This is a genomic window from Streptomyces coacervatus (genome assembly GCF_029223485.1).
GTDB classification, from domain to species: Bacteria; Actinomycetota; Actinomycetes; order Streptomycetales; family Streptomycetaceae; genus Streptomyces; species Streptomyces coacervatus.
This window is the reverse complement of the sequence record NZ_JARHTP010000003.1, coordinates 685,090-742,760: the sequence shown is the minus strand read 5'-3', so window position 1 is coordinate 742,760 and position 57,671 is coordinate 685,090. Positions and strand designations below refer to the sequence as shown.

Annotated in this window: 29 protein-coding genes and 2 pseudogenes (2 of these 31 only partly in view); 19 read left to right on the top strand and 12 right to left on the bottom strand. The window is 68.3% G+C overall.

The window, feature by feature from the left end; all coding sequences use genetic code 11:
- Positions 1 to 55: the beginning of an HNH endonuclease gene (locus P2Q00_RS10775; protein ID WP_275771817.1), read on the bottom strand. 1,757 nt of this gene lie to the left of the window's left edge; 55 of the gene's 1,812 nt are visible here — the first part of the coding sequence; it begins with the start codon at positions 53 to 55; the stop codon falls past the left edge of the window.
- Between the two features lie 443 nt (positions 56 to 498).
- Between P2Q00_RS10775 and pglW the strand changes: the two genes are divergently transcribed.
- Positions 499 to 5,202 (top strand): BREX system serine/threonine kinase PglW, encoded by a 4,704-nt coding sequence (pglW, locus tag P2Q00_RS10770; protein ID WP_275771814.1) that lies wholly within the window; start codon positions 499 to 501, stop codon positions 5,200 to 5,202.
- Positions 5,199 to 8,804: a BREX-2 system adenine-specific DNA-methyltransferase PglX gene (gene pglX, locus P2Q00_RS10765; protein ID WP_275771812.1), complete on the top strand. Its 3,606-nt coding sequence runs from the start codon at positions 5,199 to 5,201 to the stop codon at positions 8,802 to 8,804. Before pglW ends, pglX begins: the two co-directional genes overlap by 4 nt.
- Here pglX and P2Q00_RS10760 read toward each other — a convergent pair.
- Entirely contained in the window at positions 8,731 to 9,315 is a 585-nt protein-coding gene (locus P2Q00_RS10760) for an ATP-binding protein (protein ID WP_275771885.1), read from the bottom strand. The genes pglX and P2Q00_RS10760 overlap by 74 nt on opposite strands.
- A 205-nt stretch (positions 9,316 to 9,520) precedes the next feature.
- On the opposite strand from P2Q00_RS10760, the gene P2Q00_RS10755 reads away from it, so the two are divergent.
- From P2Q00_RS10755 to P2Q00_RS10745, 3 genes are all read left to right on the top strand, one after another.
- A complete protein-coding gene (locus P2Q00_RS10755) occupies positions 9,521 to 10,351 on the top strand; it encodes a helix-turn-helix domain-containing protein (protein ID WP_275771811.1) in 831 nt (276 codons plus the stop codon).
- A complete protein-coding gene (locus P2Q00_RS10750; RefSeq protein WP_275771810.1) occupies positions 10,348 to 10,551 on the top strand; it encodes a DUF397 domain-containing protein in 204 nt (67 codons plus the stop codon). Before P2Q00_RS10755 ends, P2Q00_RS10750 begins: the two co-directional genes overlap by 4 nt.
- 304 nt (positions 10,552 to 10,855) lie before the next feature.
- The gene (locus tag P2Q00_RS10745) at positions 10,856 to 11,716 is read left to right on the top strand and encodes a hypothetical protein (RefSeq protein WP_275771807.1); all 861 of its coding nucleotides are present in this window, start codon (positions 10,856 to 10,858) and stop codon (positions 11,714 to 11,716) included.
- A gap of 54 nt (positions 11,717 to 11,770) precedes the next feature.
- On the opposite strand, the gene P2Q00_RS10740 is transcribed toward P2Q00_RS10745, so the two are convergent.
- Positions 11,771 to 12,409 (bottom strand): DUF6879 family protein, encoded by a 639-nt coding sequence (locus P2Q00_RS10740; protein WP_275771805.1) that lies wholly within the window; start codon positions 12,407 to 12,409, stop codon positions 11,771 to 11,773.
- Positions 12,402 to 12,671: a hypothetical protein gene (locus tag P2Q00_RS10735; protein ID WP_093775035.1), complete on the bottom strand. Its 270-nt coding sequence runs from the start codon at positions 12,669 to 12,671 to the stop codon at positions 12,402 to 12,404. The genes P2Q00_RS10740 and P2Q00_RS10735 overlap by 8 nt, the downstream gene beginning before the upstream one ends.
- A gap of 237 nt (positions 12,672 to 12,908) precedes the next feature.
- On the opposite strand from P2Q00_RS10735, the gene P2Q00_RS10730 reads away from it, so the two are divergent.
- The 4 genes from P2Q00_RS10730 (at position 12,909) to pglZ (ending at position 22,609) form a co-directional block, all read left to right on the top strand.
- On the top strand, positions 12,909 to 13,319 hold the full coding sequence (locus P2Q00_RS10730; protein WP_275771804.1) for a hypothetical protein: 411 nt from the start codon (positions 12,909 to 12,911) through the stop codon (positions 13,317 to 13,319).
- Positions 13,316 to 15,454 (top strand): tetratricopeptide repeat protein, encoded by a 2,139-nt coding sequence (locus tag P2Q00_RS10725; protein WP_275771802.1) that lies wholly within the window; start codon positions 13,316 to 13,318, stop codon positions 15,452 to 15,454. The genes P2Q00_RS10730 and P2Q00_RS10725 overlap by 4 nt, the downstream gene beginning before the upstream one ends.
- A gap of 367 nt (positions 15,455 to 15,821) precedes the next feature.
- On the top strand, positions 15,822 to 19,706 hold the full coding sequence (gene pglY / locus P2Q00_RS10720) for a BREX-2 system ATPase PglY (protein WP_275771800.1): 3,885 nt from the start codon (positions 15,822 to 15,824) through the stop codon (positions 19,704 to 19,706).
- Positions 19,703 to 22,609 carry a BREX-2 system phosphatase PglZ gene (gene pglZ / locus P2Q00_RS10715; protein WP_275771798.1) on the top strand — a complete coding sequence of 969 codons (2,907 nt, stop codon included), beginning with the start codon at positions 19,703 to 19,705 and terminating at the stop codon, positions 22,607 to 22,609. The genes pglY and pglZ overlap by 4 nt, the downstream gene beginning before the upstream one ends.
- Positions 22,610 to 22,718: 109 nt before the next feature.
- Here pglZ and P2Q00_RS10710 read toward each other — a convergent pair whose 3' ends face one another.
- Positions 22,719 to 23,765 (bottom strand): CBS domain-containing protein, encoded by a 1,047-nt coding sequence (locus tag P2Q00_RS10710; RefSeq protein ID WP_275771796.1) that lies wholly within the window; start codon positions 23,763 to 23,765, stop codon positions 22,719 to 22,721.
- Positions 23,762 to 25,579: a DUF262 domain-containing protein gene (locus P2Q00_RS10705; RefSeq protein WP_275771794.1), complete on the bottom strand. Its 1,818-nt coding sequence runs from the start codon at positions 25,577 to 25,579 to the stop codon at positions 23,762 to 23,764. The genes P2Q00_RS10710 and P2Q00_RS10705 overlap by 4 nt, the downstream gene beginning before the upstream one ends.
- Before the next feature lie 182 nt (positions 25,580 to 25,761).
- Here P2Q00_RS10705 and brxD point away from each other — a divergent pair, with 182 nt between their 5' ends.
- The 6 genes from brxD to P2Q00_RS10675 all read left to right on the top strand — a co-directional run bounded on the left by brxD (position 25,762) and on the right by P2Q00_RS10675 (position 35,487).
- Complete coding sequence (brxD, locus tag P2Q00_RS10700; protein ID WP_275771793.1) at positions 25,762 to 27,111, top strand: BREX system ATP-binding protein BrxD; 1,350 nt, start codon at positions 25,762 to 25,764, stop codon at positions 27,109 to 27,111.
- Entirely contained in the window at positions 27,111 to 29,309 is a 2,199-nt protein-coding gene (locus tag P2Q00_RS10695) for a DEAD/DEAH box helicase (RefSeq protein WP_275771792.1), read from the top strand. The genes brxD and P2Q00_RS10695 overlap by 1 nt, the downstream gene beginning before the upstream one ends.
- A gap of 353 nt (positions 29,310 to 29,662) precedes the next feature.
- Positions 29,663 to 29,842, top strand: coding sequence for a hypothetical protein (locus tag P2Q00_RS10690; RefSeq protein ID WP_275771791.1), 180 nt, complete (start codon positions 29,663 to 29,665; stop codon positions 29,840 to 29,842).
- Between the two features lie 300 nt (positions 29,843 to 30,142).
- Positions 30,143 to 32,260, top strand: a complete 2,118-nt coding sequence (locus tag P2Q00_RS10685; protein WP_275771790.1) for a serine/threonine-protein kinase — start codon at positions 30,143 to 30,145, stop codon at positions 32,258 to 32,260.
- Between the two features lie 15 nt (positions 32,261 to 32,275).
- Positions 32,276 to 32,794: a hypothetical protein gene (locus P2Q00_RS10680; protein WP_275771788.1), complete on the top strand. Its 519-nt coding sequence runs from the start codon at positions 32,276 to 32,278 to the stop codon at positions 32,792 to 32,794.
- The gene (locus P2Q00_RS10675; RefSeq protein ID WP_275771786.1) at positions 32,791 to 35,487 is read left to right on the top strand and encodes a M48 family metallopeptidase; all 2,697 of its coding nucleotides are present in this window, start codon (positions 32,791 to 32,793) and stop codon (positions 35,485 to 35,487) included. Before P2Q00_RS10680 ends, P2Q00_RS10675 begins: the two co-directional genes overlap by 4 nt.
- Here P2Q00_RS10675 and P2Q00_RS10670 read toward each other — a convergent pair.
- The 3 genes from P2Q00_RS10670 to P2Q00_RS10660 form a co-directional block, all read right to left on the bottom strand.
- A complete protein-coding gene (locus tag P2Q00_RS10670; RefSeq protein WP_275771783.1) occupies positions 35,474 to 36,781 on the bottom strand; it encodes a tetratricopeptide repeat protein in 1,308 nt (435 codons plus the stop codon). The two genes, P2Q00_RS10675 and P2Q00_RS10670, sit on opposite strands and share 14 nt — an antisense overlap.
- A gap of 84 nt (positions 36,782 to 36,865) precedes the next feature.
- Positions 36,866 to 38,758 (bottom strand): AfsR/SARP family transcriptional regulator, encoded by a 1,893-nt coding sequence (locus tag P2Q00_RS10665; protein WP_275771781.1) that lies wholly within the window; start codon positions 38,756 to 38,758, stop codon positions 36,866 to 36,868.
- Between the two features lie 945 nt (positions 38,759 to 39,703).
- Positions 39,704 to 40,147 carry a hypothetical protein gene (locus tag P2Q00_RS10660; protein ID WP_275771886.1) on the bottom strand — a complete coding sequence of 148 codons (444 nt, stop codon included), beginning with the start codon at positions 40,145 to 40,147 and terminating at the stop codon, positions 39,704 to 39,706.
- A gap of 265 nt (positions 40,148 to 40,412) precedes the next feature.
- On the opposite strand from P2Q00_RS10660, the gene P2Q00_RS10655 reads away from it, so the two are divergent.
- Complete coding sequence (locus tag P2Q00_RS10655) at positions 40,413 to 41,123, top strand: hypothetical protein (RefSeq protein WP_275771779.1); 711 nt, start codon at positions 40,413 to 40,415, stop codon at positions 41,121 to 41,123.
- An 831-nt stretch (positions 41,124 to 41,954) separates the two neighbouring features.
- Here the strand turns inward: P2Q00_RS10655 and P2Q00_RS10650 are convergent.
- The 3 genes and pseudogenes from P2Q00_RS10650 to P2Q00_RS10640 form a co-directional block, all read right to left on the bottom strand.
- Positions 41,955 to 42,086: pseudogene (locus P2Q00_RS10650) on the bottom strand (HD domain-containing protein); the annotation flags it as partial.
- Between the two features lie 146 nt (positions 42,087 to 42,232).
- Positions 42,233 to 43,912: a hypothetical protein gene (locus tag P2Q00_RS10645; protein ID WP_275771777.1), complete on the bottom strand. Its 1,680-nt coding sequence runs from the start codon at positions 43,910 to 43,912 to the stop codon at positions 42,233 to 42,235.
- A gap of 265 nt (positions 43,913 to 44,177) precedes the next feature.
- Positions 44,178 to 48,107 carry a LamG domain-containing protein gene (locus tag P2Q00_RS10640; RefSeq protein WP_275771775.1) on the bottom strand — a complete coding sequence of 1,310 codons (3,930 nt, stop codon included), beginning with the start codon at positions 48,105 to 48,107 and terminating at the stop codon, positions 44,178 to 44,180.
- A 337-nt stretch (positions 48,108 to 48,444) separates the two neighbouring features.
- Here P2Q00_RS10640 and P2Q00_RS10635 point away from each other — a divergent pair, with 337 nt between their 5' ends.
- From P2Q00_RS10635 to P2Q00_RS10625, 3 genes and pseudogenes are all read left to right on the top strand, one after another.
- The gene (locus tag P2Q00_RS10635) at positions 48,445 to 56,970 is read left to right on the top strand and encodes a ricin-type beta-trefoil lectin domain protein (RefSeq protein ID WP_275771773.1); all 8,526 of its coding nucleotides are present in this window, start codon (positions 48,445 to 48,447) and stop codon (positions 56,968 to 56,970) included.
- 58 nt (positions 56,971 to 57,028) lie between these two features.
- A complete protein-coding gene (locus tag P2Q00_RS10630) occupies positions 57,029 to 57,646 on the top strand; it encodes a DUF6000 family protein (RefSeq protein WP_275771772.1) in 618 nt (205 codons plus the stop codon).
- Between the two features lie 19 nt (positions 57,647 to 57,665).
- Positions 57,666 to 57,671: pseudogene (locus P2Q00_RS10625) on the top strand (MerR family transcriptional regulator); its annotated part runs 177 nt beyond the window's last position; the annotation flags it as partial.

Sequence of the window (57,671 nt, the reverse complement as noted above, 5' to 3'; positions counted from 1 at the left end):
GACACTCCGCGACTGCAGCCAGCACGCCTGCGCGCGTGATATCCCCAAGTCCCATGTCGAGGACATTAGTAGGTAGGTATGACAAGTGCCGCCGCATGCCTGCCTGTTGCCTCGTTACCGGCCGCCTGCGCCCTCACCCCTGTTGCGCATGGGGGTGCAAGCGCAAGGATCTGCCGCGACTGGCGCGGTAAAGGGGTGTGGTGGAGGGAGTGTCGGCGCGCGTGCCCTCAGCGACCCGCGGAGTGCCTGAAGCAGCAAGGGCGGCTCGGCTCGCAGTGCCTCTGAATGTCTGGATCGAGTCCATTGCTTGCCCCGCAAACTTCCTTTCCGGGCAAGAGGGGTAAATCGACTCAGAGTATTTCGCTATGTGAGGTGAATGTCCTGTAGTCCCGCTCTTCACGACCTCTTCTCATGCCACTGGCACCCACTAAGATCTGGGTCAGGGGTCTGACCTTGGGCTGAGGCGACCTCGAGGGAAACGAGGAGCGGGGAACAGGCATGCGGGAAGGCCGGTGGGTCACGGTCACCGAGTCCGAGTTCGATCACGAACGCCGCGGCCTGGAGGCGATCCGGGAAAGGCTGCCGGATTCCGACCCCTGGCGTGCCTGGTCGAACTTCACCTTCACCGCGAACACCGGCCATGTCCGCGAGGTCGACCTGTTGGTCGTGGCCCCCGGCGGCGTCTGCATGATCGAGCTGAAGGACTGGCACGGCTCGGTGACGTCAGAGAACGGCACCTGGGTGCAGACGACTCCCGGTGGCCGCCGCCGTACCCACGGCAACCCGCTGCACCTGGTCAACCGCAAGGCCAAGGAACTGGCCGGCTTGCTCGCGCTGCCGGGCAACAAGCGGGTCTGGGTCGCCGAGGCCGTCTGCTTCACGGACAACAGCCTCCGCGTACGGCTGCCCGCCCATGACCAGAACGGCGTGTACACCGTTCACCAGCTGGTCGAGATGCTCAAGCAGCCCCCGCGTGACGAGCGGCGCCGCATCACAGCGATCGGCTCCCGCGAGATCGAGACCGCTCTCAAGCACATCGGCATCCGCAAGAGCGACGCGCAGTACAAGGTCGGCCCGTACGAGCTGGAGCGGAAGTCCTTCGACTCCGGGCCCACCTGGGCGGACTACCTTGCCCGTCACAGCGACCTGCCCGAGGCCGCCCGCGTCCGCATCTACCTCAGCGAGCGCGGCTCCGACGCCTCCCTGCGCCAGTCCGTCGAGAACGCCGCCCGGCGTGAGGCCGCGGTGCTGGGCCGCTTCAAGCACCCGGGCGTGGTCGAGCTCAAGCAGTACTTCCCCTCCGGGCACGCGGCCGGCCCCGCGCTGATCTTCGACTACCACCCGGACACCCTGAAGCTGGACGAGTACCTGGTCCAGTACGGGGAGAAGCTGGACATCCTCGGCCGGATGGCGCTGGTCCGCCAGCTCGCCGAGACCATGCGTTCCGCGCACTCCAGCCGTATCCACCACCGGGCGCTCGCCGCCCGTTCCGTGCTCGTCGTCCCCCGGCCGCGCGGCAGGAAGGGCCGGGCCGTGGGGGAGGAGGCCGCCTGGCTCACCCCGCACCTCCAGATCTCCGACTGGCAGATCGCCACCCAGCGCAGCGGCGACTCCTCCCAGGGCCAGGGCATGACCCGCTTCGCGCCGACCGCCCTGTCCGCGATGCACCTGGCCGACGACGCCGACGCCTACCTCGCTCCCGAACTCACCGCCCTCAAGCCCGACCCGGTCCACCTCGATGTGTACGGGCTCGGTGTCCTCACCTACCTGCTGGTCACCGGCAAGGCCCCGGCCGCCAGCCAGGCCGAGTTGCTGGCACGCCTGGAGGCGGGGGAGGGCCTGCGCCCCAGCTCCCTGGTGGACGGGCTGTCGGAGGACGTGGACGACCTGGTGCAGGCCGCCACCGCCTACCGCCCCGGGCAACGCCTGTCCAGCGTGGACGAGTTCCTGGAGCTGCTGGAGGTCGTGGAGGACTCCCTCACGGCCCCGGCCCCGGCGGCCACCGGTACGGAGGGGCCGGCCGACGAGGACGACGAGACCGCCGCCGACAAGGACCCGCTGGAGGCTGTCGCCGGTGACGTGTTCGCCGGCCGGTGGGAGATCCGCCGCCGCCTCGGCACCGGCTCCACCAGCCGCGCCTTCCTCGTCCGCGACCTTCAGGCGGAAGCCCGCAGGACTCGCCCGCTGGCCGTGCTGAAGGTCGCCCTCTCCGACAGCCGCAGCGAGATCCTCGCCCGCGAGGCCGAGGCCATGGGACGCCTGCGCCCCCACTCCGGCATCATCCGCCTCGTCGAACCCGAGCCGCTGCACATCGGCGGCCGTACCGTCCTGGCACTGGAGTACGTCGGCGACGAGCGCGACGACAACGGACAGGGCACCGAGGGCGGCGCACGCCCGCGCCGCCGTGAGGAGACCGTCTCCCGCCAGCTCCGCGAGAACGGCCGCCTCCAGGTCGACCAGCTGGAGGCGTACGGCGACTACCTCTTCGGAGCCGTCGACTTCCTGGAGGGCGAGGGCGTCTGGCACCGCGACATCAAGCCCGACAACATCGCCATCCGCATCCGCCCCAACCGCACCCGCGAACTCGTCCTCATCGACTTCTCCCTCGCCGGCTACCCGGCGAAGAGCATCAACGCGGGCACCGACGGCTACCTCGACCCCTTCGTCGACGTCATCACCCGCGGCTCGTACGACTCGCACGCCGAGCGGTACGCCGTCGCCGTCACCCTGCACCAGATGGCCTCCGGCGAGCTGCCCAAGTGGGGCGACGGCAGCCTGCTGCCGCGCATGACCGACGCGAAGGAGTGGCCGTACCCGACCATCGCGGCCGAGGCTTTCGACCCGGCCGTACGGGACGGACTCGTCGCCTTCTTCCAGAAGGCCCTACACCGCGACGCGGGCAAGCGGTTCCCCGAGCTGAAGCCGATGCGGGACGCCTGGCGCAAGGTCTTCCTCGACGCCTCCCAGTCCGTCCCGTCCAGCCACCGTTCCCGCCACCCGGCCGCCGCGACCACGGGGGAGGGAACACCCGCCGAGGGCGCTGCCGCGGTGGCGATCGCGGACGCCGAGCCGGAGACCGCCGAGCAGCAGCGCGACCGGCTGGCCGCGGAGGTCACGCGGGACACTCCGCTGACGGTCTCCGGGCTTACGCCCGCCGCCCAGTCGTTCCTGTACGGCTTGGGCATTACGACGGTCGGCGAGCTGCTCGACTACAGCCGCCGCAAGCTGGTCAACGCCCCTGGGCTGGGCGCCAAGACCCGCAACGAGGTCCAGCAGCGGCAGCGCGAGTGGGGCGAGCGGCTGCGCGAGATCCCTGTCTCGCCGCTGACGCCGAAGGGGCGGGCGGAGGCCAAGGAAGAGCTGGAGCAGCTGACGGCTGCCGAGTCGGCCGTCGTCGGCCAGCTCGCGACGGGCGAGTCGGCAGGCATGCTGTCCCCTCGCACGCTGCGCTCCGTCAGCCTCGACACCCTCGCCACCGTCTTCGTGCCCGCCGTCAACAACAACGGCTCCAACCGCAACAAGGCGGAGATGGTACGGCTGTTGCTGCGCCTGCCCGACGAGCACGGGGTCCTGCCGGACATCGGCGTCTGGCCGAAGCAGAAGGATGTTGCGGAGGGGCTTGGGCTGAGCCACGGCCGTATCCCGCAGATGCTCAAGGACGAGCGCAAGCGCTGGAAGGCGGAGCCTGCCGTCCAGGCACTGCGCGAGGAGATCATCGACCTGCTGGTGAGCATGGGCCGGGTCGCCTCGGCGGTGGAGATCGCGGACGCCTTGGCGGTCCGGCGCGGCACCCATCTCGCGGGGCGCGAGCAGCGGCGCGCGATGGCGCTGGCGGCCGTACGGGCCGTGGTCGAGGTCGAACAACTGCTGCCGCAGGAAGCCGAGTTCCAGCACCAGCCGAACCGCAAGGCGACGGACGAGTCCCTGGGCGCCGGCCTGCTCGCCCTCGACGTACGGGAGAACGACGGCCCGGACACCCCGACTGCGCCTGGCCTGCTGGAGTACGCGACCCGTCTCGGCAAGACGGCCGACCGGCTCGCCAGGCTGGACACACTGCCGACGGCGGCGACCGTGCTGGCCGAGCTGGGCGCGCTGACAGTGCCGCCGGGTGCGGTGGACTGGGACGAGCGGCGCATGGTGGAGCTGGCGGCTGCGGCGTCCGTGAACGCCGCAGCCACTCCGCGTCTGGAGATCTACCCGCGGGACCTGTCGCTGGTACGGGCGTTGCGCCTCACCCAGGCCGGGCTCGTCCGCTGGATCCCGGGTATGCCGGAGGGGCAACAACCGGGTCTGACCGGCGAGGCCGTGCACGAGCGGGTCCGGGCTCGCTTCCCGGAGATGGTCGTACCTGACGGGCGTGGCGGCACGCACCACGAACTGCCGACGGGCGGCCCGCTCACCAAGGCGTTGCGCGACGCCGGCTTCGAACTGTCGCTCAACATGCACGAACGCGAGGGCGTGCTGCGCTACTTGCCGACGCGGGTGGACGACGCGTCGAGCTACTTGACGACGGGTGCGTGGCGGCAATCGACGCGTACGGGTGCGGTGACGCGGTACGCCGACGACCCGCAGCTCGCGGGTGCGGTGCGCGCGGAGGAACGGCTGCTGGCGTCGGCCCGCCGGGACGGGTACCGGGTGCTGACCGTACGGCAGCAGCTGGTGCGGGACGCGGTGCGGGAGCTCGGCGCTGGGCGGCTGGGCACGGATTCGGTGTCGGTGACGGAGCTGTTCCTGGAGGCCCTGCACGCGCAGGTCACGCCGGGTACCAAGCCGACTTGGGAGACCTTGCTCAAGGCGGATGCCGCCGAGCCGGGTTCGAGGGGTGCGGTGCGGTTCGCGGAGTACACGCGGACGGCGTGGGGCGCGGTGGAACCCCGGATAGCGGAGCTGCTGGGTAACGGCGGCGGGGCCGGTTCTGTTGGTCCTGTTCTGCTGACGGAGGCCGGGGTGTTCGCGCGCTACGACGCGATGGGCGTCCTGGACCGGCTGGCGTCGGCGGCCCGGAGGGGCGGGCGGGGGCTGTGGCTCCTGGTCCCGCAGGCCGACCCCTCGCGTGAGCCCCGGCTCGGGCAGGTGGCTGTGCCGTACCAGGCCGGCCTGGGGGAGTGGATTCAGCTTCCGGACACGTGGGTGGGCAACGCCCATCGTGGCTCCGGCGAGGTTGTGGCTAGTGCCAGTGGTGTCGAGGGAGACGTCAAGTGATCGACCGCAAGGCTCTGTTGGACGACCTGAAGCAGCAGGTCAAGGCGGTCGAGACCGACCTTGGGCGCCAGGTGAAGGCGCTGGGGGATGTCGGTGCGCGACTGAGAGCCGAGTACGACCAAGCGCGCAAGCTGGGGCGTACGGCGGCGACGTGGACCTCGTGGTTGGACGAGCGGGTCACGCAGGTCGCGGTGGCATGGGTGCTGGGGAGTGTCTTTGTACGGTTCTGCGAGGACAACCGGCTGATCCCGGAGCCGTACCTGACGGGGCCGGACGGTGACCGGCGGGAGCTGGCGGAGTCTCGGTACGACGCGTATGTGGAGTCGGACGAGGATCCGACGTACCGGGGGTGGCTGGAGAAGGCGTTCGAGGAACTGGGGCGGGGGCAGGCGGGTCGGCTGCTTTTCGACAAGCGGCACAACCCGCTGTACCAGATTCCGCTTTCGCATGACGGTGCGCGGGAGTTGGTCGAGTACTGGCGGGGGAGGGATGAGGCGGGGGTCCTGGTCCACGACTTCACCGATCCGCTGAACGAGGACGGTACGGAGGGGTGGGACACGCGGTTCCTGGGAGACCTGTACCAGGACCTGAGCGAGGCCGCGCGGAAGACGTACGCGCTGCTCCAGACGCCGGAGTTTGTGGAGGAGTTCATCCTCGACCGGACGATGAATCCTGCGGTGCGGGAGTTTGGGTACGAGGAACTGAAGATGATCGACCCTACATGTGGGTCGGGGCACTTTGTGTTGGGGGCGTTCTGGCGGCTCGTGCGGCTGTGGGCGGAGGGTCAGCCAGGTAAGGACACACACGAGCGTGTGAAAGCCGCTCTGGACTCGGTACACGGTGTCGACGTGAATCCGTTCGCAGTGGCCATTGCACGCTTCCGATTGCTGGTTGCGGCGATGGCGGCGAGCGGCGTACGGACGATGGCTGAGGCAGCGAAGTACGAGTGGCCGATTCATCTGGCGGTCGGTGACTCACTCATCAAGGCTCGGCAGTTGGAACTGACACTGGGGGGCGATGAGGACGGCGTAGACGACCCGCTGGCTTCGTTCACTTACGCCACGGAGGACGTTCACGAGCATCCGGGGATCTTGCAGCAGGGGCGCTATCACGTGGTCGTGGGGAATCCGCCGTATATCACGGTGAAGGACAAGAAGCTGAACGATTTGTATCGAGAGCTGTATGACGCGTGCGGTGGAACCTATGCACTCTCGGTACCGTTCGCTCAGAGATTCTTCGAATTGGCCAAGAGGGGGGATGGTGAGGGATGTGGATATGGTTTGGTCGGACAGATCACGGCCAACTCTTTCACTAAGCGAGAATTTGGAACCCGTCTGATCGAGAACTACTTCCGTGATCAAGTCGAACTCACGGAGGTCATCGACACTTCTGGCGCCTATATTCCAGGCCATGGGACGCCCACCGTGATCCTTGTCGGCAGGCGGCGTGAGGGAAGTGGGCGTTCGCGGACTATCCGCACGATTCGAAGTGTTCAGGGTGAGCCGTCTGCGCCGAAAGACGGAAAAGACGGGTTCGTATGGAGCGCCATTGAAGATCAGATCGACGAGCCGGGAACCGTAAGTCAGTGGGTATCCGTCGATGATTTGGAGCGGCGACGCTACTTTGCGAAGCAGCCATGGATCCTGGCTGATGGCGGCTTGGAGATGGTTGAAAGGCTTGAGCAAGCCCGCGTGCAAACGATGAAGACGGCTGTTGAGCCACCCATCGGTCGCGCCATCCGCGCGAGTGCTGATGAGGCGTACATTAGGCCACTGCGCAGCGGCTATCGGGTAGTTGCTAACCGCGCAGGTCTACGTCCTCTGATGGTCGGCGAAGTGGTGCGTGATTGGGACGCCTCCCCTGAAGAGGCAATCTGGTTTCCCTACGCGCAGGAATTGCAGGTAGGTGATCTTGCGGTGGATCTCTGGCCTTATCGTCGGGTACTGCAAGCGCGGCGGACCTTCCAGGGGGACATGGCGGCTGCCGGTCTCCAGTGGTGGGACTATATGCAGTACACTTCCTCGGCTTATCGGACACCGCTGTCAATTACCTTCCCCTTTGTGGCTACACACAATCACTTCTCATTGGATCGGGGCGGGAAGGTATTCAAGCAAACTGCACCAGTTATCAAGCTGCGGGAAGGAGCAACTGAAGAGGAGCATCTGCGGCTAGTTGGATTGCTCAATAGTTCTACCGCCGGATTTTGGCTTAAAATGGTTAGCTATCCAAAGGGGGGAAGCCCTGAATCTGGCGGTGGTCAGTCGGATCAGCCCTGGTCCTGGAGCTATGAATTTACGGGAACCAAGCTTCTAGAGTTCCCGATCCCTAGCGCTTACCCTGTCGCCTTCGCTACCGCCCTCGACTCCCTTGTCCAGCGACTCTCCGCGACCAGCCTCTCCGCCGTGCCCGAAGGCGCCACCCTCACAGCCGCTACCGTCCGTGAGGCGCGCAAGGAGTGGGAGACCACCCGTGCCCGCATGATGGCCCTTCAGGAGGAACTGGACTGGCAGGTCTACTCCCTCTACAACCTCCACCTCGAAGACCTCCGCGTCTCCAATGACCCCGACGATCCCAACATCCCCGAACTTGCTTTGGGCGAGCGCGCCTTCGAAATCGTCCTGGCCCGCCGCGTAGCCGCAGGCGAGGCCAGCGACGAGTGGTTCAAGCGGCACAACTCCACCCCCATCACGGAGATCCCAACCCACTGGCCCGCCCCCTACCGCGAGGTCGTCCAGAAACGCATCGACGCCATTGAGTCGAACCGCGCCATCGGCATGATCGAGCGCCCCGAATACAAGCGCCGCTGGGTTACAGAAGGTTGGGGCGCGCTCCAGGAGAAGGCCCTGCGCTCCTGGCTGCTCGACCGGATGGAGGACCGCGCCCACTGGTTCGACGAAAACGGTCAGCCCATCATCCTCACCCTGGCCCGACTTACCGACGCGCTCTCGCGCGACGAAGGCTTCGTTTCCGTCGCCAAGCTCTACGCGCCCCGCACGGAACTCGCGAAGGTCGTCGCCGAGCTGATCACCGACGAGCACGTGCCGTTCCTCTCCGCCCTGCGGTACAAGCCGTCGGGCATGAAGAAGCGTGTCGACTGGGAAGAGGTGTGGGACCTACAGCGCAAGGAGGACGCCGCCCCGGACGAACCTGCCAAGCGGAAGATCCGAGACTCCATCCCCGTGCCGCCGAAGTACACCTCGGCCGACTTCCTCCGCGCTTCCTACTGGAAGGCACGCGGCAAGCTCGACGTGCCCAAGGAGCGGTTCGTCTCCTACGGGCAGACCAACGCTGCCACCCCCGAGCTGTACGGGTGGGCCGGCTGGGACCACCGGGAGCAGGCGCAGGCTCTTGCCACGTACTTCACCAACACCGCGCTGTCCACCGAGGAGATCACGCCGTTCCTCGCCGGTTTGCTGGAACTCCAGCCGTGGCTGTCCCAGTGGCACAACGAGTTCGACATGCTCTACAGCGGTTCCCCGGCGGACTTCTTCGCTGGTTACCGTCAACAGAAGCAGGGCGAGCACGGACTCACGGACGACGATCTCCGTAACTGGCAGCCCCCGGCCGCAACGCGAGGCCGTCGCGCCGCTGTAAAGAAGTAGCCGGAAACGACTCGGTGTTGTGCCCGTGCGCCGATACCGAGTCGGTCGGACGAGGGGCCGCCGGGTGCGTGTGCGGACGGCCTCCGGTCGGTACCCGAAGCTCCGCCCATACCGTTTTGCCGGGAGCGGCCGGGCGAGGAGTGACGCCCCAGTCGTGCGCGAGGGCGGCGACGAGGTGGAGGCCGCGGCCGGACTCGGATGCCGAGTCGGGTGCCGGGGGAGTGGACGGGGGCTGTTTCTCGGCGCGGGTGTCAGTCACCTCGATGCGGAAGGTGCCCTCGGCCAGGGAGAGTTGCAAGTGGAAGTCCCGGCCGGGGACGTGGCCATGTCGTACGGCGTTGGCGCTGAGTTCCGCCGTGATGAGGGTGAGTGTCTCGTTGACCGGGGTCGCGTACGGGTGGCCCCAGTCGTTCAGGCGGTGCGATACGAGTCGGCGGGCGAGGCGGGCACCGCGTGGGGTGGAGGTGAAGCGCATGGTGAACTCGCGTTCGGGTGCGGGACGTTGTGGCATATGCCCGTTCGGGGGAGTTGCTGACTTCATGGGGTCAACGGTCACCGACTCTGCGTAGCGTTGACCAGGAGCGATGCGCTGACGAGTGCGGGCTGTACGCGTCGGCAGTGCGCTTGTACGCGGTGTCGGGCGTGACCGGTTCTCGCGCTGCGCGTTGGGCGGGCGGAGTCCGGTGACTGGATGGTCGTACGGGAGGAGCTGCGGCGTGGACGACGAGGTTCAGCAGCCGGAGTACGAGTTCGGGGCGGGCATTCTCCACGTGTTCGGGCGGCAGTTGAAGCTGTTCCGGGAGCGGGCGGGGATGGATCGCGCGAGGCTCGGGTCGCTGACTGGGTACTCGGCCTCGACGATCGCGTCGTTCGAGCAGGCGAGACGTATTCCGCCGCCGAAGTTCATCGACCAGGCGGATGAAGTGCTGGGGGCAGGTGGGGTGTTGAGCGCGAGCAAGGAGGAGGTGGCTCGGGCTCAGTATCCGGCGTTCTTTCGAGATGCGGCCAAGTTGGAGGCCGAGGCGGTTGTACTGCACGTGTACGCCACCCAGGCGGTGCCAGGACTCTTGCAGACCGAGGAGTACGCGCGGGCGGTCTTCGCCATGTGGCGACCGCAGTTGGACGAAGAGGTCATTGAGCAGCGATTGGCCGCTCGGCTGGCACGGCAGGGGATCTTCTCCCGACGCCCTGCACCGCATCTGAGCTTCGTGATCGAGGAGGCTGTGCTTCTGCGTCCGCTCGGCGGAGAGACGGTTCGGCGAGGCCAGTTGGAGCACCTCATGCTGATCGCGGAGAAGCGGAACGTGGAGATCCAGGTGATGCCGCTCTCCCGTCAGGAACATGCGGGATTGGCTGGGCCGTTCACCTTGATGGAGATGAAGGATGGGCGCAGGATCGCCTACGCGGAGGTGCAAGGCGACAGCCGTGTGCACACGGAGCGCCAGAGGGTCCGGGAGCTTGAACGGACGTACGGGACTCTGCGCGCACAGGCCCTCACTCCGGCAGAATCAGTTGCGTTGATCGAGAAGCTGTTGGGAGAGAGATGAGCGGGGATAGGGCCAGGCTCTGCCTGGACGGACTGGCCTGGTTCAAGAGCAGTTACAGCGCTGGCAACGGTGGCGAATGCGTCGAAGTCGCCGTCAGCCCTGCCAGGGTGCACGTCCGCGACTCAAAGGACACAACCCGCGCCGCGCTCGCCGTAGAACCCACGGCGTGGGCCGCCTTCGTGGAGTTCGCGGCACCCTGACAGAGGCGGCACCGACAGCAGGGCCTTCCGGTGGGCATGGGCTTGCCGAGGGCCCTGCGCGTGTCCACCTCGGCAGCACCTTCATCAGTCCTCGCGCCTTCCTGGCCGGTGCCGTGCATGCGCCGGCTGCCACGACAATCAACGTCCGTCCAGAGACGGCCGGTTCGCGACAGGGGTGCCTTCCCGGGCGACGATCGGCAACGTGAAGGATCCAGCCCGCACGCCACCGCCACTCACATAACGACCCCTCAACTGACCTGACAATCCCGGCTCTTGGAGTGCGGAGTTACTGTAAGTTCCTGCTATGAAACCGGGCAAAGTGAACGAGAACCCCGAGTCGCGCTTCTCCGCAGTGCTCGTGAGCGCAGCAAAGCTTCCGGGTGTGCGTATCAACAGGGAGGCCTACCTCCGAAGTGCGCTGGCTCGTCACTGCTCCGAGGACGACATCCGAAGGGCGGTTGAGGAGTCGCCCGCTGTGGCCGGCATTCCCGTCGAGATTCTCGACAAACTCGCCAACGACTCCATCCGCCTCGAAACCGGCAAGGTCAGCGCTCTCTCCGCCGCTGCTGGAATACCCGGTGTCCTCGCCCTTCCCGCTACTGTGCCCGCCGACCTGGCCCAGTACTTCGGCCACATGGTGCGTATCGCGCAGAAGCTCGCGTACCTCTACAGCTGGCCGGATCTGTTCTCCGACGACGGCGATGACGTCGATGACGCGACCATGGGGGTGCTCACGCTGTTCTTCGGCGTGATGTTCGGCGCCCAGTCGGCGAACGCCGCGGTGGGGAAGGTCGCGGGGATGATGTCGGAGCAGGTCGCCAAGAAGTTGCCTCAGAAGGCACTCACCCAAGGCCTCATCTATCCCATAGTGAAGAAGGTCGCGGGCTACCTCGGCGTCGAGATGACAAAGCAGACCTTCGCGAAGAGCGTCTCGAAGGCCATCCCCGTCGTTGGAGCCGTTGTCTCCGGCACGCTCACCTTTGCGACGTACCGCCCCATGGCCAGGAGGCTCAAGAAGCACCTCGCCGGCTTGGAGTTGGCGACGCCGTCCAGCCAAGTCGTGGACGGGGAGGTCGTGGAGGACCACGGGCCCTTCGCCGCAGCACAGGCCGAACAGCGAGGCGCAGACTCTGCCGCCGTCAAGCTCGAGGAACCCCAGCCCTGACGCCGCAAGAGCCCTCTCCAAGTCGAGGGCTCTCCCGTTATCCCGCCTTGCCGATCACCGCGAACCGCGAGAACCCGTCGCAGCACCGGACACCCGGGGCGGGTCCAGGGTGACGATCTCCCGGTCGAAGAAATCGTGGAATCCCTCGCCACGTTCATAAAGCGCATTGAACCCGGCGTTCGTCTCGCGGATCAGTGAGCGGTCGGTGTAGCGGTTGGCTCCTGCCGCATTTCCGTCCTCGTCGTAAACGACCTCATACATGGCCACATCGCCGAGAATCACCACCTCTGGAACTGGGCTACTCCGCTCGATGTTCGAAATATCGCGAGCGTCGAGAATCCTGATGTCGTCGCCCACGTCCACGCGCACGCGCAGGACGAATAACTCCCATTGCACGTACGGCGTGATCGGGAATTCCACGACGCGGAGGCGGCGGTGCCTGACGCCCAGTCGCGACGCCTGGCGGAGTTCCTGGGTGTAGTCCTCGCGCCTCTCGTCGGCCAGGGACAGGGCCCTCTCCCAGTCGCCGTCGGCGAAGGCCTCCCAGCTCGGGAAGCCGCGCTCCTTGAAGTGCTGGCCGCGCTCAAGCTTGTTGAGGAAGTCGATCCCGCTGTTGTAGACCCGGCCCAAGTCGGCGTGGTACGTCGGGCGGTCCAGGCGTGCGGAGGCGCCGCTGGGAAAGGAGTCAAACACTGGGGATGTCCGGCTTCGCCGCGATGAGCATGTTCCTGGGGATGACCACGAGGCGTTCGTCCGACCCGATCGAGACCCCGTCGGGCAGGTTCCTGCCGAGTGACTGGGTCAGGTCCCGGCCGATGACAGCGATGTCGCCGTTGGTGAGTTCCCAGATGTCCGGGCAGTCAGGAGTTCCGGTTGTGTTTCCGAGTTCCTGGGGTGTTTTTCCCAGGCGCTGTTTGAAACTCGTGTCCGGATCTGCTTCCCATGGCCTGGCCATTTCCATCGCCCCCTCGATCGGTCGGGATGCCTCACTGTAACGTGCAACTTACCCGTCTGAGCATGTGTTAGAACCGGCCCGCAGGGGTAATGGCGAGGATTGATTCCTCCTTGTCCCGTGTCGCTCGGGGCTGGAATGATATTGATCGGAAGGGAAAATCATGCCAACGCCCGACAGATGACACTTCCCGTCTGTGCTGTCGGTTAATCAGGTAATCAGGTGAACGGAGGGGCGGCTGTGGACCCAGAAGTGACCTTGCTCGCACAGAGCGCGGGGACCACCTTGGTCGCGTTGATGGCGACCGATGCCTGGCACCGTGTGCGTGACGGGATCACACAGCTCTGGCGCCGGACCCAACCCGAGCGCGCCGAGACCGTCGCCGCCGAGTTGGAAGCCGGTCGCGAGGACGTGCTGGCCGCTGTGGCCGCGGACGACCAGGAGACCCTGGACGAACTTCGCCTTCAGTGGCAGGGGCTGGTGCGGCGGCTGCTCGTCGCCCGGCCCGCCGCCGTCGAGGAACTGCGCGCGCTGCTGGACCAACTCGATCCCGGTGGCTCGGCCGCCCGACAGATCACCCAGCACGCCACCGCGTCCGGTCAGGCCCGGGTCTACCAAGCGGGACGTGACCAGCACATCGCCGAGCGATGACGGGCGGGACGGACGGCCACGCCGAGGACCAGGGGCGCGTCTACCAGTCGCGGGGCGACCAGCACATCAGCGAACACCACCATCACTACGGCGGCGACGGGCCGGAGCACGGCGGACCGGACTCGGTGCGGCGCCCGGCGGTCGGCCGGCCCCCCATCGCGCTGCGCGACCGCGGCGAGGTGATGGAACGCCTGCGGGTGAGTGTCGAGGCGGAGCGTGGCGGCCAGGTCTACGTGCTGTACGGCATGGGCGGCTCGGGCAAGACAGCGGTGGCCTGCGCCCTGTTCCAGGAGGTCACCGGAGATCAGGGCCGGGTGGGCCTGTGGGTCAACGCCTCCGACCGTGCGAGCCTGCGCGCCGGCATGCTCGCCGTCGCCGCCGACCGAGGGGCGGGCGACGGCGAACTGCTCGCCGCACGCAACGGCCTCAGACCCGCCGCCGATCTCGTCTGGACGTATCTCGACCGTTCCGCCGAACCCTGGTTACTGGTCCTGGACAACACCGACGAGCCGGAGATCCTGCGGGACGGCAACTGGCTGCGCAGCAGCCCGCGCGGCACCGTCCTGGTGACCACACGGCGAGCGGCGGCCCGGTGGTGGCCAGGCGCCGAGCTGCAGTACATCGGCGTACTGCCCCGAGAGGACGCCGCGCTCGTACTGCGCGATCTCGCCCCGCACAGCGGTACGGCGGAGCAGGCGGCGCGGGTCGCGGACCGGCTCGGGCGGCTGCCCCTCGCCCTCACCCTGGCGGGCGGCTTCCTCTCCCACCAGGTCATCGACCCCTGGACGATGGACACCTACGGGGACCAGCTCGACGGAGACGAACGGGTCCAGCTGATCGACCGGGGAGCCGACGCGCTGTCCGAAGCGGACCCCCGGCATCTGGTCGGCCTGACCTGGCAGCTGACCCTCGACGCGTTCGAAGCGCGCGGGCTGCCCGAAGCGGCGGCCCTGCTCAGACTGCTGGCCCGGTTCGCCGCCGAGCCGCTACCGCTGACCCTGCTCAACCACGCCGACATCGGCGCCGTACTGCCTCGTGCCCGAACCGAGACAGCCCTCAGAGCCCTCCTCGACCAGTCACTGTCCGAACTGGTCGACGCCGCCGGCGCGCGCTGCGTACAGAGTCACGGCATCCTGCTCGACAGCGTCTCGGCAGCCACCCCCGCGGATCTGCTGCCCGCCCTCGACGCGACGGCCGTCCGGCTGCTCGACGCGGCAGTGCCCGGCGTACCCGACGCGGGGCCGCACGATCCGCGGCTGCGCCTGCTGGTACCCCACGCGCTGGCCCTGCTGACGCACATCGGCGGTCCGTCCGCCGGCGACGCCCTGGCCGTCGCGACGCGGCTGGCGGTCGCCCTGCACCGGACCGGTGACTACCTCTCCGCCTGGGAGACCGCCCGAAGCGCGGCGGACCTCGCACAGCGTTTCCTCGGCGCGGACCACCGTGCGGTCCTCGCCGCCCGCTCGAGAGCAGGGCGGTCACAGTTCCGGCTGGGCAGGTACGCCGAAGCCGAAGCGGCGCTCCGCGCGGTCCGGGACACCCAGGAGCGCCTGTTCGGCGCCGACGACCCCGACACGACGGACAGCGGCTATGGCCTCCAGCTCGTGCTGGCGAACCTCGGCAGACGCGAGGAATCTGTCGCGCTGCTCCGAGACACCGTCACCGGGCGGCGCTCGGCGCTGGGCCCCGCGCATCCGCTGACCCTGCGGGCCCGCGCCAGCCTCCTGGAGATGCTCCCCGCCGCCGAAGTGGTCACCGAGGAAGGCGGCACACTGCTCACGCTGCCGTCGGAATGCGATCGGTCCCTAGGTCCCGACCACACTGTGACACTCGGCGCCGGGCACAACCACGCGTGGGCGCTGTACCTCCTGGGCCGCTTCGACGAGGCCGACCGTGAGATCCGGCGGGTCGCCGAGACGTATGTGCGGCGCTTCGGGCCCGAGTACCCGATCGTGCTCGCCGCCCGGCAACTGCTCTCCCGGACCCGGGCCGCACTCGGACACACGGAGGAGGGGATCGGGCTGATGACCGACGTCGTCGAACGGCGGGAACGCGGCCTGGGCCCCGAACACCCCTTCACGGTCGCGAGTCGACAACTGCTGGACGCCTACCGGTCGGGGCGATGGCGGCCGTAGTGCTTCCGGCGCCCCCGCATGGACAGTGCGCGAGGGTATACGGCACGGGGACGATAGGAGTACGGATGTAGGGTGCTATGCGCAGGCCGTACGGGTGAAGTTCAGTACGAGGGGGACGAAGAGTGCAGACGCCGCCAACCCGTCAGACCTGACCCGGCCGACGCCGTGAGTGTCGCTCCCGTCCGGTCACCGCATGACCGGTCCCGTCCTCGCCACCGGCCAGGACAGCCGACCGCCGCACCGGCCATCCACACCCCTGAGCCCCGCCCCGCCCCTCGGACCGGCTTCGGGCCTCGACGGCGGACCCCGCACGACACCGAGTACGAGCAGCAGTACCGATCACCGTCAGGGAGAGCGAGACCCCGCAATGGCCCAGCCGCCCCTCCTCCGCGATGTCATCGACATCAAGAAGAAGATCTCCACTTCGGACTTCGTGCTGTCCCTCGCCGAGGCGACGACACCCGAAGGCGCCCAGCACGCGCTCAAGGACTACGTGGTCACCGAGCGGCTGCTGGAGAACTTCGACGAGGCGCTGGCGCTCATCAAGTCGTCCCTCGACGGGCACCGCTCCAAGGCGGCTTACCTGCACGGCTCGTTCGGTTCCGGTAAGTCGCACTTCATGGCCGTGCTGTACGCGCTGCTCAGCGGCGACCCGGCCGCCCGTGCCCGTACCGAGTTCGACCCGGTGCTGACCAAGCACGAGTGGCTGACCACGGACGGCAAGAAGTTCCTCCTCGTGCCGTACCACATGCTCGGCGCGAAGGCCCTCGAACAGCGGGTGCTCGGCGGGTACGTCACGCATGTCAAGAAAGTGCGCCCGGACGCGTCGACCCCGCAGGTGTACCGGACCGACTCCCTCTTCGCCGACATCCGGGCCAACCGTGCCACCTACGGTGACGAGGCGGTCATCCGTGGCCTGGGCGGCGGCGACGCGGGCGACGGTGAAACGGACGAGTGGGGTGAGGGCTTCGCCTGGACCGCGCAGCTCCTCGACACCGCTCTGGCCGCCGAGGAGAACCACGAGGGGGGCACGCCGCTCAACCTCCGCAACCCCTCCACCCCGGCCGAGCTGCGTGCCAAGCTGGTCAACGACGCCAGCACCAACCTCTTCCCCGGCTTCGCCCAGAACGCCGTCGAGAACGAGCACGGCTTCATCTCCCTGGACGCCGGTCTGTCCGTCATCGCCGAGCACGCCAAGTCGCTCGGCTACGACGGCCTGATCCTGTTTCTGGACGAGCTGATCCTCTGGCTCGCGACCCTCATCCACGAGCAGAAGTTCGTGGCCCGCGAGGCCAGCAAGATCACGAACTTCGTGGAGGGCGGTGACGCCCGACGCGCCATCCCCGTCGTGTCGTTCATCGCCCGTCAGCGCGACCTACGTGAACTCGTCGGCGAAGAGGTGTCCGGCGCGGCCGAAGCCTCCATCCAGGACACCCTGAACCTGGCCTCCGGCCGCTTCGACAAGATCACCCTGGAGGACCGCAATCTCCCGCAGATCGCTCACGCCCGCATCCTCAAGCCGAAGGACGCCGAGGCGGAACGGCTCGTCGAAGCGGCCTTCGAGCAGACCAAGCGGGTCGGCACCCAGGTATGGGACACCCTCCTCGGCTCGGAGAAGGGCACGACCGGTGCCGACGCGGAGTCGTTCCGGCTGACGTACCCGTTCTCGCCGGCGTTCATGGACACCCTCGTCCACATCTCGTCCGCGCTGCAGCGTTCCCGTACCGGTCTGAAGCTCATGGGTCAGCTGCTCGCCGACCACCGCGACGAGATCCGCCTCGGGCAGCTCATCCCCGTCGGCGACCTCTATCCGGTGATCGCGGAGGGCGGCGACAAGCCGTTCACCGACAGCCTGAAGGTCGTCTTCGAGGCCGCCGACAAGCTCTACAAGACCAAGCTGCGGCCCTACCTCCTCAGCTCGTACGACATCACCGAGGACGACGTCAAGCAGTACCGCACCAGGCCCGAGACCATCACCGACGTGCAGCGCGCCAACCGCTGCCGGATGTTCGTCGGCGACAACCGGCTCGTGTGCACCCTGCTGCTGTCCGCGCTCGCGCCCAGCGTGCCCTCCCTGGCGGAACTGACCATCCGGCGGCTCGGCGCGCTCAACCACGGGTCGGTCCTCGCGCCCATCCCGGGCGCCGAGGTCGGCATCATCAAGAACAAGGTCGCCGAGTGGGCGGCCCGGTTCCCCGAGATCAAGGAGACCGGCACCGACGCCAACCCTGGCGTACGGCTGGAGCTGTCCGGTGTCGACGTGGACTCCGTCATCGCCAACGCCCAGGTCAACGACAACCCCGGCAACCGGGTCGCCCTCGCCCGCCGTCTGCTGTCCGAGGAACTGGGCGTCGAACACGGGCAGTTGAGCGATCAGCTCGGCTTCACCTGGCGCGGTACCTCCCGCACCGCCGAGATCGTGTTCGGGAACGTCGCCGACGAGGACGAGCTGCCCGACCACGACCTGATGCCGCAGGAGGAGGGCTGCTGGCGTATCGCCATAGACCTCCCCTACGACGAGGGAGAGTGGGGCCCGGTCGAGGACGTCAACCGCATCCGACGGCTGCGCGAGCGCCAACAGGGCGAACGGTCCCGTATCGTCGCCTGGCTGCCCGCCCACCTGTCCGCGCAGCGCTTCGCCGACTTCCGGCGTCTCGTCGTCATCGACAAAGCCCTCGCCGACGAGCACCGCTTCGACACCCAGTACGCCGGCCACCTCAACGCCGACAACCGCAGTCGCGCCAAGGGCCTCCTCGAAACCCAGCGCGAGGCTCTGCTCAAGCAGGTCAAGGGCGCCTTCAAGCAGGCGTACGGGCTCGCCCAGAAGCAGGCCGCCGACGTCGTGCCCGACTTCGACGACCACCTCGTCCCGCTGCCTGATGTCGACGGCCTCACCCTGTCCATCGGGCAGAGCCTGTACGACGGGATCCGGCACGTCGCGGGCAAGCTGCTCGCCCACCAGTACCCGGCGCACCCCGACCTCGACCCCGACGGCACCGGCACCGCCGTCAAATCCGCCGACACCCGCAAGGTGTTCACCCATGTGCGGGCCGCCGCCGAGGCCCGTGACGGGCGGGTGGAGGTCCCGGCCGGCGACCGCAAGCTCATGCAGCGGATCGCCGGACCCCTGCGCCTCGGGCAGCAGAAGGAGGCGTACTTCGAGCTGTCCCGCTACTGGGCCGACCACTTCCGCCAGCTCGCCAGCGCCCAGGGCAGCACCGGGGACCTGTCCCTGATCACCCTCACCGACTGGACGGACAAGCCCGACCCGCGCGGCCTGCCCGACTTCCTTGCCAGGCTCGTAGTCGCCGCCTTCGCCGAGATGGACGACCGGGTGTGGGTGCGCGGCGGCACCGTACTCGACCCCGCGCCCGAACTGTCCGCGATCAAGGACCATGACGCGCTGCGCAGCCAGCCGCTGCCCGCGGAGTCCGACTGGGACACGGCACGGCTGCGCTTCGAGACGATCTTCGGGCAGAAGGCGCCCGCCCTGCGGCGCGGCCGGATGGTCAACCAGTTCGCCCGCCAGATCATCGAGGCCGCCCGCGCCCACCGGGACCACGCGGCGGACCTGGTGCACCAGTTGGAGGCCCACGCCTCCTTCCTCGGCCTCGACCAGACCGCCGACACCGGACGGCTCGCCCTCGCCCGCCGCTCCCTGCAACTGCTGGACGCGCTCACGGCGGAAGCGGGCAAGGGTGCGGCCGGGGCGAAGAAGACCGTGGAGGCCCTCGCCTCCTTCGACCTGGGCGAGACCAGCGCCGACCGGTACGGGACATCCGTCAAGCAGGCCCGCAGCGTCGCGGAGGCCGTCGCCTCCGCGCCCTGGAGCACCCTCGAACTCGCCGCCGGACTCGGCCCCGAGGGCGCGGCACTGCTCGACTCGCTGCGCAACGTGGCCCGCGACGACCAGCGCACCGCGGACCTGCGCGACGCCCTGGCCCGTACCCAGCGCGAGGTCGTCGCACTGGTGAAACGCAGCCAGGCCGCCGCCCCGCCGCCCGCGCCCGTCGCGCCGCAGCCCACGGCCGACGACTTGTCCCTGAACACACCGACCAGCGACCCGCGCATCCCCTACGCCCCGCCGGAGACACCCGCACCGGCTTCCTCCGGCAGCGGCTCCGCGCGAACGGCCGGTGGTCGCCGTACGACCGCGGCACGTGCCGCCGCCGACCTCCAGGCGGAACTGTCCGAACTGGCCGCACACCACCCCGACGCGACCATCGAGATCACCTGGAAGGTCGTCGAATGACGGACACCGTCGCCGCCGCCCCAGGCGCCGTCCGGCTGAACACCGCGACCGTCACCCAGTACCTGTCCTCGCAGTCCTCGCTCACCGCCTCCCTGACGGGGGATGGCGGGGGCAGGCGCCGGGTCGTGCTGCTGCGGTCCGTACCCCAGTGGGACGGTCCCGCCGAGCCCGCCTGGGGCGAGGGCCGCACGGTCTGCGTCGCGGTGGCGCCGTCACCCCTCGCCGTCCATGAACTCGTTCTCGACCACCTGACGGGCCGGCGCCCTGGCCCCGCGGTCCTGGTCGTCCTGACCGACCGTGAGCAGAACGAACTCGACCCGGCGATCCTCGCCCGCGTCCACAAGCTGCGTATCGATACGGTCGACAGCTGGGACGTCGTGCGGGAGGCGTTCGGCGCGCGACAGATCGACCCGCGTCTCAAGGACATCAACTGGGCTGCCGAGGCGCTGCTCGATGCCACTCCGCCCGGCGGTTGGCCGCCCGTGCCCGGCGGCTGGCTGTCCCGGCAGTACGCCCTCACCGCGCTCGCCCAACGCCGCCTGCGTCTCGGCCGTTACGACACCGAGGGCGGCATGCGGCGCCCCGGTGACGACCGGCTCGACGCGCAGACACTGCTGCACTGGTCGACCCGACCGGGTGCCTCTGAGCGGCTGCTGGGCCTGCGCGGCCCCGAGCGCGCCGGACTGACGGCCTTCCTCGGCGAGGAGGACCAGGCCGGTCTCGCCGGACGCGCCCTGCTCGCCCTCGTGGGCGCCGAGCGCGGCGCGGACGGCGCCGCCTTCGGCCTCGTGTGCGCCGCCCTGTGGCAGCACGCCGAGCCTGCCCCGGAGACCTACCAGGCCCGGGGCCGTGCCGAACGTTACTTCGGTGACCAGCCCCCGGCGGTCGCCGACCAACTCGACGCGCTGGTAACCGCCTTCGGCAGGTCCGCCGAGGAGTACGTGACCACGCTGCTGGCAGTCGGACATCGCAACGGCGGCGCCGACGCCGACCAGGCCCGCGAAGCGCGCCGCACGACCGGCATCGTGCTCGACCGGGCGGCCGTACTGGCGCGCCAATTCGGTGCGGAGGCAGCTGTAGCGGCGAGCCCCGTCCTGCGAGGCGGACTCGAAGCCCGGTTTGCCGCCGTCGGCCAGGCACTTGCGACCGGCGACACGACCGCGGTGACGGAGGCCGTACTGCGCCTGGCGCACCACCGGCTCGCCGGCGATCCGGAGGAGTCGACGCGTATCGAGCGCGCGCGGATGGGACAGCGTCTCGCTCGCTGGCTGGCCACCGACCCGTCCGCCGATGCCCCCTCCGTCGCCGACGCCATAAATCGGCACATCACCGAGACCGGCTGGGCCGACCTCGCCCTTGAGCACATCGAGGCCGGCGGCGACGCGGACCCTGTCCTCAAGGCCGCCTACGACACCTTGGGCACCGGCGTCCGGGACCGGAGGCGGCAGATCGACGCGTCCTTCGCGCGCTCGCTGGCCGGCTGGACGGGGGACGGCACCCCGCCCGGCAGCATGCTCACCGTCGAGACCTTCCTCGGCCGGGTGGTCGCACCTGTCGTCCGGCGAGACGAGGAGCGGCGGGTGCTGCTGCTCGTGCTCGACGGCATGAGTGCGGCCATAGCGAACGAACTCGGCGAGGAACTGCGCCGCTCCTGGGCGGAGTTCGACCCGCTGGCCGAGGACACCCCGCGTCGGCGTGCGATGGCCGCCGCCCTCCCCACCGTGACGGCCGTGTCTCGGACATCGCTCTTCGCGGGCACCCTGATGAAGGGCACCCAGGCCGATGAGAAGCGGCTCTTCCCCGCGCTGAAACTGTGGGGCGGGGCGCCTGCCGTCGTCTTCCACAAGGACGACCTGCGCACCGAGACCGCGGGCGACGCCTTCGGCCCGGCTCTCACGGATGCCCTCAACGACGGCAGGACGCACGTCGCCGTCGTCCTCAACGCCATCGACGACCGCCTCGCCAAGGAACAGAAGCTCGGCGACGGCGCCTGGCGGGTCGACGACGTACCCGGACTGCGCGACCTGCTCCGTGTGGCAGCGGCCCAGGGCATGGCCGTCATCGTCACCAGCGACCACGGCCACGTCGTCGACCGGCACGGCACGAAAGCTGACGCCGCCACCGAACCCGCGTCTGCGCGCCACCGGCTGCCCGGCGGCGGCCCGCTCGGCGAACGGGAGATGGCTCTTTCCGGACCGCGCGTGGTGTGGCCCGAGCCCGGCGCGTCCATCGTCGCGCTCTGGGACGCGGACTCCCGCTACACCGCCCTCAAGGCCGGCTACCACGGCGGGGCCTCCCTCGCCGAGTTCACCATTCCGGTGCTCGCCTTTCTGCCGTTCGGGGCGGAACCGCCCAAGGGCTGGAGGGAGTTGGGGGACCAGCGGCCGGCCTGGTGGGCTCCGGAGGAGACGGGGAGGCCGGTCACGGACGAGCGTGCGGCTCAGACGGCCGGCGCGGCTCCGAAGAAGACCACCGCGAAACCCCGGAAGAAGCAACCCGACCCCGGGACGCTGCCCGACGCCCTCTTCGACGTGGCGCTGACCGCCAAGGGGGACGATGCCCTGGTCACCCCGACCGTCGTGGCGCGGACAGAGGCGCTCGTGACGGCGCTGCTCGACTCGGAGACGTACCAGGGGCAGCTAGACGGCCTGGCCCGCAAGCCGCAGCAGGAACTGGTCCATAAGGCTCTCGCTGCCCTGCTCGACGCGGGTGGCACCCTGCCGGTGACCGCGCTCGCCCAGCGTGCGGGCATGCCCACCACCCGGGGCGACGGTTTCGCCGCGGTGCTGCGGCAGCTCCTCAACTACGACGGCGTACAGGTGCTGGAGACCTTGCCGGACGGGCGCACCCTACGGCTCCATGAGGGGTTGCTGCGCGAACAGTTCGCCCTTCGAGCGGGCTGACGCTGACAGCGTGCGGGATGCCCCCGGCGTTCGCCTGGAGGCACCCCGCACGCGGCACTGTTCCCGAGAGGAAGCAGCCGGCGTTGCCTTCGCCTACCGCTGCGCTGCTTCAGGCCACGAACGCCCGCAGCACCTTCGCGAAGGTCGTCAGCTCGTCGATCATCTCCTGTGGAAGCGGCTTCTCGTCGAAGTGGGCGATCCGGTTGCGGATGTCCTTCACTCGCTTCAGGCGGCCGATGAACTGTTCCCTGGGCATGTTGGGCCACTTCAGGGCTTCCCAGTTGGCGTCGGCGCGTTCGGCCAGCGACGTTTTCGTCTGGTCGCCGTCCAGGAGCTTCAGGTAGTCGCCGAACATGAGGTCGGAGACCTGACCGGTGCGGTGTTCGGGCTTCTTGTTCGTCTGGACGGCCTTGATGGTCTCCTCGTCCAGTGCCGCGCCCAGGCAGCGGCGCAGCAGGGACTCGATCTCCCCGACGATGAAGAAGGGCCGTGCCGCGCCCTCGAAGCGGTCCGTGACGTCCGCGGCGGTGACGATGCCCGAGAGGCAGCCGTCGTCGCCACGGACCAGGAGATAGCCGTGTTCGCGGATGACCGGCAGGGCGGAGAAGAACTCCTGGCGGGTGTCGGCGACCGGAAGCGAGTCCTTCTCCATCGCGTTGTCCAGCGTCGGCGGCTTGCCCGCCTCGTACATCTTGGAGACGGACCCCCACGTGACCACTCCGTGGATCTGCGCCATACCGGTGGTCACCGGGACCTGCGCGAGGCCCTTCGTACGCATCAGGAACGTGGTCTGCGCCAGGGGCGTACCGGGACCGACGGACACCAGGCCGCGCCTCGCTGACGGAATGTCCCCGAGCAGTAGACGCTGCGGCAGGGCGGCCGAGGGCAGGGCCTCCTCCGTCTCGTCCTCCTCCGCGTCGGCGGTGGCGGCCTGCGCGGGGACGGACGCGAGCGGTACCACGTCGACGTTGCTGCGCTGGCCGCAGACGGCGAAGTCCGGCAGCGTCGTCAGCCCGGCGTCCGTGAGTGCCTGAGAGATGCGGTGCACCGTCCGGTGGTCACGGACTCTGACCTGGAACAGGTCGAGGATGTCCTGCACGGGGACGGTCCTGCCCTTGAGCGCGGCGAGGTCCTGCCCGCTCGGCGTGGTCGTCATCGGGCGTCGCCCTCCGCGAGGTCGCGGAGCATGGTCCTCTTGCCCATGGCGGCGTGCACGAGATCCTGCAACTGCTTGGAACGGTCGTTGTAGAACCGTTCGTAGTCGTTGTCCCGAAGCGCCTCCGGATCGATGAGGTGGGTCGCCAACACGTCGTCGAACCACTCGGGGCGCATGTCGGAAGCCGCGACCATGGTGGACAGGTAGGACGACGGTGCCCCGGTCATGTCCATCGCCGCGCGGTAGGACAGAGGGGTCTTGTTCACTATGGAGTTCGTCGGCAGGCCCTGGCTGTTGCCCCGCCGGAACCATGCCTTGGGGAAGATCTGGCGGACATTCACGCTGTACTCGTCCAGCCTGCCGGGGCTGAGCGGGCTGTCCGTGTAGTGCCAGTCGACCGCACCCTGCTTGACCAGCAGGGCGTAGATGCCCTTGTAGGCGGCGCTGTTGCGGGTGGTGAGGCTGTCGAGGCGGTCGGCGAAGAAGAAGGCGTCCGTGACGGTGTCGGGTGCCCGGTCGTCCTGCGCGATCCAAGGGATGAGCTGCTCGACGTCACGGGTGAAGCGGGTCTCGGTGGAGCCGCCGTACATCTCGCCGAGAACCCCGCACCAATACCACTGCTCGGTCTTGTCTTCCGCTCCCAGGCCGTCCAGTGCCGTGTCGAGGATGGCGCGGACGGCCGCGAGCGGGACGAGTTGCGTCTTGTACGGCAGATCGTTCGGGCGGACGATGCACTGCCGATCCAGGAAGTCGCCCACCCAGGCGAAGGCGTCGGCGAGTTTCGGCGCCAGGCGGACGAAGTCGGCCAGCGGGAGGTCCAGCAGATCCCTGCGCTTGCACGACACCGTCGCCCCGGTGCCCGCCTGCTTCCGCTCCCAGGTGCGTACCAGGGCGATGGCCTGCAGGAAGTCGATGCTGCTCAGCCCGTTCTCGACGCTGCCGTCCAGACGGCCGAAGACCGGGTACTTGGCCGCCAGCCCCTGCTTGATCTCTCTCCACACTTCGGGGAGCTGGTAGTAGTCCCCGGTCCGGTCCACGTACTCGCGGTCTCCGGCGTAGGTCGCGGTGAGCAGTTCGAAGACGTTCAGGGGCACACCGCCCGTGTTGACCCGCTCGAACACGGCGCAGACGGCGTCCATGGAGGTGGAGGCGGCCAGCCGGATCATCGGGACCTGGAAGGCACGGATCTGCTGGAGGACCGATTCGTCGAACTGGCCCCACAGATCCCAGTTCTGGTTCTCGTCCGCCTTGATGTACGACATCATCCACTGGTTCACGCGCTGGGCGTCGAAGACGAGGTGCAGAGGGAAGAGACCGGCCGCGCACTCGCCCTCCGTGGTGCTCAGGTCCAGCACCACCGTACGGTTGAAGTCGGTGCGGAGTACCTTGTCCGCCGGGACGGACAGGATGGCCTCGTCGCGGTCCGCGGACGGGCCGACGGCCTTCGCGATGTCGACGTAGTACCACCGCTCGATGGGCTTGCCACGGGCGTCCGCGGTTTCCACCGGGGCGTCGAGCCACAGGGCCTGGAAGAGGGACGTGAGGCGCTGTTGCCCGTCCAGCAGGAGGAGGTCCGCGGCCGGATCCCCGTCCGGGCGTGCTCCGGTGAGCGTCCGGGAGCGGAATCGAGTGGCGCCGCCGGTCTGCAACGTCATCACCACGCCGAGCGGATAGTCCAGCGTCACCGTCGCGATGATGGCGCGGATCCGGTCGTCGTCCCATTTCCAGTTCCGCTGGAAGTCGGGCAACTGTAAGGAGCCCGACGCCACGTCCGCGAGTACGTCCTTCAGTTTCACATTGTCGAGTGCCGCCACGTTCGTCCCACTCCCGCCTTGCGTATGTACGGAGAGTGATTCCAGCAGCGTCTCCGGGTGACCGTCAACCGATTCAACGAAGTGGGTGGCCTCACCACGGTGCCGTGGGAAGCGCGGACCGACCGACGGCCGCTTTCCGGTCCCCGTATGGCCGTGCCCGTGGAAATGGAAGACTGGTTGCCGTGAGCACCACCGGATCCCAGCGCCCCGCACAGGTGAGCGCCGCCCGCCGCCGCACTGTCATCGACGCGCTGCGGCGCGGTGCCGTACCCGACAGCGGACTCGACCTGCTGGCCACCGGGCTCGACCGGTTCGATGCGGCTCTGGACGCGGAACTGGACGCCGTGGCGTCCGGCGGCTCCGTGTTCAAGGCCGTGCGGGGTGAGTACGGGTCCGGCAAGACGTTCTTCACCCGCTGGCTGGGGGAGCGGGCCAAGCGCCGTAACTTCGCCGTGGCCGAGATCCAGGTCTCGGAGAACGAGACCCCACTGCACCGGCTGGAGACGGTCTACCGGCGGCTCACAGAACGGCTCACCACCTCCAGTTTCCCGCCCAGCGCGCTGCGGCCCGTGGTCGACGCCTGGTTCTACGCCTTGGAGGAGGACGCCCTCGCGGCCGGCGCGACCGAGGAGGAGCTTGCGGATGAGGTGGAGAAACTGCTCGTCGCACGGCTCGCCGAAGTCTCCCGGCACGCCCCGTCGTTCGCCACCGCTCTGCGCGGCTACCGGGCCGCCCTCGCGGACGGCGACGAGGCGACCGCTGCGGCCGTCCTGGCGTGGCTCGGCGGCCAGCCGCACGTCGCGGCCTCCGCCCGCAGGACCGCCGGGGTACGCGGCGACCTCGACCACTTCGGCGCGCTCGGATTCCTGCAGGGGCTCCTCACCGTGCTGCGCGACTCCGGGCACACCGGGCTGTTCGTCGTCCTCGACGAGGTGGAGACGCTGCAGCGGGTCCGGTCGGACGCCCGCGACAAGGCGCTCAACGCGCTGCGGCAGCTCATCGACGAGGTGCACTCGGGCCGCTTCCCCGGCCTCTATCTGGTCATCACGGGCACCCCTGCCTTCTACGACGGTCAGCAGGGCGTGCAGCGTCTGGCCCCGCTCGCTCAGCGTCTGGCCACCGACTTCACCACCGACCCGCGCTTCGACAACCCTCGCGCCGTACAGATCAGGCTTCCCGGCTTCAACCAGGAGTCCCTGGTCGGACTCGGTCTCACCATTCGTGACCTGTACGCCGATGCCGCAGAAATGCCCGAGCGCGTGCGGAAGGTCGTCGACGACGCGTATGTCGCCGACCTCGCGGTGGCCGTCGGCGGGGCGTTGGGCGGGAAGGTCGGAGTGGCTCCCCGGCTGTTCCTGAAGAAACTCGTCGGGGACGTGCTCGACCGCGTGGACCAGTTCGACGACTTCGACCCCCGGCAGCACTACCGGCTCACCGTCGCCGGCAGCGAACTCACCGACGTGGAGCGGAACCTGGCCGCCACGGTCTCCGGAGACTCCGCGTCGGCCGATGACATCGACCTGGAGCTGTGATGGCGGACGCGGGACTCCCGGCCGGGAAGGACCAGGGTGACGAGGACGCCGACGTACTGGACCGACTCGACCCCGTCGTCCTGCATCACATCGTCAACACCCTCGGCTGGCCCGATCTGCGTCCCCTGCAGCGTGCGGCGATCACGCCCCTCATGGAGGGACAGGACACCGTACTGTTGGCGCCGACGGCGGGGGGCAAGACCGAGGCGGCCTGCTTCCCCCTGCTGTCGGCGATGACCGAGCACAGGTGGACCGGCAGTTCCGTGCTGTACCTGTGTCCTCTCAAGGCACTTCTCAACAACCTGGTCGTCCGCGTCGACTCCTACGCCCAGTGGCTGGGGCGACGCGCTGCGCTCTGGCACGGTGACACCAAGGAATCGCAACGGCAGCGCATTCGGGCCGAGGCGCCGGACATCCTGCTGACCACGCCCGAGTCGCTCGAAGCGATGCTGATCGGCGTCAAGACCGACCATGCCCGCCTGTTGGGAAGCGTGCGGGCCGTCGTCATCGACGAAGTGCATGCGTTCGCAGGTGATGACCGGGGATGGCACCTGCTCGCCGTGCTCGAACGGTTGGAGCGGGTCAGCGGACGGCCCATCCAGCGCGTCGGGCTCTCGGCAACCGTCGGCAACCCGGCCGAGTTGCTGCACTGGCTGCAAGGCGCGGGCGCCGACAGCCGCACCGGTCAGGTGGTTGCCCCCGGAGTGCACCTGCCGGCCACCGACGGCAGCGGACACAAGGACAGAGCGAATCTCGAACCCTCCAACCGGCCTGCGGGCGAAGTGGAACTCGACTATGTCGGCTCCCTCGACAACGCGGCCAAACTCATCGCGGCGCTGCACAAGGGAGAGAAGCGGCTCGTCTTCTGCGACTCGCGCCGCCAGGTCGAGGAGTTGGGCGCGGCGCTCCGCGCGCGCGAGGTGACCGTCTTCCTGTCCCACGCCTCACTCTCCGTCGATGAACGCACCCGGTCCGAGCAGGCGTTCGCCGAGGCCCGCGACTGCGTCATCGTCTCCACGTCAACCCTCGAGCTCGGCATCGACGTCGGGGACCTGGACCGCGTCATCCAGATCGACTCACCCGCCTCCGTTGCCTCGTTCCTGCAGCGCATCGGCCGCACCGGCCGGCGCTCCGGCACTGTGCGGAACTGTCTGTTCCTCGCCACCCGCAAGGACACACTGCTGCAGGCGGCGGGCCTGTTGCTGCTGTGGTCGCGGGGCTGGGTGGAACCGGTCGTCCCGCCGCCAGAGCCGCGCCACCTGGTGGCCCAGCAACTGCTGGCCGTCACCCTGCAACAGCACAAGCTCGGCGACCGGTTGTGGGACCGGCAGTGGAACGGCCTCGCCCCCTTCGACAAGTCGGCTGCACCCATCCTGCGCTTCCTCACCAATGAGGGCTACCTCGACAGCGACGGTGGGATGCTGTTCGTCGGTCCCGAGGCGGAACGCCGCTTCGGTAAACGGCACTTCATCGAACTGACCGCCTCCTTCACCGCACCGCCGCAGTTCACCGTACTGTCCGGACGCACAGAGATCGGCCGCACCGACCCGAGCGTGCTCACCGAGGAACGCCCCGGCCCCAGGCGGTTGCTCCTCGGCGGACGCAGTTGGCAGGTCACGTACATCGACTGGCTGCGCAAGCGCGTCTTCGTCGAGCCGGCCGACGGCGGTGGAATCGCCAAGTGGATGAACGCCGGCGTCGCCGGACTGTCGTACGCCCTCACGCGTGCCATGCGCGAGGTACTCCTGGGCGCGAACCCACCCGTCTCCCTCACCCGGCGGGCGGAAGCGTGCCTGGCCGAACAGCGCGAGACTGACGCACCTGGCACCGTCCACCCAGGCGGCACGTTGATCACGCGCGTCGGCTCCGATGTCCGTTGGTGGACCTGGGCCGGGTACCGCGCCAACGCCACCCTGGCGGCCACCCTCCAGTCGGTCACCGATCCCCTGCAACGGCCCACCGACAGCTGGCTGCGCCTGCGCGAGAACCTCACCCCGGCCGCCTGGCGTGCAGCCCGTGAGAACGTCGGCGAGAACCTCGTCCTGCCCGACGTGGACCGCCGGGCCGTACGCGGCCTGAAGTTCTCCGCTGCCCTTCCGGAACGCCTCGCCGTGGCCACGGTGGCGGCCCGCTTGGCCGACTTCGAGAGCGCACGATTGGTGCTCGGCGAGTCGGCGCGCTTTCAGTACGACGGCTGAATCGGAAAGCCGCCAAGGCCGCTTCGCTCCGGAAGGTGGGGCTTACGCCCCGCCCAACTGCTCCGTCACCACTGCAACGCGAAGGCGTCTTGGCGGCAGGAGAAGGAGTGTCAAACGAGGGTTACACCGAAATCGCGGCTTTGGAGGCGGTTGGCGGTGTCCATCGTGGTGGCCTTGAGGCCGCGTGCGGAGAGTCGGGATCGGATCGCGTCCGCCTGTCGAGGCCGCGCCCTGACCCCAATAGCGATGAAGCGTCCGTCCGGACCGCTCCAGGGCGGGATGTCGTCTTATGTAGCCATCAAGGTAGCCACACAAGAGTCCTCCTTTGTGCAACGGATGCGCAATGGGGGAGCGTGCTTGGGGCACTTCGAGGGCAGCGAGCACCCCGGCCCCACGCCCAGCAGATCACGCTGCGCGCCGAGCGGACTCCGCAGAGCATGGCGCAGGCGACCAGGCCGAACAGCGTCGGCCAGGTGCGTGACCAGGTGCGCGATGCGCGGGTCGGGGATGCCACGGACCGCCTCCAGCGGTGAGGGCAAGCGCTCGGGTGTGCACAACTCCGTACCAGTGAGGCCGTATTGACCGGCAGGTTGGCGGGAGGCGGGCAGTATGGCATCCGGGCGCGGGCCTCCTTCCAGATCATGCTGAGTGATATCAACGTGATCACGGACGGTCGCGCCCTTCGTCGTTCATCAGTCCCCGCCGCATGGCACGTGTCGTGCAGCGAGCACGCATCACTCCTGCCCCACGGTCATTGCAATTTCATCGTAATTACATCGGCCCCTCTTACTTTCGTCCGCACGGCGCGCTCACGAGGGAGAGGCGGGGGTTCGATGGCGAACTGGTTGGTGCCCGGGTTCACCGAGATCCGGCAGTTGGGCGTCGGAACGACGGGGCGGACAACGCTGGCCCGCGATGACGGGACCGGTGATCTGGTCGCGATCAAGTACCTTTCCGCGCAGCTCACCGACGACCACCGGGTAGTCGAGCGCATCCGGCGGGAAACGGCCCTCGTGACCGGGATACGGGACCCGAACGTCGTACGGATCGACGCGGTGCTCGACTCGCCGGACGGCGGGGGTGTCGCTCTGGTCATGGAGGCCGTGGACGGTCCCACGCTGCGCGCGCTGCTGACCGCGCGGCGCCCGCTGCCCGAGGCCGCGCTGGCGCTGCTGCGCGGTTTGCTGCTCGGCTTGGCCGTCCTGCACGAACGGGGCGTGGTGCACCGGGACGTCAAGCCGGACAACGTCCTCATCGATGCCGCGCGGCAGGGCAGGCTCATCAACATTGGCATCCCCGTGCCGGTCGGTGAGGACGCCGCCGAGGGCACCGCGGTCTACCGGGCGCCGGAATTGTGGCACGGGCGCCCCGCGACACCGGCCTCGGACACCTACGCCGCGGCCGTCACGCTCCTCGAATGCCTGACTGGTGTCGCCCCGTTCCGCGCCGACAGCACGGACGGGCTGCGCGCGCTGCACGAGTCCGCCCCGCCACCGCTGGACGGCGTACCGGAGCCGCTGAGGCCGGTGCTGGAGCGTGCCCTGTCCAAGGACCCGAGTAAGCGGTACGCCGACGCCCGGGCCTTCGCGGTCGACCTGGAGAGCGCCGCCGCTGCCGCGTATGGGCCTGGCTGGCTGGAGCAGGGCGTCCTGGCGCTGACAGACGCGGCCGCCGTGATGACCAGCCCCCTCCCCGGCGCCGGAACGGGGCCCGCGACCCGTAGGCCCGGGTGGGCACGCCTCGACACCCGGCGCAGGAAAGTACTCGCGGCCGTGGTGGGCGCGGTCGTCGTGATCATCGTGGCCGCGCTGCTCATCGACAGCGGAAGCGGCGAACCGGCCGAGGTGCGGGCGCCGTTCGACCAGGCGCTGGCCGCGCTCGCGAAGTCGCCGGGAGTCCGGTACCAGGACCAGAAGACGTACTTCACCTACTTCGATGTCACGGTCACCGCCACCGGTGAGAAGCACGGAAACATGGGCAGCAAGAAGGACGCCTCGGGGAAGAGCGACCAGGCTTTCATGACTATCGGCGGCCGTGACTACGCCAGCTTCAAGAACGACCCCGTGACCCGCGGCTGGAGGTACGACCCGGTCGACGACGCGAAGAACACCTCCCCTGCCCTCAAGCCCTATCTGACCCCGGCCAAGCTGGCCGCGACCCTGAAGGAGGCGCTGGGCGAGAAGCCCCGTCTGCCGAAGGAAGGCGACAAGAAGGCGGCAGCGGTCACCGTCCACGGCGCCCCCGCCTGGAAGGCCGACACGGTGAACGGGTACATCTACGTCACCCAGCGCGCGCCCTACCGCGTGCTGCGCTGGGAGCCGCCGGGCGTGAACACTGTGCACGACGCGGTGAAGGGGTACACCTCGGACGGCCAACTGCCGCGCTCCGTGGAGGCCAAGACGCCGCTGGCCGACTCCCGGGGCATGGACATCACCCCCGTCACCGACGCCGGGACGGTGTACGCCACCGTCATCAAGAACACCAAGGACCTCGCCGACGCGACGACCGGCGCGTCGGTCCAGATCCTGCAGCAGAACGGCGGCGCCAGCGGCGTCCGTTGCAGTTCCTCCGGCTGCCACGTCCATGTGTCGTTCTCCGGGCCGGTGTACAACACCGCCCCCAAGGCTTACGCCCTGGACACGGTCTACATCGAACTCACTGTCGGATCGATCTCCACCGGCGGTCAGCAGGTGGGCGGCTGCAGCAGCGGCCGTCAGCCCTACCAGCTGACCGGAAAGACCCTCACCGGCGAGCTGACCTGCGACAACCCTGACGGCGGCGCCGCCTACGACGCCGCCTCGGCCCGGAGTCAGGCCCGGGCCAACGCCACCGGACACGACCGTTTCTGGGATTACGCGGACGACATCGATCTCGTCGTCCACCCGCTGAGCAGCGCCGAGGTCGACCGGCTGGTCGCCAAGGCGCAGCAGGAACTCAAGTCCTTCGACTGAGGGGAAGGCCCCAGCATGACGTCACCAGGGGAACTCACCCCGAATCCACGGGCCTTGCGGGACGACATCGTCAACGTCGTCGTCGCGAAGCTCGCCCCCGAGGAACTGCCGATGGTCGACGCTCTCCACGGGCTCGACGACGAGGTGGCGCTGAAGCGGCTGACCGAGCGCCCCCGCCGGGACGAACCCCTGGGTTTCGGCCTGGAGGTCGCCGGCGCGCTGCTCACCCCCGTCCTCTGGATCGCCGTGGACGAGGCGGTGCGCCGTATCGTCTCGGCCGCCGAACAGGAGACGCGGACGAGGCTGGTGCGGCGCCGGCCGTTCGGCCGCCGCCGGGACCCGGTGCCCGCCAGCGCCCCCTCGCTCACGCGTCAACAACTGGAGACCGTCGAGCAGGCCGTGCTCGCCGCGGCCCGGCAAGCACGGCTGTCGAGCGAGCGCGGCGAGCGGATCGCCGACGCGGTGGTCAGGCGGCTGGCACTGGCCCAACCAGACGGTGGGCAGAGCGAGTTGCCGACCGGAGGCGATGAGTGAGGGCGAACGGGGCGGGAACCACACAGCGTTTCGTCCTCCTCGTCGTCCTGTTCGTCGCCGGCACGCTGTCCATGCTCTCGGACCTGCTTTTCATGCTGACCGATCCGCGCACCACCCTGGGAGGCTGCGCGTTGGCCGCGGGCTTCAACGACGAACGCAACGACCCGGCCAACGTTCTGGCCCAGGCCACGCCCGCCTACCACGCCTGCGTGGACCACTATGTCGGTCGGTGGAAGTTGCTCTGGCTTCCGCTGATCGCCACCCTCGTCGTGATGCTTCTCGCCCTCCTGCTGTATGTGCTGATCCCCCGCTGGAAGGGACGAAGCTCCCGGGTGGCGGCGTTGCAACAGGCCGATGTCATCGAGTGGTTGACCGACCTGGCGGCCACGAGCGGACTACGCCGGGCCCCTCGCTTCGTGATGGATCCCAACGTGCTGTTCAGCGCGAACGCGGTCGTCTTCGGGCGGCCGGGGCGCTACACCGTCCGGCTGGACCTCGGTCTGGTGAAGCTCTTCCACCAGGACCGCAGCGCGTTCAGGGCGACGCTGCTGCACGAGTTCGCCCACATCCGCAACAGAGACGTCGACATCACCTATCTGACGGTCGCCATCTGGCGCGTGTTCCTGATCGGGGTGCTGATTCCGTTCGTCGCGGTGGACAGTTGGCTGCTGCTCACGGGCGACCCGGCACCCGGCCTGGCGCGCAACCTGGTCCTTGCCGCCTTCATGGTCGTACTGATGTATCTGACCACAGCCGACGTCCTGCGCAGCCGGGAGATCTACGCCGACCTAGACGCGGTCGCGCGGGGCGCCGACGCGACCTACTGGACCCGACACCAGGGACGGCGCCCGGCGCGCCGTAAGGTCGTCTCCCTCCTGCTCACCCATCCCGACTGGGAAGTGCGGGTCGCCGCGCTGGCCGACGCCTCCGCACCTGTCGCGGTCGGCGCGCCGGCCATGGTCCTGACCGGTGTGTCGGTCCAACTCCTCGGCTACCTGATCACTTTCACGCCCGGCCTGAACAACTATCTGCCGGCCTGGCTGGCAGATCCCGGTGTGTGGCCCGCGGCCGCGCTGGCCACCGCCGTGGGGGGCATCGCCGTGTGGCGCGGCGTGGTGCACGCCCGAGGGGGCGGGGCCAGGCCGTCCGGGCTGCGTGCGGGGCTCTGGCTGGGGGCCGGCCAGTTCGGGGGCGAACTCGCCGTCAGCCAGTTCCTGGGAAACCAGTGGGCGCCCGAGTTCCCCGAGGCGTTTCTGCTGCTGTTGCTGCTCGTCGTGCCCGCGGCGGTCCTGTGGTGGACCGCCGGATGCGCCGCGCTGTTCGCCGGTCTGCCGTCCGGCCGGCGCTCGGCAGCCGGAGCGGTGACGCTCGCCGTCACGTGCATGGCGTTCGCCTGGTGGCACGGCGCGTGGCAGGCCGTCGGCACGACCTTCAGCGCCGGCATGCCCTACTCGGCGTCCTCGGCGCTCACCTTCCTCAACGACGGCTTCGCGCCCGCGGACAGACTGACGCCGTCGACCACCTCGCACGTCATCGCGGTCCTGACCGTGGTCGTCGTGTCCCTGGCGAGCAACGGATGGGGCATGTGGCTTACGGCCGGTCTGTGGATCGTTCCGCTGGCCGGTCTCGCCCGGCGCCCGCGGTCGGCCGGTACGGCGTGCAGTCTGCTCTTCGGTGCCGCGGCAGGTATCGGCGTCGTTGCTGTCACGCACCGCGCCCAGGTGTGGATCTGGCACGACCGTCAGCCGTTCGTCCCGAGCGTGACCGTCTACACCGGCTGGCTCTTCGCGGTCCTCCTCTGCGGTGCCGTCGGTGCCGCGCTGGCCGCCGCGTGGGTGAGCCGCGGTGACGCGGCGGCGGCTACGGCCGCGGCGGGCTCCGCCATGGCGATCGGGCTGGCGGTGCTGCTCGTGGTCAACGGGACCGACGGCTGCGTGCGGCCGCTGAACATCGTGCACTCCGGCTGCGAGATCGCCGCCGAGGGCGACTGGCAGGTGCTCACCTTCTTCCTGCCGGAACTGCTCGCGGTCGCGGGGATGGCCACCGTGGCGGCGGCGCTCCCGGTCGCCGTCGCCGTCAGGCTTTCCCTCCGCGTCCGACACCTTCTCGATCGCCCGCGGTCCCCGTGGTGTCGCGACCTCCGCCTCATCGGCACCGTCGCGGCCTGCGGGGTGCTGGCGAGCCTCTGCGCGGCGACCTATGCGGACGTGCGGGCTTCGGGCGGGCGCCTGGACCGGGCCGGCTTCGACCCCTTCATCACGCGGCTTCAGAGGGGCCCGGTGTCGAGCCGGCAGCTCGGCATGCAGATCTGGGCCTGGGGGTACTTCGGCGGGGCGCATCTCATGGGCGACTACGAACGGGCACTGGCGGACATCGACCGCAGCGTCAATCCGGACGGAAGCGTCGACGGTACGGCGATCAGACGCGGCTGCACGGACCTGCTCCGCACGATCGACCGGGCCGAGGCCTACTTCCCGATCCCCGCCTCCGCCGAGCAGTCCGTCTGGTCCGGCGTATTGACCAGCAGCCGTACCTCCGCGCAGGACTGTCTCGGCGCCCTCCCGGTGACGGACTGGAAGGAACTCCGCCCCGTGCTCACGGCGTTGAATCCGCCCGTGGACCCGGTGGCCGCCCTGTTCGACGACCTGGTCGAACTGGCGAAGCCGGCCGGGATGAGACTCAGGACCCGGTGACCTCCTCGGGCACTCCGACGTCCTCGAAGACGGCCAGTGCGTGTCGGCTGAGCAGTTCGGCGGCGGCGCTGTCGGTTCTCCGCCGGATGCGGGCGAGTGCCATGAGGGTGCGGGCCTCGCCGAGGCGGTGGCCGGTCTCGCGGTGGATGATCAGCGCCCGCTCGGCGAGTTCGGCGGCGGTGGCGTGGTCCCGCTCGGACTCGGCTGTCCCGGCCAGGGCGGTCAGGGCCTGGCCCTCCACCACGCGGAAGGAGTGTGCGCGGGCCAGGCGCAAGGCCTGTTCGGCGTGGGCGCGGGCCTCGTCGTGCCCGCCGAGGTGCTGGTGGGTGACGGCGAGGCTCACGAGGGTGTCGGCCTCGCCGCGGCTGAAGGCCGCCTCGCGGGCCAGGGCGAGTGCCTCCTGGTCGGCCCTGAGGGCCCGGTCCGGATGCGCCAGTTCCCGGTGGGCAGCGGCGACCGTGTTGAGGATGCCGGGCATGATCCAGTACCGCTTCGTGTCCCCGACCATGGCCAGGGTTCGCTCGGCCTGTTCCAACCCCTCCTCGTGGCGGCCGAGTTCGACACTGATCTTCGCGAGGCAGTTGAGCATCATCATGCGGCCGTCGCGGTAACCGGCCCTCTTCTCCGAGATGACCGCCGGGCCGAGGAGGTCGAGCCCGTCGGTGAGACGGCCGAGTTCCCAGTACACCCCGCCCAGCACCTGGATGGCCGGGCCGTCGTCCCAGCGGGTGTGCTCCACGTCGAGGCCGAGGGCACTCTCCAGGTGACCGGCGGCCTCGCGCAACCGGCCCAGTTCCCGGCAGACCATACCGAGGCCGACCAGCCCGAACCCTTCGAAGTGGGGATTGCCGGCCGCGTGGAAGAGGCGCAGCCCGGTGGTGAGGTCGTCGTACGCGCTGCTGAGGCGCGCCATGCTCCACTTCGAGAAGGCCCTGAGGCCGAGTGCCGCCGCCTCGCCCGCCACCCAGCCGAGCTCCCGGCTGATGTCCAGCGCGCGGGTGGCGTGCTCCATCGCCTGGCGGACATGCCCCCGGTCCCAGCGGGGCGCCGAGAGGCTGGAGTGCATCGCGGACTGGCCGAACAGGTCGCCTTCGGCCTCGGCCGCCTCCAGTGCCGTCTGCGCGATGGTCTGCCAGGTCTTCCGGGACAGATGGATCCAGAACTGGTTGAACAGCGCCGAGGTCAGGTACCAGGCCACGGGGCGAGGGCCGTGCCGGCCGGCGTGGTCGATGACGGCGAGGAGGTTCGCCCGTTCCGCGTCCAGCCACCGTCCGGGCTCGGCGGCCGACGGCACGCCCGGATGCTCGCCGGGCCGCAGGCTGCCCGGCAGCTCCGGGAACAGGCCGGTCCCCGCAGTGGTGCGAGCGGCGTGCAGATACTAGAGCAGCAGCCGTTCCAGCGCGGCCTCGCGCTCCGCCGCCGCCTCCTCCGCCAGCGCCCGCTCCCCGGCGTACTCGCGAAGAAGGTCGTGGAACCGGTACCGGCCCGCCGTCACCGGCTCGATCAGATGTGCCGCGGCCAACGCGCCGAGCAGCCGACGGGCCCGCGACAGCGGGGTATCAAGGAAGGCCGCCGCTACTTCGGCGGTGAAATCCGCTCCCGGGAACAGGCCGAGCAGCCGGAACAGCCTGCGTTCGCCTGGCGCCAGGGCACCGTACGACACCGAGAAGGCCGTCCGCAGCGGAGAGCCGACGTCGCCGTCCGGCTCCAATGCGTCCAGCCGGTTGCCCTCGGCCATCTCGGCGACGAGGTCGGCCGTCCGCAGCGCCGGATCGCCCGCCAGCCTCGCGGCGGCCACGCGCAGGGCCAGGGGAAGGCTGCCGCACAGCCGAATCAGTTCGTCGACCGCGGGTTTGTCCTCGTCGACCCGGTGCGCGCCGAGGGTCCGGCTGAGCAGGGCGCGGGCCGCGTCCGGCTGGAGGAGGTCCAGGGGCAAGGGGTGGGCGCCGTCGAGGGCGACGAGGCCGCCGAGGCGGTTGCGGCTGGTGACGAGGACACAGCAGTTGGGGGCGGCGGGGAGCAGCGGTCGTACCTGATCGGCCGAGGCCGCGTTGTCCAGGATGACGAGGACCCGCCGGCCGGCCAGCAGGGTGCGGAACACGCGGGCCTGGGCCTCGTGGTCCGGAGGGATCTCCGAGGCGGCGAGGCCCAGGCCGGTCAGCAGCAGTTCGAGGGCTTCGCGCGGTTCGAGGGGGCGCCGGTCGTGGTCGAAGCCGTGCAGGTTGACGTAGAGCTGGCCGTCCGGGAAGCGGTCGCGGACTCGGTGAGCCCAGTGCACGGCCAGCGCGGTCTTGCCGATGCCGGCGGCGCCGCCGATGGCGGAGATGACGACGGTGTTCGCCGAGCCCTCGTGCTCCGGCTCGGGTGTCAGCAGGGCGTGAAGCCGCGCGAGTTCGTCGGTCCGCCCCGCGAAACCCGGGGCGTCGTGCGGGAGTTCGGCGGGGACGGCGACCTCTCGCGGTGCGGGCGTCGGAGGGGGCGGCAGCAGGAAGGCATCGTCCTGGTGCAGCAACGCCTCGTGCACCCGGCGCAGTTCCTCACCGGGGTCGGCGCCAAGTTCGTCGCGCAGGCGTATGCGCACTTCCTCGTAGGCGGTGAGCGCCTCCGCCTGGCGTCCACGTCCGTACAGGGCCCGGATGCGCAGCGCCGTCAGCGACTCGTCGTACAGGTCGGCCACCGACGCGGACGGCCCACCGAGTTCGTCGAGGGCGTCGCCGAAACGGCCCAGCAGGACAAGGCACTTGAGCCGCTCCAGCCGGAGCGTGCGCCGGTGTTCCTCCAGCCGTTGCCGCTCCGCCCGCGCGAACGGTCCCGGCAGGTTGGCCAGCGGCTCGCCCCGGAACAGCCCGACGGCGGCGGCCAGTTGGCCTGCGGCGGCGGCCAGATCTCCGGACGCGACGGTGCGCAGCGCCGCACGGCCCCGCTCCTCCAGCTCCGCCGTGTCGATCCGGACATCGTCGACGACGAAGCGGTACCAGCCCTTGCCACTGCGGATCACCGACTTCGCGGGCGGTGTTCCTTCCGGATCAAGCGTCCTGCGCAGGGAGTTGACATGCGTGGGCAGCACTCCGACACCGCTGGCGGGCAACTCCGATCCCCACACCGCATCGAGCAGCCGCTCATGACTCACCACGGCTCCTTGGCTCAGCAGCAGCGCGGTCAGCACAGCCTGCCGTTTGGCCGGCCCCAGCTCCAGCGGCGCCGCGCCACGCCGGGCCCGTAACGGCCCGAGCACCTCGAATCGAAGCGGCTCAGGAGATCCCCCGTCCACAGCCAAGCCTCCACCCCGTACAACATCGGAATTCCATCAGCATTGCAGCACCCCCGGCCATGGTGAGGGACGGACATCGCACAACCCGCACAACCAGGGAGTTCGCGGGAGCGAAGTGGGGTCGGCGGCCTCCGCGTTCGCCATGGGCGGCGTCGGGACTGACCAGCACTTCGCATGGAGTCGCCCACGACCCCCACACCGCGCCGGGGGAGGCAGTCCACGGACGGACCGCCAGTTGCGGCGGCTACGGCGTACGGGCTTGGATGCCTACGAATCGGCCCCCGACGCCTGAAAGACCCGGCTGCTCCAGGTTCCTGGCCGGGCCGGAACCGGGCGAGGAAATCCTCGGGCTGCGCGTCGAACCGGTCACCCCGACTCTCGTGAGTCGTCGAATGGCCCTGTCGTCGCCTGCAGGGGCTGGTTGGCCCGGACTGGCGTTAACGGTCTGAAGTAGTTCAGGCACGGGTTTCGTGAAGTCGATCAAGGGCCGTCACGGTCTGTGTTCGATGGCCAGGATTTGTACTGACGGCCGTGCCGTGCAGCCTCGGTCGGACAGAATGCTGGACATGACGACTTGAAGAGCACCGGCCGGGCGGCAGCACTGGCGCAAGGTCGGGAGCGGCTGGTCGGTTCTGGACGGTGAACGCCGGATCTGTGCCACATGCGGGGCGCCCGTCCGCTCGTACCAGTTACGCTTTTATCCGCCCGAGTCCTCCATGTTCGAGCGCTGCATCGGTTTCGCTTGGTGCTCAACTTGCAGGATCTACTCCGGAAACATGGTTCACATCCCGCGGAAGCGGGTTCTGGTCGATGCCCTCGCATCCCTTCCCCCTGAGCAACGCGAGCGGTTGGTACGTTCGGAGACGGGACTGATCGAGTTCCTGGATCGTCGGTTCCGAGGCGGGGAAGGGCAGCCCTGACCGGGCACGCGCTCCTGAATGTCGATCAAGAGCTCTTCACCCCGGTCCGTGGCTGGCGGCTGGCGGCGATCAGGAGGAGACGTTTGCGCAGCAGCGGTGACTTTGCTCGGCCGAACATGCTTCGTTTGAGCGCCTTGAGGTCGTTGACGCGGCCCTCGACCGGGCCGGACGACGAGTCGGTGCTCATGCCGTAGACGACGGCGTCGAGGTCGGGAAGCAGCCCGGCGGCGAAGCCGGCCAGGCCAGCCACTTCGTCCGCGCAGACATCGGCGATCCAATGGCGCAGCTTGTCTCCTTCGCGGTTGGTCATGATGGTCGCCAAGGCGCGGACGTGGCCTGCGGCTGCCGTGAGCTCGGGTGAGCGCGCGAGCAGTGTCTTGAGCTGCTGCTGGTCGTCCTGCCCCTGGCAGCGGGCCAGACCATGGAGGTAACCGCGGCCCGCCATACGTACGTCGACCGGGTCGTACAACCCTTGGGCAGCGTCACGATGACCGCCGTACGAGCGCCCAGGCCGCGCGCCACAGGGATCGCGACTCTTCCAGGAACGGAAGGTCGACCGTGAACCCCAGGAAGAGTGCCTCGTGGAGTGCTTGCCTGTCGCGGCGCACTCGCCATCCCGGCTCCAATTTTATTGGTCCTCATCCTCTTCGGCGGCGAATTCTACTAGTGCCGAACGGGTGTGATGGAATATCAGAAATCCATTACCCGTCACATGGCCCGAAATATCAGAGCTGTTGCATCGCAAGCTGTTGGAACAGTCGAAACCCGGCAGTTCAACGAAGATCAACATGAAGTTGACCACCTCTTTAATCGGGGCTAATGTCTTGGCGACCGAGCAAGTCTCCACAGGGGGAAACATGCGCAAAATGCGCGCTGTCGTGATGGCAGGCGTATCTGCCGCCACCGTTTTTACCGTCGGTACTTCTCCGGCTCTGGCGGCCGATGATTTTCCGTCCGATTATGCGGGCGAAGCCCTCGCTGATGATGTAGTTATCGAGGATGTTCCGGGGGTGCCAGTAACGCCCGAAGAGGAAAATCTCGTGAAGGTGCCGCTCACGCGTTCCGCCACGGGCAGCGGTGCCGTCGATTCGTTCAGTTACACTGTCGGTGGCGCGACGATCAACGTGCCCACCGGTTGTTTCCTGACCCATTCAATCAAGGGGTCCGGCAAGAAGATCAGCAGTCAGATAGCTGGTGTGGACTGCGTGGGCCTCGCGGCCATCGGTACCCGTTTCTGCAACACTCGGCTGGAGTTTCACTATGCCGACACCGCGGGCAAGACCTACAAGATCATGCGCGGTCCGCTGAACACTACGTGCAAGACCGGTACTGTCCCCACGTACAAGATCGGGGCGCGTGAGCTCCCCAAGTACGGCAAGGCATGCGCCCAGCTTTTCGTCAACGGAAAGCGACGCGCGGTGCAGTGCCACTTCATTACGAAGTAGTAGATGATGGAAAGCATGACGTACACCTCCCGTAATTGGTGGATCGAGATGGTGATTTTCGTCTCGGTAACGGCAGTATGCGCCGCGCTCCTAGTGTTGCTGTGGATCTTGTCTCCTGGCAGTCACGGGGCGAACGCGAGCCTGTGGGGTTTTGTTCTGCCCGGCGCCGTCGTCGGGTTGTGGGCGGCGAGGCGTTATCGCCGACGCCACATCTCTTGACGTGGTGTCCAAGAAGGGGCAGATCCAGGCGTGATGCTCACGTTGAGCGCACGCATCACACCTGACACGCACCACTGTCCGGGAAGCTGGTCTGCAAAAGCTGAGCGCCTCCCACGCTTTGTAGCCGGGCCTCCCGTTTGAGAGGCCCGGCTTCGCGCTGGGGTGCCTTGTCGGAGGGTGCGGCCGGCTGACTCGGGGCCGATAACCAGTCGACGTAGAGGTCGAGCAGTGCGGCGTCCAAGAGGCGGCAGGAGACGTCGGCATAGGCCAGGGCGCGAGGTGCGTGCGTTCTCACGCGGCGAGGTGAGCAACTTGCCTGCGGGAATGCCCTGATGGACCGTTTGCCCGAGTCTGCACGCGACGAACGCGACCTCTGATGATCAAGGTTGTCGAAGCCGTTGATCGAGAACAGGGGTCGCGTTCGCGTGCCGGCCTCCCTGATCGATGTCCTGCAGAACCATCGTAGGGATGTCGACCTGCCAGAACTCGCCTCGTTGTCCAGGGACTTGGACCGTCAGCGGCCGGTAGTTCCCGGCTGCCTGCCGTGCGATGTCAGCGGTGGATCTTGGTGCACGGTGTGCCGTTTGTGCTGTTGAACTCGATGCACGGCACGATGCCCTGGATCATGCACTCCAGCTTGTCGGCGTCTCGCGCGCAGATCGCTTCGGGGGACTCCTTGGCCTCGTACTCGGCGACCAAGTCACGCACGGCTTCGGCCAGGAGCTCGGGCATACCGGCCACTTGGAGCAGCCGCATGTCCTCCTCGCCGACCCGCAGCACATGGCTGCCAGCTTCTCTTTCGCCTGGAGCAGCCGGTCGTAGCGAGCCGGGCGGCCGTATCGCTCCGCCCAGCCGGTCGTGACCAGAGGTGCCGGCCACTCTGCGGGGGTTCATCGGACGTCGACGTAGTCGGTGACCGGGGCGCTTTTGAGGTAGTGGTTTCCGGTCTGGCGGTTGAAGGCGACGGCCCAGGTGCCGTCCTGTTTCGCGGTCACCATGCCGATGAGGTGGCCGTGTTTGTCGGTGTCCAGGTCGGCGACGAAGTGGTAGGTGGTGGAGCCGCGGGGCCGGAAGTAGAGGGCGGGGGAGCCGCCGCTGAGCGGCTTCCAGGTGGTGCCGTCCTTGTACTGGAGCGTGCCGGTGAAACTGATCGGCTGCGACGTGCGGACCGGGTCGGGGGAGGCGTGGAAGCCGGTGATGCGTGTGGCGTAGCGGTAGAGGTGCACGGGTTTGGTGGTGCTGGTCGCCAGGTCGGGGTTGCCGTTGAAGCGGGCGCGCCAGTAGGCGTTGTTGTCTGGTGTGGTGAAGGTGCGGGCGAATGTCTCAGGCTGCTGGGGCTTGTTGTGGAGGATTTTGACGGGGAGGGTGGTGGCGTTCTTCCAGCCGCTCTTGCCGTCCTTGGAGTACTGCAGGGTGACGGTGGGCTTGGTGGGCCAGGTCGCGCGTGCGTCCTCGTAGTAGACGGAGCCGAAGACCTTGAGGGTCGAGTCGTCGTTGAGGGCCGCGCTCGTCTCGATGTGGGTGGTGTAGGCGACGTGGAGGCTGAAGGGTTCGGTGGCGACCTGCTGGAAGGGCATGTAGGCGGTGCCGGCCATGAGTTCGGCAGTCGGCGCGGGGTTGCCGGAGGAGACGTGCAGGGTGTAGGCGCCCTGGCTGTCGGTGGTGGTCTGGCCGGCCTGGAAGTCGGGAAGACCGCCGGCGCCGAGGCCGAAGAGGGCGATCGTGGTGTGCGGCAGCGGTTGCCAGCCGGCGCTGGTCTGGATCTCCGCGCGGCCGGTGACGGTGCCGGTGGTGCCCTGTTTCAGGTTCAGGGCATGGGTGCTCGCGGTGAAGCGGACCGGTGCCTGCACGGTGTGGAGGTGCTGCTTGGGCGTCGCCAGGTTGATGGCCCCCGGGTAGGCGCTGGAGGTCTCGGGCGCGCCGGACAGGTCGATGGAGGTCTGGGTGGGGACGAAGGCGGCGGTGAAGCGGCCGTCGGCCGCGGTGGTCGCGGTCACTCGGCCGCGCCCGGTCTCGATGTCGACAGGTAGGTCGTCGGCCGGGGTGGGGGCATCGGGGTGGCGGGGGTCCTCGGCGAGAACGGTGCCGCTGACGGAGACCTGCTGGTGGAGGTAGTCCGGCACGCTGGGGGCAGCGGTCAGGTCGGGGATCGTGACGATGGTCCGGTACTGCAGGTCGTACGGGGAGAGGGCACCGGTCACGGTGGCGCCGGAGGCGTCCTGCAGGTCGACGGTCACCCGGTAGTCGCCGAGATCGGCCAGGTGGACCGGCGCCCGCCAGGTGCCGGACGTCGCGTCCTGTCCGGAGTACTGGGTGAAGTCCTCGGTTGATCCCGCTTCCGGGTCCCCGGCCGGTGCGTCCACCGGGTAGAAGTGGGCTGTGATGTGGGTGATGGGACTGTCGGAGTGCGCGGTCACGAAGAGCATCCCCGGCTGGCTGTACCAGCCGTCCGCGCCGACCAGGACGGGACCGCCGGTGGCGCTGTCCGCTTGGGCCGGGGACGGGCCGGCGAACAGGGTGGCGGACAGTGCGGTTGCCGTGGCTGCCGCCAAGAAGGTGCTGCGTCTCAAGTTGGTCCCCCCAGGGAATAGGCCGACTGTGAGCGGGAGCGCGAGGATCGAGCAGAAGGGCTGTGCCGGGTCGAGACCCTGCCGGGTTCGCCGATCGTTCGCGGGTGCGCCGGTCAGGTGATCGAGAACTGTAGTGACGTGCTCTGACAGGGCGGTACCTGGGAGCGTTGTACGGGCGGTTCGGTGACTGACGGGTCCTCGGCGCTGAGCGGACGGGCGCTCGACCAGGGGGTCCCTGGTCGAGCACCTGAACTCGCGTTATGAATCAGTCGAGTTGGCTGACGGCGGGGTTGTCGCCGGTCGCCGCGGCGTCGGCGGGGGGCAGGGCGGTGTTGTAGACGTGGATGTCGCTGACCTCGCCGTTGGCGTACTCGGCGTAAGTGCCCTGGAAAAGGCGGCGGCCGATCTGGAGGGGGCCGGCGGCGTTCCAGGAGGTGCCACCGAATGTCTTGGTGCCGGACTGGCGGCCGTTGACGTAGAGGGTGAGTTGGTTGGTGGAGGCGTCGTAGACGCCGACCAGGTGGGTCCATCGGCCGGTAGTCGGGGTACCGCCGTAGGCGGCCGTGAAGGCGGTACTGGTGGTGTCGTCGTTGTGGCGACCGAAGGCCCAGGCCTGTTTGCCGGAGGAGTAGTACAGCTGGAATCCGTTGGCGTTGCCTGCGCTGTCGGACTGGGAGACGAAGGTCGAGTTGGCGGTGAGGGAAGTGAGGTTGACCCAGGCCGAGACGGTGAAGCTCTTCGAAGTGTCGACGGCCGGCCCGCTGGTGGCGGCGTATCCGGTGGTGCCGGTGAGACTGAGGACCTTGCCCCGGCCGGTGTCGGTGGCCCAGGAATAGGCGCCGCTCAGGGTGCCGTCGAGGGCGCCGACGCCGTCCTTTGCCGTGGTGCCGGTGCCGTCGTCGAGGGTCCAGTCGTGGGTGGCGGTGTTGGTGACCGTGCCTAGGGAGACCGGGTCGCTGAAGACGTACTGGGGTGGGGAGACGAGCACTTTGCTCTGGACGTACGGGTATTCGGTGAGCTCGCCGTGGGTGTCCACGGCGTACAGGTCGGGGTTCCCGTCAGGGCCGCCGGTCGGGCTGTTCAGGTCGCCCGGCGAGGCGATGGCGGGGTAGGTGCTCGGCGACAGGGTCAGCGGCAGGGCGGTGTGAGTGGAGGCGTGCAGGAGCGGAGGCTGTCCGCTTGAGTCGAGGGCGAGTGAGTAGGTGTAGAGCGCTCCGGTGGAGTTGTCCCGCGCCCACAGGGTGGGCGTGCCTTGGACCTTGCCGGGCGCGATCAGGGTGAGGCCGGACCAGTCACCGTCACCGAGCAGGATCGGGTTCTTCAAGTGATCGCCGCCGTCCGCCTGGTAGATCCACAGCCTCTTGTTCTCGACGGTGATGACAGCTGGATAGCTGGAGTTGCCGTAGACATCGCCTGGCGTCACCAGTTGGCTGATGTCCCAGCTCTGGTTGTTGTAACCGGCGGTGCGGCAACGTGTGTCGTCGGCGACGAAGTCGGAGGACGCGCAGCTCTCCTTGTTGATGTGGGGGTAGCGTTTGCCCACGTAGCCGGGGTAGTCCGAATACTTGACGAGCGGGATGGCGTTGTCGCTGGCGGGGTCGAGGTCGTTCTTGACGATGTAGAGCTGCTTGGTCTGCTTGTTGTAGGCGAACAGATCGTCGACGTCCGCGCCGTGCAGATTGCCCCGGTGAGCGATGAGGTAGTTGTTCCAGCCGGTTCCGTCGGGCGAGTCGGCCGGCGTCGAGACGAGCGCCGGGCCGTTGATTGCGGGAGTCGTGCCGGTGACAGACCCGGTCTGGGCGGGGGCGGGGCTCTGGGCTGGGTCGGTGTCGCCGGGGATCAGTTCGAGGTCGCCGGTCTTGGTGGTGGCGAGCAGGTCAGGAACGCCGTCCCCGCTGATGTCCCCGGGCGTGATCTTCGTGTCGGGATTCCAGGGCACGGTGAAGGTGTAACTGGCCGGAGCCTGCGAGATGTTGCCAGCCGCGTCGACGGCCGCGACGTACAGGGTGTGCACGCCCCAGGTGGGCAGGGTGACCGGGATTTTGCCGGTCGCGGTGCCCTGACTGTCGGTACTGGTGATCGACACCGGCTTGCCGGTGGTGGCGGTGGGCTGGCTGTCGAGGAGCCACAGGAAGTGATCGACACCGCTGGACAGGCATGCATTGGGCGTGCAGCTGCTGTCGGATGGAGCGCCGTCCGTAGCCGTGACGGTGAAGCTGGTCTGGCTGCCGGTGTAGATACCGCTGGCTGTGGAGCCTGTGCCGACGGCCGGGACGTCGGAGTTGTCGGCGACGTCAGGAGTATCCGGTGGGGTGAAGTCGGTCTTGAACCAGCAATGGTCGCTGATGTCGGAGGTCAGGCTCAGGGCCGAATTGTTGTCCTGCGCGTAGGCGTCCCAGCCGTACTCGTGGCCGTCTTTGAGGGTGAACCCGATGGGCAGGTTGACGTCTCTGGCAGTGTCCGCCGGTACGTAGCCGGTAGCGGGGCTTCCCTTGTCCTGGGCGTTGCCGCTGGAGTCGAGGACGGTCCGGTCCCAGACGTGAAAGATCGCCTTGACGTTCTCCCCGGAGACATTCGACTTGACCGTCGAATGGAGCTGAATGTTGCTGCCGGCGTCCGAATACGTGGTGGCGCCGATCCAGCCGTCACCGCTTGTGACGCAGGAGCCGGCGGCTCCGGTGGAAGGCGGGGTGGTGTGGAGACTGGTCGGGACGTCGGGCGGGATGTCGAACTTCACGGTCATCGAGAGGGAGCTGGACATGCGCAGGTAGTTGTCGTTGCTTGAGGAGATGCTCTCGTCGCCGTACAGGGCGACGGTCCAGTAGTCGCCGCTTGAGCTGTGGTACTTCGCGATTCGCTGGGCCTGGTCGGGGACCTTGAAGGTCGCGGTGTGGTTGCTGCAGTTGCTGCCGGAGTTGGCCGCGCTGGGGATCGTGGTCTTGACGGGCGCGTAACTGTCGTCCACGGTCCCGGGTTTGTTGTTCCAGTCGGTGCCCGAGTCGATCGAACCGGTGGTGTGCAGGGTGATCGGCTGGTTCTGGGAGCAGTCCCAGCTGGCCGCGTACCAGGAGCTCACCGTGATGCTGGCGTCGTAGACCTGCATGGAGGGGTCGAGGCTGCTCGTGGGGATGGCGTAGTAGGAGCGTTCCAGCCCGTTTCCGCAGATGCCGCCCCAGCGCTGGTAGCCGACGCCCTCGCCATTGGTCTGCGGTTTGTCGTACTGCGGGCTGTCGGAGCAGGTGGAGCTGGAGTAGACCTCGTCGTAGTGGCCGGAAGCCTTGGTGTCTGGGGTGTCGAACGGGTCGATGTACACCGGGTAGGTCGTGCCCGGGTCCTTGAGCACGGTCATATCCGGTGCCAGCGTGAGGCTGCTGGAGGTGGTGCTCATCGGCACCGTGTCGACGTTGGCTCCCGCGCCGGGGCCGTCGGCGGAGGACGTGGCGGGGGCGTCACCGGTCGTGGTGGTGTCCGCCGTGGGCGCGATATCCGTCGGCGCGTCCGGAAGGGTGCTCGAGTCCCACATCAGCGGGCGGGGGCTGGTGTAGGCGACGGTGCCGTCGGCGGCGGTGGCGTCCATGCCGCCCGAATCCGTGGTGGAGAGGGTCAGGCCGTGGGTGGAGGCGGCCTCGGTGAGCTGTTTGATGTGCGGGTCGGCGGCGGCTGTGGCGTCGTGGACGATCAGTACGTCGCTGAAGCCGCCCTGATCGGTGACCGAGACGGACAGATCCACGCCGGCCAGCACCGACTTGTACACAGCCGTGTCGTCGCTGACGGTTGGCGCGGGCAGGGGGAAGGGCATGGTCAGGGCCATGCTGTGCCCGTTCTCGTTGGTCAGGGTGACCAAGGGGCCGTTGCCGCCGCTGGAGAGGGTGACGTCGTTCGGCGTGGCCTTGGGCGACAGCGTGCCGTCCGGATTCGTGGCGAGGGTGGCGTCGACTGGTGTCCAGACGCCGTCCTTGAGGACCCGCACCGGCATGACGTTGGTGGTGGAGGTGAACATGCCGTCCGGGTTGGCGGTGACGGTGGAAGTCTCCGTCGTCAGGGACTCGACGGGTACGTCCTGACCGCCGCTGACGGCCTCGGCCTGGGCGGCCAGCAGCGGATCACTCGGGATCGACTCGTCGGCATGTGCTGGAGCAGCGGGAACGGTGAGCAACAGACCTGCCAGCGCGGGTATCAGCGCCAGACGGCGCATCAGTTCCCTTCGCTCATGCGGCTTTCTGGCATATCCGGACAACACGAGACGGTCCCCCCTCTATTTGCCAACACTTTGCACTCGTGACCCTCGTCACATCTGCGGACGTTGAAGATGTGACAGGTGGCGCACGTGGTGTCCGGTTTGCCGCAAGGTGATGATGTTCGACCCTTCATGGAAAGGGCGCACCAGGCACTCAGTTGGCATACGTGATCGCCACATCGTCGGCACAGGGTATTGAGTTGCCCACCCGCCATCAATAGCCTCCCGTCGATCACACGCCTCGTGTGGTGGGGGGATGACGGTCTGTCAGGACCGCAGGCCATGGGGGTTACGGGTGAGTGGCAGACCGCGTTGGTTCGCGAGCGTCCAGTACCGAATCTGGGGTCGGACACTCACACTCGCCACGGCGGCGATCGCCCTGCTGGCACTGATGGTGCCGGTGGCAGTCGCTCGGGGGAGCATCGGGCCCTACCACTTCAAGGGCACGGTGTGGAACCCGAAGGCCCTGCCGAAGACTCCGGCGGTCGGCAGTCATAAGCTCCACCGGTCCACCGCCGCCCACCCGAAGGGCTACAAGGCCGTGACCCGGTACCGGGTCACCAAGCCGGTGTGGCCGCAGGCGGGGACGAAGACCGTGGGCCTGACCCGGACCGTTTCTGCCCCGGCGGCCAAGACGGCCAGCACACCCAGCCCCACGAGCAGCGCACCAACTTCCGCGCCGGCCAAGACGGTTCCCGTGACGAAGCCTGTCAAGGCGGGCAGCCTGCCGGTGTGGGTGGCCCCTGCTCCGGCTACGGGGCACACGTCGAAGGCGGCTGCCGCGGTCGCGCCGACGGCGGTCCAGGTCAAGGTGGCCTCGCATGCGCAGGCCCTGCGTGCCGGTTCGGATGGCATGCTGCTCGGCTTCACGCGTACCCATGCCAAGGCCGGTAAGGGCCGGGTGCGGGCGGTCATCGACTACTCATCGCTGGCCAAGGCGTACGGCGGCGGCTTCGGCTCGCGGTTGATGCTGGTTCAGGTGCCGGGGTGTGCGCTGACCACTCCTCAGCTGGCGCGGTGCCGGACGAAGACGCCGATCGCGTTCACCAACCGGGCTGCCGCGGACCAGCTGACCGCGACGCTCACCCTCAGCTCGTCCTCAGGCGCCGCGCCGTCTTCCTCCGGCGGCAAGGCCGCGCCGATGGCGATGTCCGCGGATACGGCGGCGGTCGAGATCACCTCGGGCAGTGCGGGTTCGCAGGGCAGTTATGCGGCGACCTCTCTGGCCCCTTCCGGGAGTTGGCAGGCGTCGGGCACGGGTGCGTTCACGTACTCCTACCCGATCGATGTCCCGTCTGCGGTCGGCGGCAACGTCCCCTCGGTGGGCCTGTCCTACGACTCGCAGTCCGAGGACGGGGAGACCTCGGCGCGTAACTCCCAGGCGTCCTGGGTCGGTGACGGCTGGGACTACCAGCCAGGGTTCGTGGAGCGGACGTATCGTTCCTGCGGGTCCCTGCTGGACAGCAGCGGCAACAAGATCCTCAAGGGGTCGGGGGATGAATGCTGGGGCGGGGACAACGCCACGATCTCCTTCGGCTCGCACTCCGGGCAGCTGGTGCCGGACGGCGTCGACTCCAGTGTGTCGGGTGAGATCAAGCAGTGGCGGCTACAGGGCGATGACGGCACGCTGGTGCAGGAGCTGTCCGGGGCCGCCAACGGCCTGCACGACGGCGTCTACTTCCGGGTCCTGACCACCGACGGCACGGCCGCCTACTTCGGTGCCGACCACTCCCCGACCGGCCCCGGCACCTCCGGCGGGATGCAGTCCGGCACTCCCGGCGACTCCTCGACCGACGCCGCCTGGGGCGTGCCGGTGCTGCACCCGGAATCGGGTGATCCGTGCTACGACTCGGCCAAGGGCAAGGCGTCGCAGTGCGACAAGCACGAGGGCTGGCGCTGGAACCTGGACTTCGTCGTTTCGCCGAGCGGCTTCGTGCAGCGCTACGACTACACGAGCGAGACGAACTACTACGACCTCGGTGGCGGCCAGGCGGCCTCCGGTGACTCCGGCACCCTGACCTCGTACGTCCGCGGCGGCAAGCTCGACAGCATCTCCTACGGCTACACGCTCACCGACGAGCAGACGGGACGTACCCCCGCCGGTCAGGTCACCTTCACCTCCAAGCAGCGCTGCCAGACCACGGACACCTTCACCGACTGCTCCGCGGGCAACCTCAACGACAACACGGCCCCGCACTGGCCCGACGTGCCGTGGGACCTGCACTGCGACTCCACCGACAGCACCACCCTGCCTTCCGGGTCGACCTCGGTGCCCACCAACGTCTGCGTCACCATGGGGCCGACGTTCTGGTCCACCACCCGCTTGGACAGCATCACCACCAAGGTCCACGTCAAGGACTCCACCACCGACGCTCTGACGGCCGTCGACAGCTACCAACTCGGGCAGGTCTACTCGGACGCCGGCGGCACGGTGGACCCGGTCACCGGCACGACCGTGGACCCCAAGGACGCGGGTTCCCTGCAGGCCGTGATGTGGCTGCAGTCGATCCAGCACACCGGCAAGGACACCTACGGCAACGGCAACAGCGACATCAAGCTGAACGAGGTCGCCTTCACCGGCACCGAGATCGACAACCGGGTCAACGACGCCTCACCGTCAGCGCCGCCGCTGTACCGGCCGAGGATCTCGTCGATCCAGACCGAGACCGGCGAGTCCATCGCCGTCGACTACAACCTCAACCCGTGCGCGAACAAGACGCTGTCTATCTCGGCCGCGGACTCCAACACCAACTCCTGTTACCCGGTGTACTGGACGGTGCCGGGCGCTTCGAAGCCGATCGCGGACTGGTTCAACAAGACCACCGTGCACACGGTCACGGCATCCGACCTGACGATCGCCTCCCAGTACAAGCCGAACTCCCAGAACATCCCTGCTGGTTCGGAGATACAGGTCTCCACCTACAGCTACTCCGGAGCCGCCTGGCACCGGGACGACTCGGCGCAGACGGACGACCAGTACCGCACCTGGGACCAGTTCCGTGGCTTCCGCACCGTCACCGTGCAGACCGGGCAGGCCCCCGAGCCGGTGACCCAGAAGACCACCACCTACCTGCAGGGCATGGACGGCGACTACAAGGCCGACGGCACCCGCCGCTCGATCAGCGTCGACGCCAAGGTTGGCGGCACCACGGTCCAGAACGTCACCGACGTCAACCAGCTCGCAGGTACGGCTCTGGAGAGCGACACGTACACGGCGGCGGGTGGCTCCATCGACGCCGAGACCGTCAACGGTCCGTTCACCTACACCACCACCGCGCACGCGGCCCAGACGCCGTGGACGGACTGGACCCAGGACGACAACCCCGGCCAGACCAAGCCGACCCTGTCCACCCTGCCTGACCTCACCGCCTACCGCGCCAAGTCCACCCAGTCGCACGGGTACGACCTGCTCGCGGACGGGACGTGGCGTCACACCCGGACCGACACCGCCTACGACAGTCAGGGCCGGGTCTCGACCGTCGACGCGCACGGGGACGTGAGCGTGGCCGCGCAGGAGAAGTGCTCCACCACGACCTACGCGGCGCGGTCGTCCGACAACACGATGACCCTCGCCTACCCGGACCAGGTCACCTCCGTCAGCGGGCCCTGCGGTACCGCGCCCTCCGCCGGCACACTGCTGGCGGACAAGAAGATCTACTACGACGGCGACGGCACCCTCACCAACCTGGGCACCTTCGGACAGCTCGACCAGACCGGCAGTAGTGCCGTGGGCCAGGTCAGCGCCGTGCGCACCGCCACCGACTACACCGGCACCAGCGAGAACTGGCAGACCAGCTCGACGATGAAGTACGACGGCGCTGGCCGGGTCACCGACACCCTCGACGCCACCGGCCAGAACACGCACACCGCGTTCAGCCCCTCGTGGTCTCTCCTGGGCGGCAACACCAACCCGACCAGCATCACGACCACCAACTCCCAGAGCTGGAAGGTCACCTCGACCCTCGACGCCCTGCGCGGTCTGCCCACCGAGAACGTCGACGCCAACAACCGCAAGACCGACATCACCTACGACGCACTCGGGCGGCGCACGGCCGTCTGGCTGCCGGGCCGCGACCAGGCCTCGGGCCAGAGCGCCGACAAGACGTTCACCTACTCGATCAACCCCGGCGCGGTCGCCTCCCCCGGCGGCACCATCACCTCACCCGGCGACCCCTCCGCGGTGACCACCAAGACGCTGCGCGATGACGGCACGTACGCCTCCTCGATCACCATCTACGACGGGATGCTGCAGCCGCGTCAGACGCAGGCCACGGCCGATGGCGACAGCAACTCCGGCCGGATCATCTCCGACACCTTCTACGACTCCCACGGCTGGCAGACCGCCTCGTTCGCCCCGTACTCCGAGCCGAACAACTTCCCCTCCACCACCCTTTACGCGGCGAACGAGAACCAGATCCCGTCGGAGACCACCACTGCGTACGACGGCGAGGGCCGCGCGGTCACCAGCACGTTGTGGCATCAGGCCGTCCAGCAGTGGCACACGACCACCAGTTACCCCGGCGCCGACGAGACCGACACCACCGCCCCGGCCGGCGGCCGCTCCACCGCGACGTACACCAACGCCCTCGGGCAGACGACCAGCAAGGTGGTGAAGAACACCGGCAGCACGGTCATCCTGCATGGCGGCGCGGTCATCCCGTCCGGTACGTCGCTCATGTCCGACAGCGTGCGCCTGACCATGCAGGCCGATGGCAACCTGGTGCTTACCGCGCTGGCCACCGGCAAGACCATCTGGTCCAGTGCCACCAGCGGAAACCCCGGCGCCTACGCCCAGTTCGGCACCGACGGCAACCTGGTCGTCTACACCGCCGCCGGAACGGCGAAGTGGACCACCGGCCTGACCGCCACCACCGGCTCCACGTTCCGCGTCCGCAACGACTCCACCGTGGTCGTCGTCGCCAGCGATAGCAGCACCGTGCTGTGGCGGCAGGGCACAGTGAACGCGGTCCCCGCGGCCAACGCCACCACCGCGTACACCTACACCCCCGCCGGCAAGGTCGACACGATCAAGGACAACGCCGGCAACACCTGGAACTACCACTACAACCTCCTGGGCCAGAAGACCTCCCAGACCGACCCGAACACCGGCACCACCAGCTACGACAAGTACGACGTCGTCGGCAACCTGCTGCAGACCACCGACGCGCGCGGCCAGGTTTTGTCCTACGCCTACGACTGGGACAACCGCCGTACTGCCGAATACAACAGCGCGTGGTCGGCCACCCCCGACCCCGCCAAGGAGCTCGCCTCCTGGACGTACGACACGCTCGCGAAGGGCTATCCGACCTCGTCCACCCGGTACGTCGGCGGGACGTCCGGATCGGCGTACACCCAGGCGGTCACCGGCTACAACACGGCTTACCAGCCGACCGGTAGCACCCTGACCGTGCCGGCCGGGGACGGCTTCGCCGCGGCCGGCCAGTCCACCGCACCCAGCAGCGGCACTGTCACCTACACCAGCACGGCCACGTACACGCCCGGCGTCGGCCTGCTGTCCACGGTCCACTACCACGCCGACGGCAACCTGCCCACTGAGGACGTCGACTACGGCTACACCCAGCAAGGAAACATCGACGGCATCGGCGGCTTCATCAGCTCGTCCAACACCCCCTCCTACGTGGACACCACCGTCCATGATCCCTTCGGTCGAGTCCTGCAGACCAACTACGGCCCCACCGGCAAGGAACTGGCGACCTTCGCCCAGTACGACGCCACGACCGGCCGGGTCACACAGACGTCGAGCATGCTGCAGACGTCCACGACCGCCCTGGACGTGGCCAACTACCGTTACAACCAGGCCGGCGAGATCACCGCGATCGACGACCTGCAGGACAACACCACCCACGACACGCAGTGCTTCACCTACGACTCCTTCCAGCGCCTGACAGCTGCCTGGACGGACACCGCGGGCATCACCAACTCCACCAGCGCCCCGGTCGGAAGCGTCGGCGGCTGCAACACCAGCTCCGTACAGACCACCACCACGTCCCCCGTCACGACCACCACGGTTGGCGGCCCGGCGCCGTACTGGCAGACCTACACCTACAACCTGCTCGGCGACCGCACCGGCATGGTCAACCACGACACCACCGGCACCGCAGCCAACAACACCACGCAGACCACCGCCTACACCGGCACCGACGGCACCACCACCGCGACCCTGCCCGACCAGGCCGGCACCACGACCAGCAACAACCCGACCACGGGCACCGCCACTTGGACGCCCACTTACACCGACCCGGCGTACAGCAACAAGAACGCTGGCGACACCATCAGCCGGAAGACCACCACCACAGGCCCGGTCACCACCGGCTTCACCCTCTCCGGCGGCGGCAAGCTCTGCATCGACGACGCAGGCGCCTCGACCACCCCGGGCGCAGTGGTCCGCACCTACACCTGCAACGCCTCCGCCGCCCAGAACTGGACGATCGGCACCGACGGCACCGTCAAGGTCCTCGGCACCATGTGCCTGGACACCACCGGCAACGCCACCACCGCCGGCACCCTCCTGGTGATCGACACCTGCAACAGCGACGCCACCCAGAAGTGGAAGGCGACCAGCACCGGCACCCTGGTCAGCAACGCCAACAGCGCGATGTGCGTGACCGACCCGGGCGCCAGCGCCACCATCCGCACCCAGCTCACCCTCGCCACCTGCGGCAGCGCCGGTCAGACCTGGACCACCGCCGGCACCGGAGCCCTGCCGTCCGGACAGACCCAGACCTTCACCTACGACGCCGAGGGCCGCACCGCCACCGTTGCCACCGGATCGGGCACGCACACCAACACCAGCAAGTACCTCTACGCCGCGGACGGCAGCCTGCTGGAGCAGACCAGCAGCGTCGACGGCACCGACAAAACCCGCATCCTGTATCTGTTCGGCGGCACGGAACAGATCACCCTGAACGTCTCCGCGAAGACCTGGACCGGCCTGCGCAACATCACCGGCCCGGACGGCACCACCGTCACCCGCTCCAGCACCGGCACGGTCAGCTATCAGGTCGCCAACGCCCAGGGCACCGCCACCACCGCCATCGACGCCAGCACCCTGGCGGTCACCCGCCGCTATTACGACCCCTACGGCAACTCCCGGGGCACCAAGCCCACTTCGTGGGTCTCCGCCGACGAAAACCACGGCTACCTCGGCCAGCCCACCGACGCCACCACCGGCCTGGACCTACTGGGCGCCCGCAACTACGACCCCGCCCAGGGCCGCTTCCTCACCCCCGACCCCGTCTTTGAGGCCGGCGACCCCAACCAGATGGGCGGCTACACCTACGCCGGCGACAACCCGTCCACCAAGTCCGACCCCAGCGGCCTGTTCTTGCCCGGGGACGTGCTCGCCGGACCCCACACGAAGAAGTCGGGCAGCAGCGGCACCGACGACTCCAGCGGCGCCACCACGAGCAGCGGTAGTGGGAGTGGCAGCAGTTCCACCACCCCAGGAAATCCTTACGCTTGCAGTCGATTCGGAGAATGCGGACCGACGGTCAACTACAAGCACGACCCCGCCAAAATCGTTGTCAAGATTGCCGTCAAGCTCGTCATCGAGCCCCTCTGGGACGTCGCCAAGTGCGAGTTCTGGATCGGCGGGGGCGGAGCGGCTCACGACCAGGCCTGCCAGGTGGCTGGCGGCGTCGTCTCCGGCGGCGGTCTAGAAGACGGCGTCGGAGCAGTCGGCGGTGGCGCGGCGAGAGACCTCGAAGGCGCGGGCGAGGGGGCTGCTGAAGGCAACGCGGCAGCCGCATCCGACTCCATCAACGAAGCTGCCGCAGACGAGGCCGACATCGTCGCAGCGAAGCGCGCCAACGCTCAGGAGCACGCCAAGGAAGCTGACGCCGAGGCGGCCAAAGCGAGCGAACCCGAGACCGGCAATTCAGGCACAAAGCCGACGAGCGAGGCGAAAGAACCAAGCCGCTGCAGCTTCTCCCCCAACACCCCTGTCTTGATGGACAAGGGCAAGACCAAACCGATCAGCAAGATCAAGACCGGTGACAAGGTCGAAGCCGCCAACCCCAAGACCGGCAAGCACCAAGGCGCCCGCACCGTCCAGCACGTGTGGATCAACCACGACCACGACCTGCTCGACCTCACCATCCGCACCGAGGACGGCGGCACCGCCACCCTCCACACCACCGCCAACCATCCGTTCTGGAACGACACCACCCACACCTGGGTCGCCGCCGGCAAACTCCACCACGGCGACGCCCTCAACACCGCCACCAACGACCACGCCTACGTCGTCACCACGCAGCCCACAATCGGCGCGGCAAACCGCTGGAACCTCACCGTCCAGCAACTCCACACGTACTACGTTGTGGCGGGCGGCGTCCCGATCTTGGTGCATAACACCAATTGCCCGGACTTTGACACGTCAGGCTTGGGGTCGGATAACCCCACTCCTTCTGATGTCGTGCATAGCGCTCAGGAATTGACAGGTACGGATGGGGTCTATCTGTACCGAGGCGTCACTCATGACCACTGGAATTACGACGATGCGGCGGCAGGAAGCGCAGTCCCACGCGGGGGGCATGGAGATCCTGTTGCGCATAGTGGTGACGACACAGAAAGTGAAATGACTTCCTGGTCTCCCGACCTGGAGACCGCTCAAGAATTCTCGAAGGATAGCGGATATGGCTCTCGACCAAATCTGGTCTTGCGCGTACCGTTCTCTTCAATCGCGCCAGATCGTATGATCGTCGCTGGAGATCGCGGTCTCGATGAACTTGAAATCCAAGTGTGGGGAACCGTAGATGGATGCGAAGTGAGCTGCAACGGAGGTCCATTCTCCCGCCCGTGAGATGCTGCTTCATGGATAGGGGCGCGATGGATCAGTTCGATTGGATCGAGGCTTACGCATGAGTGCTGAAGGTGGTGCGGCCAAGCCAGGGCGAACCGACGTGTTCGGGAGGTACGCCCTGGCTGGTCGGAGGTATAAACGGCTTCTCGGTGGCAACTTCATGCACTTGCCCCAGGGTGAGCTTCAGGTGTTCGGCGAACAACTGGCAGCAGATTCACATGAGATCACTCACGACGAGTTGAGCGAGCTCTTCAGCGGCGACTGGAGGGAACGGCTCACAGGGGCTTGGCTCGCGGGCTTCGGCCTGCGGCTAGAGTTGCGCGAAGAGATCTCAAGGCTGCTGATTGAGCGAAGTGATCGCCATGCCGGCAAGGGGTACTGTTTTGCCCTTGCGAGATTCGGTGCCAGGGTCGATGCGAATACCCTTGCTCGTTATTTGGATCGGTATCTTGGGCAGCTTGATCTACGTGCCGACCAGCCGTGGGCATTGGGTGCATTGCTTGTTTTGGATGAAAATCTGGAAACGAATTATTCGTCAGAGTTTATTCAAAAAGGTGGAGTATGGGACCGCTGGGTTCGAGCCGGTGAATCGGCGATATACACTCCCGTTCAAATGAAGGCCGAGATTCAGTCGTGGTGCTCATTCGCGGAAGTCGCCTCTGGCGACTTCTCGTAAATGCTGGATGAGGAAGTGTGCCGGT

Coding starts and splice junctions, on each gene's coding strand:
- pglW (WP_275771814.1), top strand. CDS start 499: ATGCGGGAAGGCCGGTGGGTCACGGTCACCGAGTCCGAGTTCGATCAC.
- P2Q00_RS10760 (WP_275771885.1), bottom strand. CDS start 9,315: ATGCCACAACGTCCCGCACCCGAACGCGAGTTCACCATGCGCTTCACC.
- P2Q00_RS10750 (WP_275771810.1), top strand. CDS start 10,348: ATGAGCGGGGATAGGGCCAGGCTCTGCCTGGACGGACTGGCCTGGTTC.
- P2Q00_RS10745 (WP_275771807.1), top strand. CDS start 10,856: ATGAAACCGGGCAAAGTGAACGAGAACCCCGAGTCGCGCTTCTCCGCA.
- P2Q00_RS10735 (WP_093775035.1), bottom strand. CDS start 12,671: ATGGCCAGGCCATGGGAAGCAGATCCGGACACGAGTTTCAAACAGCGC.
- P2Q00_RS10725 (WP_275771802.1), top strand. CDS start 13,316: ATGACGGGCGGGACGGACGGCCACGCCGAGGACCAGGGGCGCGTCTAC.
- pglY (WP_275771800.1), top strand. CDS start 15,822: ATGGCCCAGCCGCCCCTCCTCCGCGATGTCATCGACATCAAGAAGAAG.
- pglZ (WP_275771798.1), top strand. CDS start 19,703: ATGACGGACACCGTCGCCGCCGCCCCAGGCGCCGTCCGGCTGAACACC.
- P2Q00_RS10710 (WP_275771796.1), bottom strand. CDS start 23,765: ATGACGACCACGCCGAGCGGGCAGGACCTCGCCGCGCTCAAGGGCAGG.
- P2Q00_RS10695 (WP_275771792.1), top strand. CDS start 27,111: ATGGCGGACGCGGGACTCCCGGCCGGGAAGGACCAGGGTGACGAGGAC.
- P2Q00_RS10685 (WP_275771790.1), top strand. CDS start 30,143: ATGGCGAACTGGTTGGTGCCCGGGTTCACCGAGATCCGGCAGTTGGGC.
- P2Q00_RS10680 (WP_275771788.1), top strand. CDS start 32,276: ATGACGTCACCAGGGGAACTCACCCCGAATCCACGGGCCTTGCGGGAC.
- P2Q00_RS10640 (WP_275771775.1), bottom strand. CDS start 48,107: ATGCGCCGTCTGGCGCTGATACCCGCGCTGGCAGGTCTGTTGCTCACC.
- P2Q00_RS10630 (WP_275771772.1), top strand. CDS start 57,029: ATGAGTGCTGAAGGTGGTGCGGCCAAGCCAGGGCGAACCGACGTGTTC.